Annotated in this window: 48 protein-coding genes (2 of these 48 only partly in view); 34 read left to right on the plus strand and 14 right to left on the minus strand. The window is 65.9% G+C overall.

Features of this window, described 5'->3' with window-relative positions:
- Positions 1-668 carry the 3' end of an ATP-dependent protease ATPase subunit HslU gene (hslU, locus tag HUT07_RS02300; protein ID WP_176019557.1) on the plus strand. Its footprint begins 709 nt before the window's first position, so only the last 668 of its 1377 coding nucleotides appear in the window; its start codon lies beyond the left edge, outside the window; its stop codon occupies positions 666-668.
- Between the two features lie 99 nt (positions 669-767).
- On the opposite strand, the gene HUT07_RS02305 is transcribed toward hslU, so the two are convergent.
- Positions 768-1427, minus strand: coding sequence for a TetR family transcriptional regulator (locus HUT07_RS02305; RefSeq protein ID WP_176019558.1), 660 nt, complete (start codon positions 1425-1427; stop codon positions 768-770).
- A gap of 227 nt (positions 1428-1654) precedes the next feature.
- Here HUT07_RS02305 and smeD point away from each other — a divergent pair, with 227 nt between their 5' ends.
- From smeD to smeF, 3 genes are all read left to right on the plus strand, one after another.
- Positions 1655-2836 (plus strand): multidrug efflux RND transporter periplasmic adaptor subunit SmeD, encoded by a 1182-nt coding sequence (gene smeD / locus HUT07_RS02310; RefSeq protein ID WP_099820612.1) that lies wholly within the window; start codon positions 1655-1657, stop codon positions 2834-2836.
- Between the two features lie 12 nt (positions 2837-2848).
- The gene (gene smeE, locus HUT07_RS02315; protein ID WP_176019559.1) at positions 2849-5974 is read left to right on the plus strand and encodes a multidrug efflux RND transporter permease subunit SmeE; all 3126 of its coding nucleotides are present in this window, start codon (positions 2849-2851) and stop codon (positions 5972-5974) included.
- Positions 5975-6071: 97 nt separating this feature from the next.
- Positions 6072-7457, plus strand: coding sequence for a multidrug efflux RND transporter outer membrane subunit SmeF (gene smeF, locus HUT07_RS02320; RefSeq protein WP_176019560.1), 1386 nt, complete (start codon positions 6072-6074; stop codon positions 7455-7457).
- 143 nt (positions 7458-7600) lie between these two features.
- Here the strand turns inward: smeF and HUT07_RS02325 are convergent, their stop codons facing one another.
- From HUT07_RS02325 to HUT07_RS02340, 4 genes are all read right to left on the minus strand, one after another.
- On the minus strand, positions 7601-8023 hold the full coding sequence (locus HUT07_RS02325) for a low affinity iron permease family protein (protein WP_176019561.1): 423 nt from the start codon (positions 8021-8023) through the stop codon (positions 7601-7603).
- 73 nt (positions 8024-8096) lie between these two features.
- On the minus strand, positions 8097-8423 hold the full coding sequence (locus HUT07_RS02330; protein ID WP_176019562.1) for a hypothetical protein: 327 nt from the start codon (positions 8421-8423) through the stop codon (positions 8097-8099).
- A gap of 74 nt (positions 8424-8497) precedes the next feature.
- Entirely contained in the window at positions 8498-8758 is a 261-nt protein-coding gene (locus HUT07_RS02335; RefSeq protein WP_176019563.1) for a hypothetical protein, read from the minus strand.
- A 200-nt stretch (positions 8759-8958) separates the two neighbouring features.
- Positions 8959-9411 (minus strand): nucleoside deaminase, encoded by a 453-nt coding sequence (locus tag HUT07_RS02340; RefSeq protein ID WP_005411083.1) that lies wholly within the window; start codon positions 9409-9411, stop codon positions 8959-8961.
- An 80-nt stretch (positions 9412-9491) separates the two neighbouring features.
- Here HUT07_RS02340 and ubiE point away from each other — a divergent pair, with 80 nt between their 5' ends.
- From ubiE to HUT07_RS02365, 5 genes are all read left to right on the plus strand, one after another.
- Positions 9492-10253, plus strand: coding sequence for a bifunctional demethylmenaquinone methyltransferase/2-methoxy-6-polyprenyl-1,4-benzoquinol methylase UbiE (ubiE, locus tag HUT07_RS02345; RefSeq protein ID WP_032976541.1), 762 nt, complete (start codon positions 9492-9494; stop codon positions 10251-10253).
- A gap of 255 nt (positions 10254-10508) precedes the next feature.
- On the plus strand, positions 10509-12437 hold the full coding sequence (locus HUT07_RS02350) for a M1 family metallopeptidase (protein WP_176019564.1): 1929 nt from the start codon (positions 10509-10511) through the stop codon (positions 12435-12437).
- 126 nt (positions 12438-12563) lie between these two features.
- Positions 12564-13295, plus strand: coding sequence for a hypothetical protein (locus HUT07_RS02355; protein ID WP_176019565.1), 732 nt, complete (start codon positions 12564-12566; stop codon positions 13293-13295).
- Between the two features lie 2 nt (positions 13296-13297).
- A complete protein-coding gene (locus HUT07_RS02360; RefSeq protein WP_176019566.1) occupies positions 13298-13912 on the plus strand; it encodes an HAD family hydrolase in 615 nt (204 codons plus the stop codon).
- A gap of 310 nt (positions 13913-14222) precedes the next feature.
- Positions 14223-16196, plus strand: coding sequence for an LTA synthase family protein (locus HUT07_RS02365; RefSeq protein WP_176019567.1), 1974 nt, complete (start codon positions 14223-14225; stop codon positions 16194-16196).
- A gap of 201 nt (positions 16197-16397) precedes the next feature.
- Here HUT07_RS02365 and HUT07_RS02370 read toward each other — a convergent pair whose 3' ends face one another.
- On the minus strand, positions 16398-17336 hold the full coding sequence (locus HUT07_RS02370; protein WP_049463859.1) for a carbohydrate kinase family protein: 939 nt from the start codon (positions 17334-17336) through the stop codon (positions 16398-16400).
- 282 nt (positions 17337-17618) lie between these two features.
- Between HUT07_RS02370 and HUT07_RS02375 the strand changes: the two genes are divergently transcribed.
- The 5 genes from HUT07_RS02375 to rodA (HUT07_RS02395) all read left to right on the plus strand — a co-directional run bounded on the left by HUT07_RS02375 (position 17619) and on the right by rodA (HUT07_RS02395) (position 23740).
- Positions 17619-18665 (plus strand): rod shape-determining protein, encoded by a 1047-nt coding sequence (locus tag HUT07_RS02375; protein ID WP_005419402.1) that lies wholly within the window; start codon positions 17619-17621, stop codon positions 18663-18665.
- A gap of 121 nt (positions 18666-18786) precedes the next feature.
- Positions 18787-20067 carry a rod shape-determining protein MreC gene (mreC, locus tag HUT07_RS02380; RefSeq protein ID WP_176019568.1) on the plus strand — a complete coding sequence of 427 codons (1281 nt, stop codon included), beginning with the start codon at positions 18787-18789 and terminating at the stop codon, positions 20065-20067.
- Positions 20064-20549: a rod shape-determining protein MreD gene (gene mreD / locus HUT07_RS02385; protein WP_176019569.1), complete on the plus strand. Its 486-nt coding sequence runs from the start codon at positions 20064-20066 to the stop codon at positions 20547-20549. The genes mreC and mreD overlap by 4 nt, the downstream gene beginning before the upstream one ends.
- 3 nt (positions 20550-20552) lie before the next feature.
- The gene (gene mrdA / locus HUT07_RS02390) at positions 20553-22631 is read left to right on the plus strand and encodes a penicillin-binding protein 2 (RefSeq protein ID WP_176019570.1); all 2079 of its coding nucleotides are present in this window, start codon (positions 20553-20555) and stop codon (positions 22629-22631) included.
- Positions 22628-23740 (plus strand): rod shape-determining protein RodA, encoded by a 1113-nt coding sequence (gene rodA, locus HUT07_RS02395; protein ID WP_176019571.1) that lies wholly within the window; start codon positions 22628-22630, stop codon positions 23738-23740. The genes mrdA and rodA (HUT07_RS02395) overlap by 4 nt, the downstream gene beginning before the upstream one ends.
- A gap of 271 nt (positions 23741-24011) precedes the next feature.
- Here the strand turns inward: rodA (HUT07_RS02395) and HUT07_RS02400 are convergent, their stop codons facing one another.
- Positions 24012-24422, minus strand: coding sequence for a hypothetical protein (locus HUT07_RS02400; protein ID WP_176019572.1), 411 nt, complete (start codon positions 24420-24422; stop codon positions 24012-24014).
- A gap of 409 nt (positions 24423-24831) precedes the next feature.
- On the opposite strand from HUT07_RS02400, the gene rodA (HUT07_RS02405) reads away from it, so the two are divergent.
- From rodA (HUT07_RS02405) to HUT07_RS02420, 4 genes are all read left to right on the plus strand, one after another.
- The gene (gene rodA, locus HUT07_RS02405) at positions 24832-25923 is read left to right on the plus strand and encodes a rod shape-determining protein RodA (RefSeq protein WP_176019573.1); all 1092 of its coding nucleotides are present in this window, start codon (positions 24832-24834) and stop codon (positions 25921-25923) included.
- A 965-nt stretch (positions 25924-26888) separates the two neighbouring features.
- Positions 26889-28034, plus strand: coding sequence for a lytic murein transglycosylase B (gene mltB, locus HUT07_RS02410; protein ID WP_176019574.1), 1146 nt, complete (start codon positions 26889-26891; stop codon positions 28032-28034).
- Complete coding sequence (locus HUT07_RS02415) at positions 28031-29281, plus strand: septal ring lytic transglycosylase RlpA family protein (RefSeq protein ID WP_176019575.1); 1251 nt, start codon at positions 28031-28033, stop codon at positions 29279-29281. Before mltB ends, HUT07_RS02415 begins: the two co-directional genes overlap by 4 nt.
- Positions 29282-29383: 102 nt before the next feature.
- Positions 29384-30601 (plus strand): D-alanyl-D-alanine carboxypeptidase family protein, encoded by a 1218-nt coding sequence (locus HUT07_RS02420; RefSeq protein WP_100553577.1) that lies wholly within the window; start codon positions 29384-29386, stop codon positions 30599-30601.
- A gap of 229 nt (positions 30602-30830) precedes the next feature.
- On the opposite strand, the gene HUT07_RS02425 is transcribed toward HUT07_RS02420, so the two are convergent.
- Positions 30831-31889: a lipid A deacylase LpxR family protein gene (locus HUT07_RS02425; protein ID WP_254898797.1), complete on the minus strand. Its 1059-nt coding sequence runs from the start codon at positions 31887-31889 to the stop codon at positions 30831-30833.
- Positions 31890-32162: 273 nt separating this feature from the next.
- Between HUT07_RS02425 and HUT07_RS02430 the strand changes: the two genes are divergently transcribed.
- The 7 genes from HUT07_RS02430 to gnd all read left to right on the plus strand — a co-directional run bounded on the left by HUT07_RS02430 (position 32163) and on the right by gnd (position 39607).
- Positions 32163-32441: a YbeD family protein gene (locus tag HUT07_RS02430; protein ID WP_032975372.1), complete on the plus strand. Its 279-nt coding sequence runs from the start codon at positions 32163-32165 to the stop codon at positions 32439-32441.
- Between the two features lie 20 nt (positions 32442-32461).
- Positions 32462-33142, plus strand: a complete 681-nt coding sequence (lipB, locus tag HUT07_RS02435; RefSeq protein WP_254898914.1) for a lipoyl(octanoyl) transferase LipB — start codon at positions 32462-32464, stop codon at positions 33140-33142.
- 17 nt (positions 33143-33159) lie between these two features.
- Positions 33160-34170, plus strand: a complete 1011-nt coding sequence (lipA, locus tag HUT07_RS02440; RefSeq protein WP_176019578.1) for a lipoyl synthase — start codon at positions 33160-33162, stop codon at positions 34168-34170.
- A 292-nt stretch (positions 34171-34462) separates the two neighbouring features.
- The gene (locus HUT07_RS02445) at positions 34463-36640 is read left to right on the plus strand and encodes a carboxy terminal-processing peptidase (protein ID WP_176019579.1); all 2178 of its coding nucleotides are present in this window, start codon (positions 34463-34465) and stop codon (positions 36638-36640) included.
- 177 nt (positions 36641-36817) lie between these two features.
- Complete coding sequence (locus tag HUT07_RS02450; protein WP_176019580.1) at positions 36818-37435, plus strand: DUF2242 domain-containing protein; 618 nt, start codon at positions 36818-36820, stop codon at positions 37433-37435.
- A 17-nt stretch (positions 37436-37452) separates the two neighbouring features.
- Positions 37453-38691 (plus strand): hypothetical protein, encoded by a 1239-nt coding sequence (locus tag HUT07_RS02455; RefSeq protein ID WP_176019581.1) that lies wholly within the window; start codon positions 37453-37455, stop codon positions 38689-38691.
- A gap of 10 nt (positions 38692-38701) precedes the next feature.
- The gene (gene gnd, locus HUT07_RS02460) at positions 38702-39607 is read left to right on the plus strand and encodes a phosphogluconate dehydrogenase (NAD(+)-dependent, decarboxylating) (protein WP_176019582.1); all 906 of its coding nucleotides are present in this window, start codon (positions 38702-38704) and stop codon (positions 39605-39607) included.
- A 394-nt stretch (positions 39608-40001) separates the two neighbouring features.
- On the opposite strand, the gene HUT07_RS02465 is transcribed toward gnd, so the two are convergent.
- A complete protein-coding gene (locus HUT07_RS02465; RefSeq protein ID WP_176019583.1) occupies positions 40002-41045 on the minus strand; it encodes an oxidoreductase in 1044 nt (347 codons plus the stop codon).
- 188 nt (positions 41046-41233) lie between these two features.
- On the opposite strand from HUT07_RS02465, the gene HUT07_RS02470 reads away from it, so the two are divergent.
- The 4 genes from HUT07_RS02470 (at position 41234) to HUT07_RS02485 (ending at position 45590) form a co-directional block, all read left to right on the plus strand.
- Positions 41234-41620: a BON domain-containing protein gene (locus HUT07_RS02470; protein ID WP_099820920.1), complete on the plus strand. Its 387-nt coding sequence runs from the start codon at positions 41234-41236 to the stop codon at positions 41618-41620.
- A 199-nt stretch (positions 41621-41819) separates the two neighbouring features.
- Positions 41820-43637 carry an ATP-binding protein gene (locus HUT07_RS02475; protein ID WP_176019584.1) on the plus strand — a complete coding sequence of 606 codons (1818 nt, stop codon included), beginning with the start codon at positions 41820-41822 and terminating at the stop codon, positions 43635-43637.
- Entirely contained in the window at positions 43634-44074 is a 441-nt protein-coding gene (locus HUT07_RS02480) for a response regulator (RefSeq protein ID WP_176019585.1), read from the plus strand. Before HUT07_RS02475 ends, HUT07_RS02480 begins: the two co-directional genes overlap by 4 nt.
- 4 nt (positions 44075-44078) lie before the next feature.
- Complete coding sequence (locus HUT07_RS02485) at positions 44079-45590, plus strand: hybrid sensor histidine kinase/response regulator (protein WP_176019586.1); 1512 nt, start codon at positions 44079-44081, stop codon at positions 45588-45590.
- Between the two features lie 75 nt (positions 45591-45665).
- Here the strand turns inward: HUT07_RS02485 and HUT07_RS02490 are convergent, their stop codons facing one another.
- The gene (locus HUT07_RS02490; protein WP_176019587.1) at positions 45666-46409 is read right to left on the minus strand and encodes a 20S proteasome subunit A/B; all 744 of its coding nucleotides are present in this window, start codon (positions 46407-46409) and stop codon (positions 45666-45668) included.
- Positions 46410-46502: 93 nt separating this feature from the next.
- Here HUT07_RS02490 and folK point away from each other — a divergent pair, with 93 nt between their 5' ends.
- Positions 46503-47003: a 2-amino-4-hydroxy-6-hydroxymethyldihydropteridine diphosphokinase gene (gene folK / locus HUT07_RS02495; RefSeq protein ID WP_176019588.1), complete on the plus strand. Its 501-nt coding sequence runs from the start codon at positions 46503-46505 to the stop codon at positions 47001-47003.
- A 111-nt stretch (positions 47004-47114) separates the two neighbouring features.
- On the opposite strand, the gene HUT07_RS02500 is transcribed toward folK, so the two are convergent.
- Positions 47115-47852 (minus strand): pteridine reductase, encoded by a 738-nt coding sequence (locus HUT07_RS02500; RefSeq protein ID WP_176019589.1) that lies wholly within the window; start codon positions 47850-47852, stop codon positions 47115-47117.
- A 59-nt stretch (positions 47853-47911) separates the two neighbouring features.
- Between HUT07_RS02500 and HUT07_RS02505 the strand changes: the two genes are divergently transcribed.
- Together HUT07_RS02505 and HUT07_RS02510 are read left to right on the plus strand one after the other, a co-directional pair.
- The gene (locus HUT07_RS02505) at positions 47912-49096 is read left to right on the plus strand and encodes an SAM-dependent methyltransferase (RefSeq protein WP_176019590.1); all 1185 of its coding nucleotides are present in this window, start codon (positions 47912-47914) and stop codon (positions 49094-49096) included.
- Positions 49093-49485, plus strand: coding sequence for a VanZ family protein (locus HUT07_RS02510; protein WP_176019591.1), 393 nt, complete (start codon positions 49093-49095; stop codon positions 49483-49485). The genes HUT07_RS02505 and HUT07_RS02510 overlap by 4 nt, the downstream gene beginning before the upstream one ends.
- 144 nt (positions 49486-49629) lie before the next feature.
- Here the strand turns inward: HUT07_RS02510 and HUT07_RS02515 are convergent, their stop codons facing one another.
- The 3 genes from HUT07_RS02515 to HUT07_RS02525 form a co-directional block, all read right to left on the minus strand.
- Positions 49630-51984, minus strand: a complete 2355-nt coding sequence (locus tag HUT07_RS02515) for a family 20 glycosylhydrolase (protein WP_176019592.1) — start codon at positions 51982-51984, stop codon at positions 49630-49632.
- A gap of 112 nt (positions 51985-52096) precedes the next feature.
- Positions 52097-54760 (minus strand): TonB-dependent receptor, encoded by a 2664-nt coding sequence (locus tag HUT07_RS02520; protein WP_176019593.1) that lies wholly within the window; start codon positions 54758-54760, stop codon positions 52097-52099.
- 143 nt (positions 54761-54903) lie between these two features.
- Positions 54904-55920 (minus strand): glucokinase family protein, encoded by a 1017-nt coding sequence (locus HUT07_RS02525; RefSeq protein ID WP_176019594.1) that lies wholly within the window; start codon positions 55918-55920, stop codon positions 54904-54906.
- 374 nt (positions 55921-56294) lie between these two features.
- On the opposite strand from HUT07_RS02525, the gene HUT07_RS02530 reads away from it, so the two are divergent.
- Both HUT07_RS02530 and HUT07_RS02535 read left to right on the plus strand, forming a co-directional pair.
- A complete protein-coding gene (locus HUT07_RS02530; protein WP_176019595.1) occupies positions 56295-57587 on the plus strand; it encodes a sugar MFS transporter in 1293 nt (430 codons plus the stop codon).
- Between the two features lie 39 nt (positions 57588-57626).
- Positions 57627-57671: the beginning of a LacI family DNA-binding transcriptional regulator gene (locus tag HUT07_RS02535; protein WP_176019596.1), read on the plus strand. 1023 nt of this gene lie beyond the right edge of the window; the window shows 45 of its 1068 coding nt (coding positions 1-45); the start codon lies at positions 57627-57629; the stop codon falls past the right edge of the window.

A 57671-nucleotide genomic window follows, 5' to 3' on the forward strand; every position in this document is an offset into this window, starting at 1 on the left:
CGCTGCTGCAGGAAGAAGAAGCGGGCAAGCTGGTCAACGAGGACGACATCCGCACCGCCGCGATCGAAGCCTGCGAACAGCACGGCATCGTGTTCATCGACGAGATCGACAAGGTCGCCAAGCGTGGCGATAACGTGGGCGGTGGCGATGTGTCCCGTGAAGGCGTGCAGCGCGATCTGCTGCCGCTGGTGGAAGGTTCCAACGTGTCCACCAAGTACGGCACGATCAAGACCGACCACATCCTGTTCATCGCATCGGGCGCGTTCCACCTGGCCAAGCCCAGCGACCTGATCCCCGAGTTGCAGGGGCGCTTCCCGATCCGCGTGGAGCTGGGGGCGCTGAGCAAGGCGGATTTCGTGCGCATCCTGACCGAACCGAAGGCGGCGCTGACCAAGCAGTACGAAGCGCTGCTGGCCACCGAGGGCGTCAAGGTCAGCTTCACCACCGACGCCATCGACCGCCTGGCCGAGATCGCGTTCCAGGTGAACGAGCGCCAGGAAAACATCGGTGCGCGTCGCCTGCACACCGTACTGGAGCGCCTGCTGGATTCGCTCAGCTACGAAGCGCCGGACCGCGATGGTGAAACCCTGGCCATCGACAGTGCCTATGTCGATACGCATCTGGGTGAGCTGGTGCAGGACCCGGACCTGAGCCGTTACATCCTGTAACCAGGAATGCGAAAAGGCCGCCGAAAGGCGGCCTTTTCCGTTTGCATCCACGCACGGCGTGGATCTACCACGGTCGCGCCGGGCCATGCCCAGCGACCCTTACGCTTCCGGCAGCGGCTCCGGCACCGTACCCGGTACGAACACGCCTTCCTTCACGTAGGCGGCCAGGGTCATGTCCAGCGCCAGCATGCCATCGCGCTTGAGGTCCATCAGGTCCGGCTCGACCATCGCCCCGTGCAGCACGCCGAGCACGGTGGCGTGCAGCATGCGCGCGGCGATCTTCGGGTCGGCGCCGTCACGCAGCTGGCCCAGGTCCTGTGCACGGCGCAGGGCACGTTCCATCCGGTCCAGCGCGTCGCGGAAACCGTTCTGCTGCAGTTCGGTCAGCACCTTGGTGTCGGCCGAGGCATCGCTGCGCAACATGATTTCCATGGTCTTGCGCAGGCGCTCGTCCTCGGACAGCTCGATGAACGAGTGGATCATCACTGCGCGCAGATCGTGCACCGGGGTATCGCGTTGATCGCTGGAGGTTCGCTCAAGTTCCTGCATGAAAGGCAGGTGCACCCGTTCGATCATCGCCGCCAGCACTTCGCCCTTGTTCTTGAAATGCCAGTACACGGCGCCGCGGGTATAGCCGGCGCGGGCACCGATCATCTCCAGCGTGGTGCGGGCAACGCCGTGCTCGTGGAAGCAGGTTTCTGCGGCGTCCAGGATGCCTTCCCGGGTCGCCTGGGTGTCCTCTTTGGTCTTGCGGGCCATGAGTGGGTACGAGTTAGCGTGAAACGTGGCTGAATTGTACCGGTTTACAAACAAACACGCATGTATGTATATTTCCCTCCCATCATTCCCGTCGTGTGCGTGGCAGGCCTGTCCAGGCGCCCACTCCACCCGGGTGGGCGCTGTTCGCGCGGTCTTCACTCCTGCAAGGGGAGGGTCCGCAGTATCAGCGTCTGCTGAGATCCCTCCCCTCAAGAGCCATTCCCATCATGTTGCTGAGCCGAATCCGACCCTTCGCGTTGTCGCTGGCGATCGCTGCGACCGTCGCTGCCTGCGGCGGCCAACCCCAGGCCCCCGAACAGGGGCCGGGCCAGGTCAGCGTGGTTACGCTGAAGTCCGAAACCGTCGGCCTGACCCGTGAGCTGCCGGGCCGCACCAATGCTTTCCTGGTGGCCGAAGTGCGCCCGCAGGTCAACGGCATCGTCGCCAAGCGCCTGTTCACCGAGGGTGGGATGGTCAAGGCCGGCGAGCCGCTGTACCAGATCGAAGATGCCAGCTATCGCGCCCAGGCCAACAGTGCACGTGCGCAGCTGGCCCGCGCCGAAGCCACCGCCAACGCCGCCCGCCTGAGCGCCAAGCGCATCACCGAGCTGGCCAAGGTCGACGCGGTCAGCCAGCAGGATCTGGAAAACGCCGTGGCCGCGCAGAAGCAGGCCGAGGCCGATGTCGGTGCCGCCAAGGCATCGCTGGATGCCGCCAACGTCACCCTCGGTTATGCGCGGATCACCGCGCCGATCAGCGGCCGTATCGGCAAGTCCAGCGTCACCCAGGGCGCGCTGGTCAGCGCTGGCCAGGCCACGGCGCTGGCGACCGTGCAGCAGCTGGACCCGATCTATGTGGACCTGACCCAGTCCTCAGCCGAGCTGTTGCAGCTGCGCCGTGAACTGGCCGCCGGCCGACTGCAGGACAACCAGCAGACGCCGGTCAGCATCCTGATGGAAGACGGCAGCACCTTCGAACACAAGGGCACGCTGGAGTTCTCCGAAGTCAGCGTCGATCCGGCCACCGGCAGCTTCGCTCTGCGGGTCAAGGTCGACAACCCCGACGGTCTGCTGATGCCCGGCATGTACGTGCGCGCGGTGATCGGCGGTGGTGTGCGCAGCGATGCGGTGCTGGTGCCGATGCAGGGCATCGCCCGCGATCCGAAGGGCGATACCAGCGCGATGGTGGTCGGCAAGGACAACAAGGTCGAAGTGCGCCCGGTCAAGGTCAGCCGCACCGTTGGCGACAAGTGGCTGGTCGAGGACGGCCTGAAGGCCGGTGACAAGGTCATCGTCGAAGGCCTGCAGAAGATCGGCCCGGGCATGCCCGTGAACGCCACCGAACAGGGTGCCGCCCCGGCCAAGCCGGCCGCCGCCCAACCTGCAGCTGCGGCCGCAGGCGCGAAGTAAGCGGAGAACCCCATGGCACGTTTCTTCATTGATCGACCCATCTTCGCGTGGGTCATCGCGATCATCATCATGCTCGCCGGCGGCCTGGCCCTGTTCAAGCTGCCGATCTCGATGTACCCCAACGTCGCACCGCCGGCGGTGGAGATCAGCGCCAGCTACCCGGGTGCTTCGGCCAAGGTGGTCGAAGACTCGGTGACGCAGATCATCGAGCAGAACATGAAGGGCCTTGATGGCCTGATCTACTTCTCCTCCAACAGCTCGTCCAACGGCCAGGCCACCATCACCCTGACCTTCGAGAGCGGTACCAACCCCGACATCGCCCAGGTGCAGGTGCAGAACAAGCTGCAGCTGGCGATGCCGCTGCTGCCGCAGGAAGTGCAGCGGCAGGGCATCAACGTGGCCAAGTCCAGCTCGGGCTTCCTGAACGTCATCGCGTTCGTGTCCGAAGACGGCAGCATGGATGCCAACGACATCGCCGACTACGTCGGTTCCAATGTCGTGGACCGTCTCAGCCGCGTGCCGGGCGTGGGCAACATCCAGGTGTTCGGTGGCAAGTACGCCATGCGCATCTGGCTGGACCCGAACAAGCTGCACACCTATGGCATGTCGGTGCCGGAAGTGGTTGCTGCGGTGAAGGCACAGAACGCGCAGGTGGCCATCGGCCAGCTGGGTGGTGCGCCGTCGGTGAAGGGCCAGCAGCTCAACGCCACCATCAACGCGCAGTCGCGCCTGCAGACCCCGGAACAGTTCCGCAACATCATCGTGCGCGGTGCGCAGGACGGTGCCGAACTGCGCCTGGGCGATGTTGCCCGCGTCGAGCTGGGCGCCGAGTCGTACGACTTCGTCACCCGCTACAACGGCCAGCCGGCCAGCGGCCTGGCGGTCACCCTGGCCACCGGCGCCAACGCGCTGGATACCGCAGCCGGTGTCGATGAAACCCTGAAGGAACTGGAAGGCTTCTTCCCGGCCGGCCTGAAGGCCGAGATCCCGTACGACACCACCCCGTTCGTGCGCGTGTCGATCAAGGGCGTGGTGCAGACCCTGCTCGAAGCGATCGTGCTGGTGTTCGTGGTGATGTACCTGTTCCTGCAGAACTTCCGCGCCACCCTGATCCCGACCATCGCCGTGCCGGTGGTGCTGCTGGGTACCTTCGGCGTGCTGTCGGTGCTGGGCTTCTCGGTGAACATGCTGACCATGTTCGCGATGGTGCTCGCCATCGGCCTGCTGGTGGACGATGCCATCGTGGTGGTGGAGAACGTCGAGCGCATCATGTCCGAAGAGGGCCTGTCGCCGCTGGAAGCCACCCGCAAGTCGATGGGCCAGATCACCGGTGCGCTGGTGGGTATCGGCCTGGTGCTGTCGGCGGTGTTCGTGCCGATGGCCTTCATGAGCGGCTCCACCGGTGTGATCTACCGGCAGTTCTCGGCCACGATCGTGTCGGCGATGGCGTTGTCGGTGCTGGTGGCCATCGTGCTGACACCCGCGCTGTGCGCGACCATGCTCAAGCCGCTGAAGAAGGGCGAGCACCACGTCGCCCACAAGGGCTGGTCGGGTCGCTTCTTCAATGGCTTCAACCGCGGCTTTGATCGCACCAGTGACAGCTACCAGCGCGGCGTGCGCGGCATCCTGCATCGCCCGTGGCGGTTCATGGGCATCGTGGCTGCGCTGTTCCTGCTGATGGGCGTGCTGTTCGTGCGCCTGCCCAGCTCGTTCCTGCCCAACGAAGACCAGGGCGTGCTGATGGCGCTGGTACAGGCGCCGGTGGGCGCCACCCAGGAGCGCACGCTGGAATCGATCGCCGCGCTCGAAAAGCACTTCATGGAAAACGAGAAGGGTGCCGTCGAATCGGTGTTCTCGGTGCAGGGCTTCAGCTTCGCCGGCATGGGCCAGAACGCGGGCATGGCCTTCGTCAAGTTGAAGGACTGGAGCGAGCGTGACGCTGACAATGGCGTGATGCCGATCACTGGACGTGCGATGGCCGCACTGGGGCAGATCAAGGATGCCTTCATCTTTGCCTTCCCGCCGCCGGCCATTCCGGAACTGGGTACGGCCTCGGGCTACACCTTCTTCCTGAAGGACAACAGCGGCCAGGGCCACGACGCATTGCTTGCGGCCCGCAACCAGCTGCTCGGCCTGGCGGCCGGCAGCAAGAAGCTGGCCAACGTGCGCCCGAACGGCCAGGAAGACACCCCGCAGTTCCGCATCGATATCGATGTGGCCAAGGCCAGCTCGCTGGGCCTGTCGATCGACCAGGTCAACACCACCCTGGCCACCGCGTGGGGCAGCTCGTACATCGATGACTTCGTCGATCGCGGCCGCGTCAAGCGCGTGTTCGTGCAGGCCGACCAGCCGTTCCGCATGGTGCCGGAGGACTTCGATCTTTGGTCGGTGAAGAACGACAAGGGGGAGATGGTTCCGTTCAGTGCCTTTGCCAGCAAGCATTGGGACTACGGCTCACCGCGCCTGGAACGCTACAACGGCGTGTCGGCCACCGAAATCCAGGGCGAACCGGCCCCGGGCGTGGCGTCCGGTGATGCCATGGCCGAGATCGAACAGCTGGCCAAGCAGTTGCCGGCGGGCTTCGGCGTCGAGTGGACGGCGATGTCCTACCAGGAACGCCAGGCGGGCTCGCAGACACCGCTGCTGTACACGCTGTCGCTGATGATCGTGTTCCTGTGCCTGGCCGCGTTGTACGAAAGCTGGAGCGTGCCGACCTCGGTGCTGCTGGTGGCGCCGCTGGGCATCCTCGGTGCAGTGCTGGCCAACACCTTCCGTGGCATGGAGCGCGACATCTACTTCCAGGTGGCGATGTTGACCACGGTGGGCCTGACCAGCAAGAACGCGATCCTGATCGTCGAGTTCGCCAAGGAGCATCTGGAGAAGGGCGCAGGGCTGATTGAAGCGACGATGCATGCGGTCCGCGACCGTCTGCGCCCGATCATCATGACCTCGCTGGCATTCGGCATGGGCGTGCTGCCGCTGGCGATCTCCACCGGTGCAGGTTCCGGCGCCAAGCAGGCGATCGGTACCGGCGTACTCGGCGGCATGATCGTGGGCACCGTGCTCGGCGTGTTCTTCGTACCGCTGTTCTTCGTCGTGGTGCAGCGCGTGTTCAAGAAGCGCAACGCCACCGAGTGATGACAACCGGTAGCGCCGGGCCATGCCCGGCGGATGCCTCACCGCATAGTCGCCGGGCCCGGCCCGGCGCTACCACCGTGACCCCCAAGGTGTCGCTATGAAATTCTCTTCTCTTGCAGTATCCCTTGCCGCCGCGCTGGCGCTCAGCGCGTGCGGCACCCTGGCGCCGAAGAACACCGCAGTGGCCCCAGCCATTCCATCGCAGTGGCCGGCGGAAGCCGCACAGGGTGAAGTGGCCGATGCGGCCGCGGTCGGCTGGCGCGACTTCTTCACCGATGAGCGCCTGCAGCAGGTGATCGGCCAGGCACTGGACAACAACCGCGACCTGCGCGTGGCCGTGCTCAACGTCGAGAAGGCGCGCGGGCAGTACCGCGTGCAGCGCGCTGACCGCGTACCGGGTGTGGCCGTGACCGGGCAGATGGACCGCCGCGGTGGCGACGTTCCGGTGACCGAGCAGTTCAGCGCAGGCGTTGGCGTGGCCGAGTTCGAACTGGACCTGTTCGGTCGCGTGCGCAACCTGAGCGAGGCCGCGCTGCAGCAGTACTTCGCTGTAGCGGCCAACCGCCGCAACGCGCAGCTGAGCCTGGTGGCCGAGACCGCCACGGCGTGGTTGACCTACGGTGCTGACCAGCAGCGCCTGGTGATCGCCGAAGCAACGCTGAAAACCTATGAGGATTCACTGCGTCTGGCCGAAGCACGCCATGAGCGTGGCGGCAGTTCGGCGCTGGAACTGACCCAGACCCGCACCCTGGTCGAGACCGCGCGCACCGATGCCGCGCGTCTGCGTGGACAGCTGGCGCAGGACCGCAACGCGCTGGCGCTGCTGGCCGGTGGCCCATTGGATCCGGCACTGCTGCCGGACAGCATCGCACCGCAGGTACTGGCGCTGGCGCCACCGCCGGCCGGACTGCCCAGCGACGTGCTGCTGCAGCGCCCGGATATCATGGCAGCGGAACACCAGCTGCTGGCCGCGAATGCCAACATCGGTGCCGCTCGTGCCGCCTTCTTCCCCAGCATCTCGCTGACCGGCAGCATCGGCAGCGGCTCGGGTGAACTGTCGGGCCTGTTCGACAGCGGTACGCGGGTGTGGAGCTTCCTGCCGAAGATCACCCTGCCGATCTTCCAGGGTGGCAAGCTGCGCGCGAACCTGGCGGTGGCCAACGCTGACCGCGATATCGCACTGGCGCAGTACGAAAAATCGATCCAGAGCGGTTTCCGCGAAACCGCCGATGCGCTTGCGTTGAATGTCAGCCTGGATGAGCAGGCCGCCTCGCAGCAGCGACTGGTGGAAGCGGCCGAGCAGGCCAACCGCCTGTCGCAGGCGCGCTATGACGCCGGCCTGGATAGTTTCGTCACCCTGCTGGATGCGCGTCGTACCGCCTACAACGCGCAGCAGACACAGCTGCAGACGCAGCTGGCGCAGCAGTCCAACCGCATCACGCTGTACAAGGTGCTGGGCGGCGGCTGGCACGAGCGCGGGTAAGCAGCGCCTGTGGTAGGTGCCAACCTTGGTTGGCACGGATGCGTCAGTGCAGGCGGGTGGCCATGTGCCAACCAAGGTCGGCACCTACCTTGATGATCGATGGTAGTGCCGGCCGCTGGCCGGCATTGTCATTTCAGGGCCTGCTACACCGCTTCGTCATCCCGCCGCTCGCTGCGGCAGGCGCGTACCCGCGTCAGCGCGTCGCCGGCTTCGCGCGCCATCCGCTCGTACTCGGCGCGGATCTCCTCCAGACGTTCTTCGTCCAGCTCTTCCAGATCCAGCAGCTCGTTGTTGGCATCGGCGGTGGCGCGGATCAGTTCATCCAGCTTGATCTGCATCGCCGCCGTGTCCGCGTTCTGCGTGTGCTGGATCAGGAACACCATCAGGAAGGTGATGATGGTGGTGCCGGTGTTGATCACCAGCTGCCAGGTATCGTTGAACCTGAATATCGGGCCGCTGATGCCCCACAGCACGACGATCGCCACCGCAGCCAGGAAGGTCCACGGCGAGCCGGTGGCGGCCGCAGCCTTCTTGGCGATCGTATTGAACAGGTTTCTTGCACGCATCGTCGTCGTCCCACTGGAATGACGGCGATCATCGGCACATGTCTGTGCAGGTGCCGTGCAGCCGGACGTAGACTCAGGCGCGCAGGCGCGGTGCTTCCTGGCTGCGCACCGGGCTGGCCAGGTAAACATGCTGCCAGCAGTGTTCGACGAATTCGCGGGCCTGCGCTTCGGTCAGGCGCGGCATGATCTGCAGCGCGTACTGGGTCTGGAAGAGTTCATCGCGCTGGGCATTGCTGGCGCGCGGCTGGGTGATCAACGAATCGCAGGCGAACTTGATCCACGGCACATAGGTGCCGAACGAGGTATGCGCGAGTGCGCCATCGGCGTGCTGGCGGCGCCAGTAGTCCAGCTCCGCATCAACATTGATGACCGGGGGAATGGCGGGTACTTCAGCGTGCATGACGATCCAATCGGTTGGAAGTGAAGGGAGTGGGGGACCATTACAGTGTGGCCCGGGTGGCAGTGCATGCTGTGTCAGCGTGATGTGCAGCCAGCGTCGCGATGGCGCAACAGCTGCGCGTGTTCAACCGCACCCAGACGTTCGGCCATGCCCGCCATCGCATCGCACAGGCGCTCCATATCGCGGGGATGGTCGTACAGCAGATCCTGCTGCATGTCCTGGTAGGCGTTCCAGAACGAGGCACTGCGCTTGTGCAGTGCATACTGCCGCTGCAGTCGGTTCCAGATCGCGGCCAGGGCCGGGTCGCTGGGAGTACGTACGGCATGCACTTGCATGGTCGGCTCCAGACCGGGGCGGGGGCCTCGGTTGCAGTCCACCCTAGACGGGGCTGCGCAGCAGGATGTTAGTGGCGCGTGTGCACTGCACGCAGCTGACTGCGCATCAGTTCACGTTGAAACGCGCAGACGCTGCCGGCACAAGGCTGTGCCGGCACTGAAGCGTTCATCAAGGCGGATGCATCACCCGTGGCGGATGCTCATTCGCCGATGTCTTCGTTCCAGATTTCCGGATGCTGCGCAATGAAACCGCCAAGCAGGTCCACGCATTCCTGGCTGTCCAGGTCGATCACGTTGACGCCGTTTTCCCGCAGCCAGTCGATGCCACCCTGGAAGGTGCGCGATTCGCCGACCACCACCGTGCCGATGTTGAACTGGCGCACCAGGCCCGAGCAGTACCAGCACGGGGCCAGGGTGGTGACCATGATGGTGTCCTGGTAGCGGCGCTGGCGGCCGGCCTTGCGGAACGCGTCGGTCTCGCCATGCACGGACGGGTCGCCTTCCTGCACGCGGCGGTTGTGGCCGCAGCCGAGCAGTCGGCCATCGTTGTGGTACAGCGCCGCGCCGATCGGCACGCCGCCTTCGGCCAGGCCCTGGCGGGCTTCGGCGATGGCGGTCTGCAGCAGGGCCTGGTAGTCGGGCGTGGTGATCATGCGGGGCTCCGGTAGGTCGTGGGGCGCCATGATACGGCCAGCGTTCCCCGCAGGGGCCCGGCGGTGCGATAATCGGGGGCATGAGCGAATCCCCCTACAAATCCGGTACCACCCATTTCGGGTTCCGCGACGTTGACGCCAAGGACAAGCAGAAGCTGGTCGGTCAGGTGTTCACGTCGGTCGCGCGCAACTACGACCTGATGAACGACCTGATGAGCATGGGCGTGCACCGGGCATGGAAGCGCTACTACGTAGCCACCGCGCAGGTGAAGCCGGGTGACCGCGTGCTCGACCTGGCCGGTGGCACCGGTGATATCGCCGCGCTGCTGAAGGAGCGGGTCGGTGCCGAGGGTTCGGTGGTGCTGGGCGACATCAACGCCGGCATGCTGTCGGTCGGCCGCGACCGCCTGACCAACCGCGGCCTGGTGCTCGGCCTGGACTACGTGCAGTGCAATGCCGAAGCCCTGCCGTTCCCGGACAACAGCTTCGACCTGGTGACCATCGCCTTTGGTCTGCGCAACGTGACCGACAAGGACGCCGGCCTGCGCGAGATGTACCGCGTGCTGAAGGTGGGCGGCCAGGCCCGTGTACTGGAGTTCTCCGAAGTCACCGCGGACTGGTTCAAGCCGATCTACGACTTCCACTCGTTCAAGATCCTGCCGAAGCTGGGCAAGCTGTTCGCCAACGATTCGGACAGCTACCAGTACCTGGCCGAGAGCATCCGCAAGCATCCGCCGCAGGAAGAGCTGAAGGCGATGATGGGTCAGGCAGGCTTCGAGCGCTGCCACTACAAGAACCTGACCGGCGGCATCGTCTCGATCCATTCCGGCTACAAGCTGTAAGTCTTTCTTTGGTAGGTGCCAACCTTGGTTGGCACACGCCCGTCCGCGAGCGCTGACAGGTCCGTGCCAACCAAGGTTGGCACCTACCAGAAGCAGCAGGGTCGGCACGTGGCGCGAGCGATGAAAGATCCGTGCCAACCAAGGTTGGCACCTACCGGGCCATCGCGGGGCCGGCCATTACCCCGCACCGCGCAACGCTTCCCGGCCGGGGGAGAGGTACCATTGGGGTTTGATCCCCCGTAACGGTCCCGATTCATGCGCAATCCGCTGATGCTCCTTCCGCTGGCCGTGGCCCTGGCCGCCGGCTGTTCCCAGGAGGCCGCCGCACCCGCCGCCGCCCCGACTGCCCAGAAGGCTCCTGCCGCCCCCGTGAACGCCGAAAACCGCAGCCACGACGAAAGCTCGTACGCCGAGCCGGACAAGGTCGTCGTCAAGGACATCGCGCTGGATCTGAAGCTGGACTTCGATCAGAAGCAGATCGGCGGCACCGCCACCTACACCCTGGAATGGAAGCAGAAGGACGCCAAGCAGCTGGTGCTGGACACCCGCGAGCTGAGCATCGCCAAGGTCGAGGCGATCGCCGCTGACGGCGCGCGCAGCCCGCTGCAGTTCGTGCTGGCCCCGGCGGACAAGGTGTTCGGCAGCAAGCTGACCATCGAAACCCCGGAACAGCCGGCCAAGGTCGAGGTGACCTATCACACCGCACCGACCGCGTCGGGCCTGCAGTGGCTGGCGCCGTCGATGACCGAGGGCAAGAAGCTGCCCTTCATGTTCAGCCAGTCGCAGGCGATCCACGCCCGTTCCTGGGTGCCGCTGCAGGACACTCCGAGCGTGCGCTTCACCTACAGCGCGCACGTGGTCTCGCGCCCGGACGTGATGGTGCTGATGAGCGCCGACAACGATCCCAAGGCCGCGCGTGACGGTGACTACACCTTCAAGATGCCGCAGCCGATTCCGTCCTACCTGCTGGCCATCGCCGCCGGCGACCTGGTGTTCGAACCGATCTCCGGCCGCTCCGGCGTCTGGGCCGAGCCGACCATGGTCAACAAGGCCGCCAAGGAATTTGAAGACACCGAGAAGATGATCGGTGCCGCCGAGAAGCTGTACGGCGAATACCGCTGGGGCCGCTACGACATGCTGGTGCTGCCGCCGTCGTTCCCGTTCGGCGGCATGGAAAACCCGCGCCTGACCTTCGCCACCCCGACCGTGATCGTCGGCGACAAGTCGCTGGTCTCGCTGGTAGCCCACGAACTGGCGCACAGCTGGTCGGGCAACCTGGTGACCAACGCCAGCTGGAAGGACATCTGGCTCAATGAAGGCTTCACCACCTACGTCCAGGGCCGCATCACCGAAGCCCTGTACGGCAAGGAGATGGCCGAGATGGAAAAGCAGATCGACCAGACCGATCTGCTGGCCGAAGTGAAGGACATGAGCCCGGCCGACCAGGCCCTGGCGCTGCCGCCGCTGAACGAGCGTGACCCGGACGAAGCACTGAGTCAGGTGGCCTACGTCAAGGGTTCGTGGTTCCTGGAATTCCTGGAACAGCGCTTCGGCCGCGAAACCTTCGATCCGTTCCTGCGCGGCTGGTTCGATGACCACGCCTTCCAGAGCGCCAACACCGACCAGTTCGTTGAGTACCTGAAGAAGAACCTGCTGCCGAAGAATCCGTCGGCGGTCACCGAGGCCGAACTGAAGGCGTGGCTGGACGAGCCGGGCATTCCGGCCTTCGCCGCCAAGGCGCAGTCGCGCAACTTCAGCAGCGTCGATACCGCGCGCATCGCGTTTGCCAGCGCCGGCACCGTGCCGAGCAGCCAGGTCATCGCCGACTGGAGCACGCAGGAATGGGTGCGCTTCATCGATGGTCTGGGCGCCACCCAGCCGCTGGACAAGCTGGCCACGCTGGACAAGGCGTTCCACTTCACCGGCACCCCGAATGGCGAGATCGCCATGCGCTGGTACCCGCTGACCATCCGCAGCGGTTACGAGCAGGCCAATGAAGGGGCGGCTGCGTTCATCGAGCGTGTCGGTCGTCGCAAGCTGATCCTGCCGATCTACGCCGAACTGGTGAAGACCCCGAAGGGGCTGGAGCTGGCCAAGCAGGCGTTCGAGAAGGCCAAGCCGGGCTACCACCCGATCACCACCGCCTCGGTGCAGGACATGCTGGCCAAGGCTGAAGCCAAGTAAACGGTAGTGCCGGCCGCTGGCCGGCAACCGGGCACCGCTTCATCATCAACGGCGGGGAAACCCGCCGTTGCTGTATCCGCTTTTCGCTGCCGATAGAATCGGGATGCACCCGTAAAGGACTCCGCCATGAAACGACTGATCCTGCTCACCGCCTGCACCCTGGCCCTGGCCGCCTGCAGCAACCCCGAGGAAGAACGCAAGGCGCAGGAGGCCGCCGCTGCTGCCGTGCAGGCGCAGAAGGAAGCCAAGGCCGAGGACGTGGCCAAGCAGTACGACATGGCCGTGGCCGCGCAGGACTGGGAACGCGCGCGCCTGCATGGTACCTCGCTGCTGGACCAGTACAAGGACACCGCCGCTGCCGAGCGCATCGCCGCCGGCTTCGACGAGGTCAAGGCAAAGGGCGACGCTGCGCGCGACCTGCGCCGCATGCAGGCGCTGTGGCAGTACAACCAGATTCCGGTCGGCAGCAAGGGCAACCAGGTGTCGGCACAGATCTTCAGCAAGGAGCGGGTGGACGTGGATGGCAGCGGCGCCAAGCCGGTGCAGCTGGTGTTCCGCGACCATCCCGAATGGAAGCGCCATGCCTACCTGGTGCTGCAGGCCGGCGATTTCCGCTGCCCGCAGTGCACGGTGAAGGTCACGGTGGACGATGGCAAGCCGATCTCCATGGCGGCATGGCGGCCGAAGACCGACGAGGCGATTGCCATGTTCATCACCGACCAGAAGGCGCTGTGGAAGCTGGCGGCCAAGGGCAAGTCGATCAGCATCGAATTCCCGGTCAAGGCCGGTGGCACGCGCACGGCCGTGTTCGAGACCGGTGGCGTGGATGCCAGCCGCATGCCGGCGTGGTGGCATTGACCATGGCTGCACCCGTGGCTGCGCCGGCACTGTCGACGATCCGCCACTGGGTGTTCGACATGGATGGCACGCTGACCGTAGCGGCGCACGATTTTGCGCGGATCAAGCGCGAACTGGCGATTCCGCAGGAGGATGACATCCTCACCCACCTGGCCGGGTTGCCGGCCGCGGAGGCCAGCGCCAAACATGCCTGGCTGCTGGCGCACGAGCGTGCGCTGGCCGCCGCTTCCCAGCCAGCGATGGGCGCGGTGGCACTGGTGCGCGCGCTGCAGGGCGCCGGCTGCCGTCTGGGCATCCTGACCCGCAACGTGCGCAGCCTGGCGCAGATCACCCTGGAGGCGATCGGGCTGGGCGACGTATTTGCCGAAGACGACATCATCGGCCGCGACGAGGCCGAGCCGAAGCCTTCACCCGCCGGGCTGCAGTACTTTCTGCGGCGCTGGCAGGTGGAACCATCGCAAGTGGTGATGGTGGGCGACTACCGCTTCGATCTGGAATGCGGACGCGCGGCCGGTAGCCGCACGCTGCTGGTCAACGCCCCGGACAACCCCTGGCCGGAGATGGCCTGTTGGCACCTGGCCGATTGTGGGGCGGTGCTGGCGCGCTGGCGGGGCTAGCGCGGCGCCCGCTACGCGTTATGGCGGAAACCTGAGAACCGCGCCGGCGGTCAACTCTCGACTGTCATCACAGTGTATTGTGCGTGGCCCGCTGGACGTTGCTCGAATGTCCGGCCGGGGTTGAAGCGGAGGCGGTTGGGGAACTGTCGCCACTCACTGCTGCGGCCTGATCGAGGCCGCGGTGAGCATTGAACGGTGTCGGCGGACGGTCCGCTGCGCTGGCGGTTGTGTCGGGTTGCACGTTGTACGGTGTGGCCCGCTGCCAAGGATGGGGCATGGGTGTCCTTTGCTCCATTTCTGGATTCCTTTCATGCTCCGAGCTGTGTGGGTGTCGCTGTACCGGCGTCTGTGTCCGATTGCCGTCTTCTTCCTGTTTGGCCTCGTCGCCCTGTCGTTGTCGCGACTGGGGTTGGCGCTGTGGCACGCCGCGCGGGTCAGTGCTGCTGATGGCTGGGCCACGGTGCTACTGCAGGGCCTGCGGGTGGATGTGTCGACCCTGTGTCTGCTGTACGGCATCCCGGCGGTGCTGGCGCTGCTGTTGCCGCTGGAAGGACACGTGGGCCGCGCGTGGCGCCATCTGCTGCGATGGTGGCTGATCCTGGTCAGCGTGTTGCTGGTGTTCATGGAGCTGGCCACGCCCAGCTTCATGGCCGAGTACGGCCTGCGCCCCAATCGTATGTTCCTGGAGTATCTGATCTATCCCGAAGAGGTCGGGATGACGCTGCTGCGCGGCCATCTGCTGGCCGTGGTGATCGAAGTCACCGCGGTGATCGTGCTGTTCTGGGCACTGCTGCGCGGGTCGCGGCGATGGGTCGGCAACAGTCCAGTGGTCGCAGTTGAAGCTGGATGGCTGTGGCGGCTGCCGTTGGCGTTCCTGGTGCTGCTGCTGGCGGCGCTGGGCGTGCGTTCCAGCCTCGGGCATCGGCCCTTGAACCCGGCACTGGTGGCGTTCTCGACCGACCCGACCATCAACGCCTTGCCGCTGAACTCCCTGTACACCGTCGGCCATGCCGCGCGGCAGCTGGCGACCCGCAGCGAAACCTCGCGCGTCTACGGTGATCTGCCGCTGGCCGAGGTGGTCAGCGAACTGCGCGCCAGCAGCGGCCTGCCGGCATCGGCGTATGTCTCCGACGCACTGCCGACCCTGGCACTGCGCCCGCCGCAGTACCGCGGCAAGCCGCGCAATCTGGTGATCGTGCTGGAAGAAAGCCTGGGTGCGCAGTTCATCGGCAGTCTTGGCGGGCGGCCGTTGTCGCCCAACTACGACCGCCTGAGCAGGCAGGGTTGGGCGTTCGAGCGCCTGTATGCGACCGGCACGCGTTCGGTACGCGGCATCGAAGCGGTACTGACCGGGTTCCCGCCGACCCCAGCCGAATCGGTGGTCAAGCTGCCCGCCAGCCGCCAGCGCTTTTTCACCCTGGCCGATGTGCTGGGACGGCATGGCTACGACACCGGCTTCTACTACGGCGGCGAAAGCCACTTCGACAACATGCGCGAGTTCTTCCTCGCCAATGGCTTCACCCGCATCGTGGACCGCAAGGATTACCGCAAGCCGGCATTTGTCGGCTCGTGGGGTGCGTCTGACGAAGACCTGTTCGGCCGTGCCGACCAGCAGTTCCGGCAACTGAAAGCAGACGGCAAGCCGTTCTTCGGCCTGGTGTTCACCTCCAGCAACCACGATCCGTTCGAGTTCCCGGACGGCCGCATCGACCTGTACGAGCAGCCGAAACAGACCCGCGACAACGCCGCCAAGTACGCCGACTACGCGCTGGGCGAGTTCTTTAGCAAGGCGATGGCCTCGCCGTACTGGGAGGACACCGTGTTCCTGGTGGTGGCCGACCATGATTCGCGGGTGTTCGGCAAGAACATGGTGCCGATCGGCAACTTCCATATTCCCGGACTGATCCTCGGCGGCGGCATCGAGGCGCGCCGCGATAGCCGCATCGTCAGCCAGATCGATCTGCCGCCGACGCTGCTGTCGCTGCTGGGTATTGCCGATCCCACCCCGACGGCGGGGCAGGACCTGACCGACCTGCAACGGCTGCAGCCGGGACGCGCGCTGATGCAGTACGACCGCAACCTGGCATGGATGGAGGGCAACGATGTGGCCATCCTGCAGCCGGACAAGCCAGCGCAGGGCTTCCGCTACGATCCTGCGAGCGACCAGCTGCAGCCGCAGGCACTGCGGCCGGAACTGGCGCGGCGCGCACATGCCTACGCGATGTGGGGCACGCTGGCCTACGAAAAAGAGCTGTACCGCTTGCCGGAGAAGGCCAAGCCCTGAGCCGGGGGTAGCGCCGGGCCATGCCCGGCGAGCGTGCAGCGCGGGCTGCATCCGGAGCCGAAGGTGTCTGGTCGGAAAGCCGCCGGGCATGGCCCGGCGCTACCAGAGCGGTGCCGATAGCGCGACGGGTGGAAAACCCCCTTGTTGTTCAAGGGGCGCGCCGAAGTCGCGGGGATAAGGAGAACTGCGCGGGCAGTTTGGTTACACGCTCAGCGCGTAACCGAACTGCTGCTTGAACTGCTCGTTGAACTCATCGAAGGTGAAGCGCTGGTTCTGGGTGCCCGGGTGCTCGACCTTCAGCGCACCCATCAGGTTGCCCATGCGGCCGATGGTCAGCCAGTCGAAGCCCTTCTGGATGCCGTAGATCAGGCCGGCGCGGAAGGCGTCGCCACAGCCGGTCGGATCGACCACGCGGCGCTCGTGCGCCGGCGGGATGTCGTAGCTCTTTTCCGGGGTGTGGATCACCGCGCCCTTCGGGCCGCGGGTGGTGATGTAGGCCTTGACCCGGCTGACGATCTCTTTTTCGTTCCAGCCGGTGCGTTCCTGCAGCAGGTTCGACTCGTAGTCGTTGACCACCACGTAATCGGCCTGTTCGATGAACTCGCGCAGCTCCGGGCCGTTGAACAGCGGCATCGCCTGGCCCGGGTCGAAGATGAACGGCACGCCGTCTTCGTGGAATTCCAGCGCATTCTGGATCATGCCTTCGCGGCCGTCCGGGCCGACCAGGCCCAGGCTGACGCCCGGCACGTCGCGCACGTGGTTTTCGTAGGAACGCATCATCGCGCCGGGGTGGAAGGCGGTGATCTGGTTGTTGTCGTGGTCGGTGGTGATGAACGCCTGCGGGGTGAACAGCTCATCGATCACGCGCACGCGGGTGAGGTCGATGCCCAGGGCGTCGAAGTGCTCGCGGTACGGGCCGAAGTCCGAACCCACCGTGCCCATCGGGATCGGATCGCCACCCAGCAGGTGCAGGTTGTAGGCGATGTTGCCGGCGCAGCCGCCGAACTCGCGGCGCATGCGCGGCACCAGGAACGACACGTTCAGGATGTGCACCTTGTCCGGCAGGATGTGATTCTTGAACTGGTCCGGGAACACCATGATGGTGTCGAAGGCAAGAGAACCACAGATCAGAGCGGACATCGATGTAAGCCTATGCGGTGAATTTTGGGGTGGGCCGGCCCACTTCGGCAGGCAAGCAAACGGCGCCCTTGGGCGCCCGACGGCGCAAAGGTTACCCGCTGGTGCCGCTCAGGGCCAGAACCGGGTGATGCCCGATCAGGCCGAAAGCCTGTGAAGGCGCGGGTTCAGCTGGATTTCTCCTTGCTCGGCGGCAGGCAGGTTGCTAGGCTTGTCGACCTCGATTTCTGCCCATTTTTTCGCCATCCCGCGTTGGGCGCGACACCCCTCAGGATCAACTCCCAGATGTTCAAGAAACTGCGCGGCATGTTCTCCAATGACCTGTCCATCGACCTGGGCACGGCCAACACCCTCATCTATGTGCGCGGGCAGGGAATCGTGCTGAACGAGCCGTCCGTGGTCGCTGTGCGCCAGGATCGCGCCATTGGTGGTACCCGGTCGGTGGCAGCCGTTGGCGCCGAGGCCAAGCAGATGCTCGGCCGTACCCCGGGCCACATCACCACCATCCGCCCGATGAAGGACGGCGTCATCGCCGACTTCACCTACACCGAGGCGATGCTCAAGCACTTCATCAAGAAGGTGCACAAGTCCCGCGTGCTGCGCCCGAGCCCGCGCGTGCTGGTCTGCGTGCCGGCCGGCTCGACCCAGGTCGAGCGCCGCGCGATCAAGGAATCGGCCGAAGAGGCCGGTGCCCGTGACGTGTTCCTGATCGAAGAGCCAATGGCGGCCGCAATCGGCGCCGGCATGCCGGTCACCGAGGCTCGTGGCTCGATGGTCATCGACATCGGCGGCGGTACCACCGAAGTGGCGGTGATCTCGCTGAACGGCATCGTCTATTCCGCTTCGGTGCGCATCGGCGGTGACCGCTTCGACGAATCGATCACCAACTACGTGCGACGCAACCACGGCATGCTGATCGGTGAAGCCACCGCCGAGCGCATCAAGGTCGAACTGGGCTGCGCCTACCCGCAGGCAGAAGTGATCGAGATGGAAATCTCCGGCCGCAATCTCGCCGAGGGCGTGCCGAAGATGATCAAGATCAGCTCCAATGAGGTCCTCGAAGCCTTGCACGAGCCGCTGTCGGGCATCGTCAGCGCGGTCAAGCTGGCACTGGAACAGACCCCGCCGGAACTGTGCGCCGACGTCGCCGAGCGCGGCATCGTGCTGACCGGTGGCGGCGCCCTGCTGCGCGACCTGGACCGCCTGATCTCCGAGGAGACCGGCCTGCACGTGCAGGTGGCTGACGACCCGCTGACCTGCGTGGCCCGTGGTGGCGGTCGTGCGCTGGAACTGGTCGACATGCACGGCAACGAGTTCTTTGCGCCGGAATAAGCCGTTCCGGCTGCCTGCGCCCGCAGCGCCCCTCCGGGGTGCGGCCCGCCCCATCGGCGGGTCGGCACCGGCGGGGCGCCCGTGTGTTTCCCTCCCGCCTTCTGCCAGTTGAATCGCTGCCGTGCCGCCCTACGCCGGACCTCCCGTCGCTTCCCGATCCGGTGATGCCGCCAGCCCACTGCGGCTGCTGGCTTACCTCGCACTGGCAATCACCTTGATCGTCCTCGACGACCAGGCCGGCTGGCTGGCGCGTCTGCGCGAGCAGGCCAACAGCCTGGTGCAGCCGGTGTGGGCCCTGGCCGGTCTGCCCGGCAAGCTTGGCGGGCAGGTGCGCGACACCGCTGCCAGCCACGGCCAGCTGGTGACCGAAAACCGTGAGTTGCGCAACCAGTTGCTGCTGGCCAATGCGCGCCTGACCCGCCTGCAGACCGCCGCGCTGGACAACGCCCAACTGCGCGAACTGCTGAACGTGGCCGAGCGCAGCGGCCTGGACGTGCAGCTGGCCCCGATCCTGGATATCGACCTGGACCCGGTCAAACAGCGCCTGGTGCTGGACGCCGGCAGCCGCGAAGGCGTGCATGTTGGCCAGGCGGTGATCGATTCCGGCGGCCTGATGGGCCAAGTGATCAACGTGACCGCGGGCAGCTCCACCGTGCTGTTGCTGACCGACCCGGACCATGCGGTGCCGGTGACCGTGGCCCGCAATGGCGTGCGCCTGATCGTCTACGGCCGCGGCGACAAGCTGGAACTGCGCGACATCCCGCTCAGCGCCGGCGTGGAAGTGGGCGATGAGATCGTCACTTCAGGCCTTGGCGGTCGCTTCCCTGCGGGGTTCCCGGTGGGCACCATCACCGCGCTGCGCCCGGACGATACCCATGCCTTCCTGGTGGGCGAATTGAAACCGGCCGCGCAGCTCGATCGTGGCCGCGACGTGCTTCTGCTGCGCCCCGGCGCAGCGATCCGCATCCCGCCGAACCTGCGCCTGCAGATGGAGCAGGGCGCTCCCGGTGGCCCGGCCGATGCCACCGCGCTGCCGAGCGGCACCACGGCGACGGCGCCTTCGACGACGCAGCCCACCGCGGTAGTGCCGGCCGCTGGCCGGCAACCGGCTCCGTCTTCGACGAAGCCGGTTGCCCCCGCATCCCACCTTAACCCCGCGCCTTCGGCGCGCCCCCCTCAACAAGAGGGGGGCTCTCCACCCGACGCTGGGTCGGCCCCGGTAGTGCCGGCCTCTGGCCGGCAACCGACTCCGTCTTCGACGAGGTCGGCTGCCCCCGCATCCCACCTCACCCCGGCGCCTTTGGCGCGCCCCCTTGAACAACAAGGGGGCTCTGCATCCGCCGGGTCCACGGTAGTGCCGGCCGCTGGCCGGCAACCGACCACGCCGGAGGCGCAACGATGAGCCGCCTGCGCGACAACCCGTGGGTGCTGCCGGCCAGTCTGGTGGTGGCACTGCTGCTGGGCCTGCTGCCGTTGCCGGCGCTGCTGCAGCCGCTGCGTCCGTATTGGCTGGCCCTGGTGCTGGCGTACTGGGTGATCGAAGCGCCCGAGCGCGTCGGTCTTGGCATTGCCTTCGCCAGTGGCGTCGTGGCCGACCTGCTGTATGGCGGGGTACTGGGCGAACAGGCGCTGCGGCTGGTGATGCTGGCCTTCATCCTGCAGCGTTTCCGCGCGCGCATCCGCTTCTTCCCGATGTCGCAGCAGATGCTGGCCATCGGTGGCCTGCTGTTCAACGATCGCATCGTCAGCGCGCTGGTCCATATCATGGTGGGTGAGCCGACGCTGCCGTGGTCGTACTGGTGGGCACCGTTGCTGGGCATGGGCCTGTGGCCGTTGGTGTTCGTGCTGCTGGACGCGGTGCGCTTCGGCAAGCGTGGGCGCTGAGCCATGCTGCCGCGCCGCCAGGTCAAGAATCCGCACGCCGAAGGCGAACAGTTCCGGCGCCGCGCGGCGCTGGGCTTTTTCGGCGTGCTGGTCTGCCTGTTGGGCCTGGGAGGCTGGTACTTCAAGCTGCAGGTGCTGGACCACGACATCTACGCCACACGCTCGGAAGCCAACCGCATCAAGCCGCGGCCGGTAGTGCCCGGGCGCGGCATGATCTATGACCGCAACGGTCGGTTGCTGGCCGAGAACGTGCCGGCGTTCCGCCTGGATGTGACCCCGGACAAGGTCAAGGACATGGATGCCACCCTGGAAGGGCTGGCGAAGATCATCCAGATCAGCCCGGAAGAACTGGAAGCATTCAACAAATCGCGCAAGGCGCGCCGCAAGTTCCTGCCGGTCACGCTGAAGCTGCGCATGAGCGATGAGGAAATGGCGCGCTTCGCGGTGGACCGCTGGCGTTTCCCCGGCGTCGAGCTGGAACCGTACCTGACCCGTCGCTACCCCTACGGCGACCTGTTCGCGCACATCATCGGCTACGTCGGCCGGGTTGATGACAAGGATCTGGAGATCCTTGGTGAAGGCAATGCCGCGCTGACCCACATCGGCAAATCCGGCCTGGAGCGCTATTACGAGCAGGAACTGCGCGGCAAGGTCGGCTACGAACAGGTCGAGACCAACGTGCAGGGCCGTGCGATCCGCACCATCGGCCGTGTCGCCGCGCAATCCGGCGCCGACCTGCGTCTGTCGATCGATGCCGACCTGCAGCGGGCGATGGTGGCCGCCTTCGGTGAGCAGGAAGGCTCGGCCGTGGCAATGGACCCGCGTACCGGCGAGGTGCTGGCGATGGTCAGCCTGCCGTCCTACGACCCGAATCTGTTCGTCAACGGCATCTCGCATGCCGACTTCAAGGCGCTCAACGACAACCCGTCGCGCCCGCAGTTCAATCGCCTGGTGCTCGGTGGCGTCGCTCCCGGTTCGACCCTGAAGCCGCTGATCGGCCTGGCAGGTCTCGATTCGGGCGTTCGCCGTCCGGAGGACAAGGTGCTGTCGACCGGCATGTTCTATCTGCCGGGCACCTCGCGTGGCTGGGGTGACTCGCACCGTGGCGGTCACGGCTGGACCGACCTGCGCAAGTCCATCGCGCAGTCGGTCAATACGTACTACTACCGGCTGGCATTGGACCTGGGCATCGAGCGGTTCGACCACTACATGGAGTACTACGGCTTCGGCCAGCCCACCGGCATCGATCTGACCGGCGAGATCTCAGGCATCCTGCCGTCGCCGGCCTACAAGCGGAAGAGCCGCAAGGAAGCCTGGTATCCCGGCGACACGGTGAACATCAGCATCGGCCAGGGCGACTGGAAGGTCACGCCGCTGCAGCTGGCCCGTGGTGTCAGCGGCCTGGCCAATGGCCAGCTGCGCACGCCGCATCTGGTGATGCAGCAGCGTGCGGGTTTCGACAGTGACTGGGTGCAGACGGAGCCTGGCCAGAGCAAGCCGGTCAGCCCCAACCCGAACAACCTGCAGGCCGTGCGCGAAGGCATGATGGCCACCATGCTTCCCGGCGGCAGCGCCGCACGCATGGCCGCCGGCGCGCCCTATACGATGGCGGGCAAGACCGGTACCGCGCAGGTCGTCAGCCGCAAGGGTACGGCCGCGGTCAATCCCAAAAGCCTGCCGATGCACCTGCGCCACCGTGCGCTGTTCGTTGGGTTTGCTCCGGCCGATCAGCCGGTGATCGCGTTGGCCATCGCCGTGGAAGGTGGTGGTTACGGCGGCGCAGCCGCGGCACCGATCGCCCGCAAGATTTTCGATGCCTGGCTGCTGGGAAAAATGCCTGAAGGCATGCAACCGCTGGACAGCGAACGCGGCACTACCGCCATCGGTATCACCGCCTTCGACAATGAAGACGTGAACGCGCGTCCGGCCGGCGACGCCGCTGCCGCAGAGCTGGGCGAACACCCGGTGCTGATCGGCATGCCCGCACCGCTACCGGCGCCAGCTCCGGTTCCGGGTACGCCGTCTGCGGCCGCCGTGCCCGTCGGTCCACGCCCGACTGCCGCAGCGGAGGCCAGCCGATGAGCGCGTTCCTGCGTTGGGCCGGCGAAATGCTGCAGCGGTTCTTCAGCAGCCTCGACTGGGTGCTGTGCCTGGCCTTGGGCACGCTGATGGTGATCGGCCTGGCAACATTGAAGAGTGCTGGCGGCGATGGCCTGGTGATGGCGCAGGGCGTGCGTTTTGCCGTGGGCCTGGCGGCGATGTGGGGCATCTCGCGGGTGCCGATCCTGCGCATCCGCTCGGCGACGCCGCTGATCTACGCCATCTCGATGATTCCGTTGCTGGCGGTGTTCGCGCTGGGCACCGGCAAGTACGGCCGGCAGTGGCTGGACCTGAAGTTCTTCTACCTGCAGCCGGCCGAACTGCTCAAGGTCAGCCTGCCGATGATGGTGGCCTGGTACCTGCACAAGATGCCGCTGCCGCCGCGCTTCAACACGGTGCTGGTGGCGATGGTGATCATCGGCGTGCCGACCGGGCTGGTGATGCTGCAGCCAGACTTCGGTACCGGCGTGCTGATCGCCGCCAGTGGTGTGTTCGTGCTGCTGCTGGCGGGCCTGCCGTGGTGGTGGGTGGGGCTGGGCGTGGGCGGCGTGGCAGCGGTAGCGCCCGTCGCCTGGTTCTGGCTGCTGCGGCCGTACCAGAAGGACCGCATCATGATGTTCCTCGACCCGGAAATGGACGCGCTCGGCGCGGGCTGGAACATCATCCAGTCGAAGATTGCCATTGGTTCCGGCGGTTTCGATGGCAAAGGCTGGGGCGAAGGCTCGCAGTCGCACCTGAATTTCATTCCCGAACAGACCACGGACTTCGCGTTCTCGGTGCTGAGCGAGGAATTCGGCTGGATCGGCGTGGCGCTGGTGCTGACGTTGTACCTCGTGGTGATCGGGCGCTGCTTGTGGATCGCCAGCCAGTCGCGCGATTCTTATTCGCGCCTGCTGGCCGGCGCAACGGGCCTGGCGTTCTTCGTCTATGTGCTGGTGAACGGCGGGATGATCTCGGGCCTGCTGCCGGTGGTGGGCGTGCCGATGCCGCTGATCAGTTACGGCGGTACGTCGGCGGTGTCGCTGCTGGCGGGGTTCGGGTTGGTGATGGCAGTGCGTCGTCACAATCCGGTGCATGGGGGTTACGGGTAGTTTCCAGCCATCGGCGCCGCCCCTCGTGGGTGGTTGCTGAAAGCAACAGCCGTGGTGGGCCGGGCGGGGTGGATTCGCGGGGGACGCCGTGAACCCATCCCTGGGGGCTTGGCCGCGGCATCCATGCCGCGGACACCCCCGCGAACCCCCCCCCCCCGGCCCCGACAGTTTCCTGCGGTGGCCACCCACGCAAAGAGAAAAACAGAGCAGAAGCGGGTCGCTTCGCTCTTTGTAGTGCCGAGCCATGCTCGGCTCTTCAGGAATGCACGCATCACGCGGCCTGCAGCTGCACATCCACGTATTCGGACAGGCCTCGGCAGGCCAGCAGCAGACCTTCGCGGGCGTCGTCGCCCAGTTGCTGCGTGTCGCCACCGTCCACGCGCACGCGTTCGCTGGCGTGCAGCAGTTCCAGCAGGAAGGTCAGCCCGGCATTGGCGCGGTCGATGCGCGCCATCGCCATGCACTGCGCCTGTGTTCGCCCCTTGTGTGGCCACGGCTGTCCGTCGGCCGCTTCCACCTGGCGGATGCGCTGCAGGCAGTCCAGCAGGGTAGTGCCGCCGGGACTGTTGGCGGCCTGCGCTGCGGTGAGTGTGGTTTCCAGTGCGCGGGCGATGTCGTTCGGCAGCTGGTGGGCGGCTTCGCCCAGCGTGGCGAACAGGTACGGGTAGGTGGAAGCGGACATGGCGGCATCCTTGTGCGATGGGCAAGGGCCACCCCGCGTGCATGCGAGGGTGGCGGACGATGCGTGGCTCCAATACCGGTGACCAAGTGTGAAAGCGCCGGCGGGCACGAGGCCCTCCACGCACCGCCCGCCAAAGACGCACGGACGGATTGCCAGCCGACGCCGCTCAACAAGGAGAAAGCGACGCCGGCTGGCAAGCGTAAACAACACTTGGGTCAACGGGATTGGAGTCCCGTGCCACCCGTTGTCGGTGGCACTACATGATGTGCACGGGGACCCCCGCTGCTCCAATCAGAATTGTTTGAAACCCGCAAAATGCAGATGCCAATGGCACTCATCACGCGAGGTGTCGATAGCGACAAACAGCGCTGACAGCTTCACGAAAGCGGCGGTTGCTACCGTGCCACGGGTGAAATGGAAACGACTGTTTGGTGGCTGCCGTGAGGCAGTGCGCACGATCGATCTGCCGTTGTTGGTCGCGTTGTTGATCCTGATGGGCGCGGGCCTGGCGGTGCTGCACAGCGTGAACGGACCGGTGGCAGGGCAGGCCATGCGCTTTGCGATGGGGCTGGTGGCGATGTGGCTGCTGTCGCGGGTCTCGCTGCTGCGCCTGCGCGCGTGGACACCGGTGATCTATGCGCTGTCGATGCTGCCGTTGATGGCGGTGTATGTGATCGGTACCGGTAAATACGGGCAACGCTGGCTCAACCTTGGCGTGTTCTATCTGCAACCTTCGGAACTGCTCAAGCTCAGCCTGCCGTTGATGATGGCCTGGTATCTGCACCGTCAGCCGCTGCCGCCATCGCCGCGCACGGTGTTGACGGCAGCGGTGCTGATCGGGGTGCCCGCGGTGCTGATCCTGATGCAGCCCAATCTCGGTACCGCCACCCTGGTGACCGCCAGCGGCGTGTTTGCGTTGCTGTTGGCTGGCCTGCAGTGGCGCTGGGTGGTGGCCGGCTTGAGTGCGGTGTCGGTGGCTGCGCCGCTGGCGTGGTTCGGGCTGCTGCGGCAGTACCAGAAGAACCGTGTGCTGACCTTCCTGGATCCGGCCGCCGATCCCTTGGGCACCGGCTGGAACATCCTGCAGTCGCGCATCGCCATCGGCTCCGGTGGCCTGCAGGGACGTGGCTGGGGCCACGGCACACAGGCGACGTTGGATTTCCTGCCCGAGTACACCACCGATTTCGCGTTCTCGGTGCTGGCCGAGGAATTCGGTTGGATCGGCGTGGTGACGGTGTTCGCCTTGTACCTGTTCGTGGTCGGGCGCTGCCTGTCGATCGCGGTGCAGGCACGCGACACGCACGCGCGGCTGTTGGCCGGCAGTTTCGGCCTGGCGTTCTTCGTGTACGTGCTGGTCAACGGCGGGATGATTTCCGGCGTGCTGCCGGTGGTGGGCATTCCGATGCCGCTGATCAGCTACGGTGGCACCTCGGCGGTGTCGTTGCTGGCCGGTATTGGTCTGGTGATGGCGGTGCGCGGGCACCGGCCGGTACACGCGTAGGTTTCCAGCCAACGGCGCAGCCCCTCGTGGGTGGCCGCATGGACCGATTCATGTGATTGGGCAGGGCGGGTGGGCTGCGCAGGGGACGCCGTGAACCCATCCATGGGGGCTTGTCCGCGGCATCCATGCCGCAGACACCCCTGCGCAGCCCACCCGCCCGGCCCCTGACAGTTGCCGAGTACGTCCAGCCCACGGAAAAGAAAAAGAAGATCAAAAGCAAAAGCAGCGTGGCCGGCCCGGCTCGGAGCGAAGCGACCCGCTGTTGCTCTTCTTTTTCTTTTCCGTGGGTAGGCCGCGCGGAAATCTGTCAGCGGACGGGCGGGGTGGGGCGGGCGGGGTATCCGCGGCATGGATGCCGCGGCTAAGCCCCCATGGATGGGTTTACGGCGTCCCCGCCCGTCCTACCCCGCCCGGCCAGCCATCAGGAAGCCAGCGCTCTACGCGACCAACCCGACCCCTACCCACGAGGGGCTGCGCCCTTCGCCGACCTTCACCGCCGATGCGCGCATGAATCTGCGCAAGCGCATTTCTGTAATCGTTCCCACAACGCCGCACAGCAGCACGGCCGCTGACGAAGTTCCATAAAAAGTGCGCGCCAATTCACATTTTGACGCCGCGTTGATCCTGATCAATGGACATGTCGCAATCGGCCTGCACAATGGCGGCCCGTTCGGCATGGCGCGCCGTCTTTGATGCAGCGCGAGGGGCGTCGGATGGGAAAGCAGTACTGATCCAACAGGTACAAGGAGCGCGGAGCACTGCCACTGGGGAGCGGCAGCCGCGCAGGTACCGACCGGGTCCGGCGGCCGGTTGCGTCTGCGGGGATGGGGACGCAACCGGCAACCTCTGCCTGAATGGGGCAGGTCGATCACAACGCCTTCACATTTCGTGCTGAACGCGAGCAAATCGTTGTGATTCATGGTGTTAGGGGTTTTAATTCATCCATGACCTGCTAACCTGCGGTGATGATTCGACGTTCTCTGGCCTGCATGCTCACCCTCGGCCTGGTCGCCTGCGCGACCCAGCCGACGTCCCCTCCGACTTCGCCCCAGGCCAGCAGTACGCCGCGCCACCCGGCAGCCAAGCCCCAGGGCCCGGCCGAGGCCGCGCCGGAAGCCGCAGCCGCTACGGCAGCGCCGGTCGATCTCACCCCGGTACCGTTCGAAACCGCGCGTGCGAAATTCATTGCCGACACCGCCAAGCGTTACGGCCTGAAGCCCGACGAGATCCGCAACGTGCTCGACCAGGCGCAGGTGCGCCAGCCGATCATTGCTGCCATGTCGCGACCCGCAGAACGGGTCAAGCCGTGGAACGAATATCGGCCGATGTTCATCAGCAAGGCGCGCATCGATGGCGGCAAAGCCTTCCTTGCCCAGCACCGCGCCGAACTGGACCGTGTGCAGCAGCGCACCGGTGTGCCGGCCGAAGTGATCGTGGCGATCATCGGCGTGGAAACCAGCTACGGAAAGAATGCCGGCAGCCATCGCGTGCTGGATGCGCTGTACACGCTGGCCTTCTATTACCCGCGCAGTGGCGACCCGGCCAAGCTGGAACGCGAAGTGCGCCGCGAGCTGTTCTTCCGCGATGAACTGGCCAAGCTGTTTGAGCTCGGCCGCGAGGAAAAGCTGGACATCACCACGCTCAAGGGCAGCTACGCCGGTGCGATGGGCATGGGCCAGTTCATGCCCTCCAGCTACCTGGATTACGCGGTGGACGGCAACGGCGATGGTCGCCGTGACCTGTTCACCAGCTACGACGACGTGTTCTCCTCCATCGCCAACTACTTCGTGAAGAAGGGCGGTTGGGTGCGCGGCGGCCAGGTCGCCGTGCCGGCCACGCTGGCCACTGGCCGCGAAGAGTTCAACCCGACCGAGTGGATGCCCACCTGGTCGCTGTCCGATCTGGCCCAGCGCGGCTACCAGCCCAGCGCACCGGTGCAGCCGGGCGTCACCGCCACCCCGATCACGCTTGAAGGCAGTGCCGGCAAGCAGTACTGGCTGGGCTTCCAGAACTACTACGCGATCACCCGTTACAACCTCTCGAAGATGTACGCGATGGCCGTGTTCCAGTTGTCGCAGGCCATTGCCGGACAGGAGCTGCCCCCGGCATGAACATCAGATGGCTGGTCCCTGGATTGATCGTCCTCGCGCTGGCCGCCTGCAGCAGCGCGCCGAAGAAGCCGGCGACCGCCGGCCACGGTGGCAAGCCGTCCGGCACGGTGGTGCAGGGCAAGGGCGGGCGTCCGGCGCACTGTCCGGAGGGCTCGCCGTACGCGGCGGCCACCGAGGACTTGTCCACCCGTGGCAACTACACCGCCGGTGGCCTGTACAAGCCAGGCGTGAAAGACACCACGCCCAGCTATGTACCCAACGTGGCGTGCATTCCCGAGCCGCTGGTCACCAATGAGGATCGCTCGGTAATCGGCAACAAATCGCCTTACGTGGTGCTGGGCAAGCAGTACAAGGTGCTCGACGACACCCGCAACTATGTTGAGCGTGGCACCGCCTCGTACTACGGCGCCAAGTTCCACGGCCGCCTGACCTCCAACCGCGAGGTCTACGACATGTACCAGTTCACCGCTGCGCACAAGACCTTGCCGCTGCCCAGCTTCGCCCGCGTGACCAACCTGGACAACGGCGAATCGGTGATCGTGCGCGTCAACGATCGTGGTCCGTTCCACGACGGCCGTGTGGTTGATCTCAGCTATGCCGCCGCTGTGCGCCTGGGCATCACCCAGCGCGGTACCGGCAACGTGGAAGTGCGTGCGGTGCAGCCGGGTGAAACCAACCTGATGGCGCAGAAGCCGTCGCGCCGCGAGCGCCGTGCTGCTGAAGCGGCTGCGGCCACCGCTGCCATTGCCAGCACGCGCCCCGCACCCGCGGCCCGTCCCGTTGCCGACAGCGACATTGATCGCCTGGTCAATCGTCTGCCTGCCGATGGGGCGCCGGCGCGTGGCCAGCCGGCCACCACCCAGGCCGCCGTCAGCACCATGCCGGAGGTGGCGGTCAGCAGCCTGCCGCCCAGCGCGACCGTGCCGCGTCCTGCAACGCCGGTCGTGGCTACTGCCGTGCCGCGCAGCCCGGCCCCGGCCAGCACCAGCGCTCCCAGCCTGTCGCAGAAGATGGTGGGCGCGGTGATGCTGCAGGTCGCCAGCTTCTCCAGCCGCGACAACGCCAACCGCGCGATGGGCCAGCTCAGCGCCGCCGGCATCGTCGGTGCCACCATCAGCGACATCGCCGCCGGCGGCCGCACCCTGTTCCGCCTGCGGGTTCCCGCCAGTGATCACGCCAGCGCGGCGGAACTTGCCGGGCGCATCTCGGGTCTGGGTTTTGGCTCGCCACAGATCGTCAAGGACTGATTCCGCCCGGGCCGGTGCTGCCGGCCCTTGCCACCCCGGCCTTACAATGGCCACCTTGTCCCATCCTTCATTTTCCGGCCGTCCCCTGGAGCCTGCTGTCCCATGAATTTCCGTTCCGCCGCCACTGCCCTGGCCGCCACCCTGGTGGTGGGCCTGGCCTCCGCCCAGACGCCGCTGCCGACCCCGGCCACGCCGACGCCTGCCGCCGCTGCTGCCCCCGCTACCGTGGCCACGCCGCCTGCGCCCGCACCCAGTGTGTCCAAGGCCTGGGTGCTGATGGACTACGCCACCGGCCAGGTACTGGCAGGTGAGAACGTCAATGAACAGCTGGCCCCGGCCAGCATCACCAAGGTGATGACGTCCTACGTGATCGCCGCCGAGGTCAAGAACGGCAAGGTCCGTCCGGATGACCAGGTGATGATGAGCGAGCGCGCCTGGCGCGAGGGCGGCGCTGGCACCGACGGCAGCTACAGCGGCTTCCCGGTCAACCAGACGGCACGTCTGGAAGACATGGAAAAGGGCATGGCGATCCAGTCCGGCAACGACGCCGCGATTGCCCTGGCCGAGCACGTGGCCGGCAGCGAAGAGGCCTTTGCCTCGCTGATGAACAGTTACGCCGCCAAGATCGGCATGAAGAACTCGCACTTCGTGAACGCCCACGGCCTGACCGCCCCGGGCCATCACAGCAGCGCCTACGACCTGGCCCTGCTGGGCCGCGCGATGGTGCGCGATTACCCGGAAACCTACGCGTACAACAAGATCAAGGAATTCCAGGTCGGCACCATCAAGCAGCCGAACCGCAACCTGCTGTTGTGGCGTGATGGCAGCGTGGACGGCATCAAGACCGGTCACACCTCCGAAGCCGGTTACTGCCTGATGAGCTCGGCCCAACGCGGTGACCAGCGTCTGGTGGCCGTGGTACTGGGTGGCCAGTCGGAAAAGCAGCGCGCCGATGACAGCCTGGCCCTGTTGAACTGGGGCTTCCGCTTCTTCGAAACCCACCGCCTGTACGAGCCGGGCAAGGCCGTGGCCGAGCACAAGGTCTGGAAGGGCACCACCGACAAGGTGCAGCTGGGCGTGGCCCAGCCGATGCTGGTCAGCGTGCCGCGCGGTCGCTACAACGACCTGAAGCCGAGCATCGACGTGCCCAAGACCTTGGAAGCACCGTTCACCGCCGGCCAGCAGATCGGCACCGTCAAGGTCACCCTGGATGGCAAGCTGGTGGCCGAAGCGCCGCTGGTGGCAGTGGCCGCCGTCGAGCAGGCCGGTTTCTTCAAGCGCCTGTGGGACAGCTTCTGGATGTGGTGGGAATCGGAATGATCCGCAGCGTGCTGCGGTGAACTGGAAAGGCCGGCGAATGCCGGCCTTTTCTGTTTCGGGAGCCGGTTCGGCATGAATCCGTCCGAATGCCGATCGCTCATGATGCTGCCTGGATGCGGGTAGTGCCGGCCGCTGGCCGGCTCCTCATGAACCCATCCGGATATGCCCGGAGCCGGCCAGCGGCCGGCACTACCACCAGCCCGGCCGGATATGCCTGCAGCCCGATTGCTTACAGCGAGCGACTGATGGTGAAGCTGCCGAACACCGGCGACTGGCGCTGGCCATCGAATTCGCGGGTGCTGTGGTAGCGCGCCATCGCGAACTTCCAGCGGCCGCGCATTACCGCAATGCCATAGCCACCTTGGGCAACCACATGACGCTTGTCCACGCTGTGGCTGTTGCGGAACGTGTTGCCGTCCAGGGTGATATCACGGATCACCCACGCCGCATCGGTGGTGGCGAACAGATGCCACGACCAGCCGGACGGCTTGCCACCCCGGGTTGGCGCGGTGTTCTCGCCGGCCGGGCGCAGCGGGGTGCTGCCGAAATCGTCCGGCAGCTTCCAGCCGAAGCGCACTTCGCCGCCGAGGTTTGCCTTGGTTTCCAGGTTGCCGATCGCACCGCCATAGTGGCTGATCGCGTCCCAGCCCCAGCCGTCGGCGTTGATGCTGGCATCGCCCGGCCAGCGGCGCATGCGCTCGTGGGTCAGCATGAACACCGGTTCGTTGTGCAGCTGGTTGTCCCAGCCCTTGAACTTCTCATCGCCCAGCACGCTGTGCACGGCGTCCTGCACCTGCTTGCCCTGCGCCCACGGCCCGACCACACCCAGCGACAGCTGCGTGGTCTGCAGGCGATCGCCACTGCGCGCGTTGAAGCCGAAGCTGACCAGCAGCACGCCGGCATACGGCCGGTCATCCTCGATCAGGTCGCTGCGGGTCGGGTCGGTGGGGGTGAAGATGCCCTGGGCCAGGCTGAAGATCATGTTCTGCTGTTCGAACTTGCCCGGATGCAGTGCTTCCAGGTGGCTGTTCACCCAGCGCGCCAGTCGCGGCAGGCAGGGGTCATCGGTGTAGTCCACCAGATTGGGCGAGACCAGGGTCAGCTGGGCGCCATTGGTATACCCCTGGTCCTGGTGGCGGCCGCCGAACAGGTCGTTGTCGACGCGGAAGTTGACCTGCGGCGGGTGCTCGCGCATCGCGTCAGGACCGCACTGATCGGCGGCGTAGGCGGAAAGGGGGAGGGCAGCGGCCAACAGACTGGACAGGCCAAACGTTGCGAAAGGACGCATGGATGGGATGATCATCGGGAAGGGGAGTTTTGTTCGTCGTTTTATGCAACGACACGTTACTCCGACCGAAGTGACGGAACGAGCACGGCCAGAGCACGTGTCTGTTCCGAAAATGACAATGACCCGTGAATGCAATCGGCCGCTGCATCGGCCGCTGCATCGGCGGGTTTTTCCTGAATGGCGGTTCAGCTGCAACGCAGTGGCGCGTATCCGGCGCTATCGAGCCAACTGAATACTCTTGGGTTTGGTGCCTTCCGGCCCGATAATGGGCCCATGGAAATCAAGTCCGACAACCCCGAACACGGCTTCCAGTTCCCCGGTCAGTTCGAGCTCAGCGCGATGGGCCCGGCCAACCGCGGTCTGGAGCATGAACTCCCCCGCCTGCTGCTGGCTGCTGGCGTCGACGTGGTGAACGAGCGCATCAGCTGGAAGCATTCGTCCAACGGCAAGTACGTCTCGGTACGCCTGGTCTTCCGGGCCGAGAACCGCGAACAGTACGACGTGGCCCATCAGGCCCTGCGCGACCACCCGGAAGTGAAGTGGACGGTGTAGCCGTCAGCTGCCCTGCCGAAGTGGCCGCCCCCGAGGCGCGTCCGCCGCGCCCGGCGGTGGTCCGTGACCTGGGCCGCCAGGCCTACGAACCGGTCTGGCACGCCATGCAGCGTTTCACCGACCAGCGCGACGACGACACGCTCGACGAGCTGTGGGTGGTCGAGCACGAGCCGGTGTTCACCCTAGGCCAGGCTGGCAAGGTCGAGCACGTGCTGGCGCCGGGCGAGATCCCGGTGGTCCACGTCGATCGCGGTGGCCAGGTGACCTACCACGGCCCCGGCCAGATCGTGATCTACCCGCTGCTGCGCCTGCCGCGGCTGGGTATCGGCGTGCGCGACTACGTGTGCCGCATTGAACAGGCCATCATCGACACGCTGGCCGAGTGGAACATCGGTGCCGAACGGCTCGACGGCGCCCCGGGCGTCTATGTCGGTGGCGCCAAGATCGCCGCGCTCGGCATCCGCGTGCGCCGCGGCTGCACCTTCCACGGCCTGGCCTTCAACGTGGCCATGGACCTTGACCCTTTCCACCGCATCAACCCCTGTGGTTACGAGGGGTTGCAGGTGACCACGGTGCTAGACTTGGGCGGTCCGTCCGGGATGGACGCCGTCAAGCCGGTGCTGCTGGACCACCTGGCCCGCCAGTTCGGCCTGCTGCTGCAGCCCGTGCCTGAACTGCCTGATCTCTCTGCGGCCGCCTGACCGCCCCCGGAAACGCCATGACTGAAACCACTGCCCGCACCATTCCCCTGCAGATCGTGCAGGCCGAGCTTCCGTCCACCGCGCCGTTGCAGGCCGGGGTCAAGCAGATGGGTGGGGACAAGATCAACCGTTCGCCGGTGCAGTTCGCCGACGTGCCGGTGCTGCGCAAGCCCTCCTGGATCCGCGTGCGCATTCCTTCGGGCAATGCCGTGCAGAACCTGAAAGCCAAGCTGCGCGAGAACCGTCTGGTGACCGTGTGCGAAGAGGCCAGTTGCCCGAACATCCACGAGTGCTTCGGTCACGGCACCGCCACCTTCATGATCCTGGGCGAGGTCTGCACCCGCCGCTGCTCGTTCTGCGACGTGGCACACGGCCGACCGAAGCCGCCCGATGCCAACGAGCCGGCCAGCCTGGGCCAGACCGTGGCCGACATGGGCCTGAAGTACGTGGTGGTGACCAGCGTCGACCGCGATGACCTGCGCGACGGCGGTGCACAGCACTTCGTCGACTGCATCACCGCCATCCGCGAGAAGTCGCCGGGCACCCGCATCGAAGTGCTGACCCCGGACTTCCGCGGCAAGGGCCGCATGGAGCGCGCGCTGGAGATCCTGGCGCAGAACCCGCCGGACGTGTTCAACCACAACATCGAAACCGTACCGGACCTGTATCGCAACGTGCGCCCGGGTGCCGATTACCAGTGGTCGTTGAACCTGCTGAAGAACTTCAAGGCGCAGCACCCGGAGGTGCCGACCAAGTCGGGCATCATGCTGGGCCTGGGCGAAGACTTCGAACAGATCAAGGCCACCATGCGCGACCTGCGCGCGCACAACGTGGACATGATCACCATCGGCCAGTACCTGCAGCCGACCGCACACCACCATCCGGTGCTGAAGTACTGGACGCCGGAAGACTACAAGGCGCTGGAAGTCTACGGTTACGAGCTGGGCTTCAGCCACGTGGCCTCCGGCCCGATGGTGCGCTCGTCGTACCACGCTGACGTGCAGGCCAAGGGCGCAGGGGTTTCCTGACACCCTGCCGGTGGGTGGGAGCTGCTTCTCCTGTGGGTGCGGACCGTTGGTCCGCACACCTCAGGCTCGCCGGGCATGGCCCGGCGCTACCGATGGGTGTCACCACTACCATGGTGGGTGCGGACCGTTGGTCCGCACGCCTTCGCCTGCATTCACAATTTGCTACACCGGTCCGGCTAGGCTGGTTTTCCACCGAACGTGGGCGGGTGACAAACCCGGCAACTTTCGGCACTGTCGCGGTGTCTGAACACCCTGCAGTCTCCCCCTTGGCAAGGCGCCTTCGAGCACGTCAATGAAATTCAAAGCCCCCGCATTCCTGATGGCCCTGGCGCTGGTCGCGCCGCTGGCGCTGGCGGCCAAGGCCGACTCGCCGGCATTGCCGGCTGCCGCCACTGCAGACCAGGTGACCACCTCCAAGCTGGTGTACGGCCTTTTGTCCGACAGCCGCTACGCCTACCGTCCGCGTGCGCTCGATGAAGCGACCTCCAAGGATGTGTTCAAGCGTTACCTGGAGACGCTGGACGGCGGCAAGCAGTATTTCACCCAGGCCGACATCACCCGCTTCGCACCGTTCCAGGCCGGCATTGCCAATGCCATTCGCGGCGGTGAACTGGAGCCGGCCTTCCAGGTGTTCGCGGTCTACAAGCAGCGCGTCGGCGAGCGTGTGGCTTATGCGCGCAAGCTGCTGAAGCAGGAACCGGACTTCACCACCGATGAGCGCTTCGAGTACGACCGCAAGGACGTGCCGTGGGCGGCGTCCAATGCCGAACTCGACGAGCTGTGGCGCAAGTCGGTCAAGAACGACTGGCTGCGCCTGAAGCTGGCCGGCAAGAAGTCCGATGACATCCGCAAGACGCTGGACAAGCGTTATGCAACCCTGGAAAAGTCGGTCAACGAGCTGAAGGGTGAAGACACCTTCCAGTTCTTCATGAACGCCTACACCAGCGCGGTTGATCCGCACACCGACTACTTCACGCCGCGTACCGCCGAGAACTTCAACCAGGCGATGTCGCTGTCGCTGGAAGGTATCGGCGCGCAGCTGCAGCGCCAGGACGATGTGGTGGTGATCCGCGAGATCATCGCCGGTGGTCCGGCTGCCGTGGACGGCACGCTGAAGCCGGGCGACCGCATCGTCGGTGTGGGCCAGGGCAAGTCCGGGCTGGTGGAAGATGTGATCGGCTGGCGCATCGACGATGTGGTGGCCAAGATCCGTGGCGCCAAGGACACCCAGGTCAAGCTGGAATTCATTCCGGCCGAAGCGGGCGTCGACGGCAAGCACCACACCCTGGTGTTGACCCGTCAGAAGGTGCGCCTGGCCGAACAGGCTGCCAAGGGCGAGACCATGACCATCCCGGCCGCCAATGGCGAGCCGGCACGCAAGGTTGGCGTGATCAAGCTGCCGACCTTCTACCAGGACTTCGAAGGTCGTCGTCGCAACGCTGCCGACTACGCGTCGGCTACCCGCGACGTGGCCAAGCTGCTGGCCGGTTTCAAGACCGACAAGCTGGACGGTGTGGTGCTGGACCTGCGCAACAACGGTGGCGGTTCGCTGGATGAAGCCATCGAGCTGACCGGTCTGTTCATCGAGCAGGGCCCGGTGGTGCAGGTGCGCGAGTCCGGTGGCCGTGTCACCGTCAACAGCGACCGCAACCAGGGTGTGGCATGGGACGGTCCGCTGGCAGTGCTGATCAACCGAGGTTCGGCGTCGGCATCGGAAATCTTTGCCGGTGCCATCCAGGACTACGGCCGCGGCCTGGTCATCGGTGAAACCAGCTTCGGCAAGGGCACCGTGCAGAACATCGTCGACCTGGACCGTTGGCCGAGCGGCGAAACCCAGCGCTTTGGCCAGGTGAAGCTGACCATCGCCCAGTTCTTCCGCATCAGCGGCAGCAGCACCCAGCACAAGGGCGTGGTGCCCGACCTGGCGTTCCCGGCCAGCGTCGATGCCACCGAGTTCGGCGAAAGCACCTACGACAACGCGCTGCCGTGGACCCGCATCGCCGCGGTGCCGCACACCCAGTACGGCAACTTCGCGCCGCTGCTGCCGAAGCTGGAAACGCGCCATGACTCGCGCATCGCCACCGACAAGGAATTCCAGTGGTGGAACGAGGACGTGGAGCAGTTCCGTACCGAAGCGGCGAAGAAGTACGTCTCGCTGAATGAAGCGACCCGTCGTGCCGAGCGCGAGCGTCAGGACACCCAGCGCAAGCAGCGCCAGATCGTGCGCAAGGAGCTGGGCCTGGCCCTGGACCCGCTGGCCGATGACAGCAGCGATGACGGCCTGACCGGCAACGAGCGGGACATCGTCAAGGATGCCGCCCGCGAGAAGGCCGCCGAGAAGCGCCCGGACCCGTTGCTGCGTGAATCAGCTTCGATCCTGGCCGACGCGGTGAACCTGCTGGAGGCCGACCGTCCGCTGTCGGCACAGGTGCTGCCGCAGTCCACCGCCGCAGGCCGTTGGGCTGACTGATTGACTGGAAAAAGGGGACGGAAGGGATCAAGTCGTTTGTGGCACTAACGACTTGATCCCCTCCGTCCCCTTTTTGCATGAACCGGGAACAACGGTGGGGGAGGGGCCAAGCAGTATCGACCCGGCGCACACGGGCAGGGGGCTACCCTCGGGGCTACCGTCTTTGCAGGAGTACCCATGCGGGCCTCCCTTCTTTCTGCTTCCCTGCTGGCCGTAACCGGCGCATTCGCCCTGACCGCCTGTGGCGGTCGTGCCGCCGACAGCACCGTGCTGCGCGAATCTTTCGATTCGGGTGACACGTTCTCGCGCACCGTCGACGGGCGTCCGGCCGAAGCCTGCGAGGCGGCACGACGCACGCTGCTCAGCCAGGGCTATGCCATTGCGCGGTCGGATGACGCACAGGTGGAAGGCAACAAGAATTTCCAGCCGCGCGAGGATGACCACGAACAACTGGTGCTGCGTATCTCGTGCGCACCACGTGGCAGCCAGGCGCTGGTGTTCGTCAGCGCCGTGCAGGACCGCTATGCGCTGAAGAAGAGCCCGACCTCGGCCAGTGTCGGCGTGGGCGCGCTGGGCTCGGTATCGCTGCCGTTCGGCAGCAATGACGATTCGCTGGTGAAAGTGGCCAGCAGCACGATCACCGATGCCGAGTTCTATCGGCGCTTCTTCCAGCGCCTGCAGCAGTACCTGCCAGCGGCAGCGAAGCCAAAACCGCAACCGCAACCGGCCGCGTCGCCGCAGCCCCCTGCCGGACCTGAGCCAGAACCCGCGCCGGCAGCAACGGACCAGGGCTGAACGTGCGCGGCAGCGGGATGGCATGGGCCCTGCTGCTGGGCTGGCCGCTGAGCGCGCTGGCCGGTTCGGTCGAATGCACCCAGGGCCTGCTGCAGCGGCTGGGGTGGCGCTTCGAAACCGCAGCGATCAGCGCACCGCAGGTGCAGGGCGGGCCGGTCTGTACGCGAGCCTCGCTGGCCGAGGCGCAGGCCGCCGGTGATCTGCGCGTGCGTTGGCCGGACACGATGGCTGACGCTGATCGGCAGGCCCTGTTGCAGCAGCTGCTGGACGACCCGGCCACGTTCTGCGCTTACGCCTTCGAACTGGGCGCGGCCGTGCAACGTGCCACACAGGCACTGCAGGGCAATGAAACCTTCCGCTTCACCGGTGTGCAGCTGGGCTGGATCGGCTTTGGCGCTCGCGGAGCCCCGGCACAGGGCTGGCAGCGGGTGCGCAGCTTCGGTCGCGGCTATGTACCGGCTGCCAGCAACAGCCGCGCGCTGGATGCGTTCTACACCGGCCGCGTGCGCGCCGAGTGCGGTGTCGGCCGTCAGGTCGCACAGTTGGCCACGCAGCGCGAGCTGTACGGCGATGCCGCCTTCGATGCGGAATTCGCGCCGGGCGAACTGTCCATCGGCACCTTCCTTGGTCTGCACGACACCGACAGCATCCTGCTGGGCGCGCAGGCCGGCCAGTTCCTGGCCGACGGCAAGGCGGTGCGCACGTCGGCGATGGGGCGGCAGGCATTTGCAGGGCTGCCGGGTTTCATCGAACACGTATTCGACAAAGGCACGCTGGACGATCTCAGCAACCAGGCGGAGAACTTCGTCGTGGTGGAAGTTGGCGAGGGGGCCGCGCAGGCCTTGGCAGAGCACGGCGGCCTGGCCTGGTACGACCAGCGCAATCGTGCCCTGTGGCAGTTGGCACAAGGCATTCCGCGCGTCGGCCAGCGCTATTTCGAGCGATTGCTGTACGAGCGCAATCCGGCCCTGCGCGCGCAGTTGGCCCCGCGCTATCGTGACGTCGTGCAGCAGATGGACCAGCTGCTGGACGATGCGTTCTACCAGCAGTTCGTGATCTACGTGCACCCACGCGGTATACGTCCTGTCGGCTATCACATCATCCGCCTGCTCGACCGGAATCCGCGAACGCCGTTTTCCATCGACCTGGCGTTGCACAATCTGCATACCACGCTCTACCGGCGTTGGCGCGAGGCGCAGTTGCGCCACTGCGCAGCCACCGGCAGGCCAGGCAGCCTGACCCTAGACCCCAACTGAAGGTGAAACAATGGATATTGCAATGATCGGCCTCGGCCGCATGGGCGCCAACATGGCCCAGCGCCTGCACCGCGGCGGCCACCGTGTGGTCGGCTACGACCCGGGCGAGGGCGCCCGCCAGCGCGCCGCCGAGGCCGGCCTGGAGGTGGTGGATTCGCTGGCCGCCGCAGTGGCCGCGCTGCCGGTGCCGCGCGTGGTGTGGCTGATGGTGCCGGCCGGCGAGACCGTGGACCAGACGCTGGGCCAGTTGACCCCGCACCTGGCCGAAGGAGACGTCGTCATCGACGGTGGCAACTCCAACTACCAGGACTCGATCCGTCGCGCCAAGGCGCTGGCAGAAGACGATCTGGGCTACGTGGACTGTGGCACCAGCGGCGGCGTGTGGGGCCTGCAGGAAGGCTACAGCCTCATGGTGGGTGGCGATGCCGCGGTAGTCGAACAGATCGCACCGCTGCTGCGCACGCTGGCACCGGCCGAAGATCGTGGCTGGGCACGCGTCGGCCCGTCCGGCGCGGGCCACTTCACCAAGATGGTGCACAACGGCATCGAGTACGGAATGATGCAGGCCTACGCCGAAGGCTTCGCGCTGATGGAGCGCAAGCAGGAAATGGAACTCGATCTGGCGCAGGTGGCCGAAGTCTGGCGCCACGGCAGCGTGGTGCGTTCGTGGCTGCTGGACCTCAGCACCGAAGCACTCAAGCGTAATCCCTCGCTGGATGGCATCGCGCCGTACGTGGAGGATTCCGGCGAAGGTCGCTGGACCGTCGCCGAAGCCATCGCGCTGGACGTACCCGCCCCAGTGATCACCCTGTCGCTGCTCGAACGCCTGCGTTCGCGCGAATCGAACTCGTTCACCGACCGCCTGCTGTCAGCGATGCGCAACGAATTCGGCGGCCACGCCATCAAGAAATCGTAAGCACCGGCGCGGGGTCGGATCCCTTTCCGCAGGAAAGGGCTCTGACCCCGCAATTGCGTGAGCGAAGCCAGTTGTGCATGGCTCGACTCTACAAAAGCCTTCTTTGATCGTTTCGACGTCATCCACGCATGGCGTGGATCTACTGTGTCGACCAAGGTGGACACCCACCAAGAGCACGCCATGCCATTCCGACAGATCGCAGGAATCTGTCGAAGGCGGGGTGGGTCCGGTTGTGGGGGTGTCCGCGGCATGGATGCCGCGGCCAAGCCCCCAGGGATGGGTTCACGGCGTCCCCCGCAACCGGACCCACCCCGCCATCCCTCAGCAGCCCAGCTTTTGACGTTGACGTTGACGTTGACGTTGATTCGGCGGGTGCAGGGCGCAGCCCTGCCGATCACCCCACCCGCACCCGCCGCCCTTCGCGCGCGCTGTCCATCCCCGCCTGCAACAACCGCATCACCTGCAGCGCCTGCTGCGCGCTGACCGTCGGCTCGCCCTCGCCGTGCATTGCTGCCGCGAAATCGGCATACAGGCGTCGGTAGTCACCGGGCAGGTTGTCCACCGTGCTGCGTTGGACATTGTCCTCCGCATCGCAGTGCAGTAGTTCGCCATGACGCGGATCGATACCCCAACCCGGCGCGCCTGGCGCAACGCCGCGACGCAACTGCGCTTCCTGCACGTCCAGGCCATGTTTGATCCAGCTGGCCTGCGTGCCATGCACGGCGAAACGGGGTGCAGGCGCAGCAACCAGTGAACCGGCGTGGAGGATCGCGCGATGGCGCGGGTAATGCAGCACCGCATGGAAATAGTCGATGCCAGCGCCGCCTTCGCGCTGCACGGCAAGGTCGGCATCGATGGCCTGCGGACAGCCGAACAGCACCAGCATCTGGTCCAGCAGGTGCGGTCCCAGGTCGTACCACAGGCCGCTGCCGGGTCCGTCCTGCTCGCGCCAGCGCTCGCGTACCTGCGGTCGGTAGCGGTCGAAGTGTGCGTGGCATTCGGCGATGTCGCCCAGCGTGCCGTCGGCAAGCAGGGCCTGCAGGGTCAGGAAGTCCGCATCGAAGCGTCGGTTCTGGAACACGGTGGCGATGCGTCCAGCGTCGCGCGCTGCAGCCAGCACCTGCTCGGCTTCGTCCACGTTCACTGCGAACGGTTTGTCCACCAGCACGTGCTTGCCAGCGGCCAGCGCGGCGATGGCCAACGGCGCGTGCTGTTCGTTCGGGGTGGCGATGACCACCGCATCCACTACGGGGTCATCGAAGACCTCCTGCGCGGTAGCGCGCACGTGGACGTCGCTGAACGTGCGCAGCAACGTATCGCGCTGCGAACTGACGACGCTGTGCAGGGCCAGCCCCGGCGTGTGCTGGATCAGCGGGGCATGGAAGACACGGCCGGCCAGGCCGTAGCCGATCAGGGCCAGTTGCAGCTCGGGGCGCATGGAAAGTCTCCGCGCAGAACGGGAATTACAGGGCAGGAACGTCAGGGTAAACGAGATGACGGTGTGCCCGGAAGCTGAACCATTTCCGCTGCAGACAGGCCCATTCACGTGAGCATGACCGCAGCGCCACGCCTGCACTACAACCACTTGGCGACACTGGGTGCACCAACCAGTAGGAGAACCACACGATGAGCACCACGACCCGCACGCTGTTGGCTTCCGCCCTCACCCTGGGCCTGGCGCTGTCCTCCTCGGCCGCATTCGCCCAGGACGCCGCAGCGAAGAGCCCGCCGAAAACCGATCATTCGGCGATGACCCATGCAGACCGCCACGATTCCAACGAGCCGGTCACCGACAGCTGGATCACCACCAAGGTCAAGGCCGATCTGCTTGCCAGCAGCAATGTGCCGGGTACCGAAGTGAAGGTGGAGACGGTCAATGGCGTGGTCAGCCTGAGCGGCACCGTTGCTACCAAGGCCGAGCATGACAAGGCCATCGCGACCGCCAAGGGCATCAAGGGCGTGACCCGCGTTGATGCCGCCGCGTTGAAGGTCAGTGCCGCCAAGAAGCGCTGATCGACGCCGCAGGTTGCCAGCAGGGGCGCTCCCACGGGGCGCCCCTGTTCTGTGCTGTGGGGGCTGCTCGATGCCAGCTGATGGGCGCCCCGCCGAGCGACCCATTACCCCAGAGATGTGACCGGCTGCGCTATATTGCCGGTTCCGCCGTGGCTGATCCTGCCCGGATCGCACTCCCCGGCTGAGCTGACGAGGAACTATGGCGCTGGTTTTCAGTGATGACATCTGGGATCGCTGGCGACTGCCTGCTCTGGCGCTGGCAGCGGCAGCCATCATCGTGGTCCCGTGGTTGACCCTGCGCAAACTGCAGCAGGACAACGAGCTGGCCATGGGCTGGGTGACCCATACCCAGCAGGTGACCGTAGCCCTGCAGCAGCTGCAGACCGATGTGCGCGACATCGAATCAGCTGCGTTGACGCTGTCCAAGGGCGTGGATGCGCCGGGCCTTCGCGAGCGCATGGCCAAAGCCAACGACATCCCCGAGCGCCTGGCCGAACTGGGCCGGATGACCCGCGACAATCCCGACCAGCTGATCCGCATCGGCCGTATCCAGTCGATGCTGGAAGGCCGAATGGGGGTTGCGCGTGAGTTGGCGAAGTCCGAGCCGAACAGTGACCAGCGCGAGCTGGTGCAGGACCTGAGCACGCGCTACCCGATCCGCGGCCTGGTGGAAGAGCTGCAGGCCAGCGAGGAAGCGCTGCTGGCCCAGCGTGCCGCCCAGGCGGAGCGACAGAAGCGGCAGACCAATTTCGTCTCGTGGAGCTCGCTGCTGGTACAGCTCGCACTGCTCGGTCTGGTGCTGTGGCTGCTGCAGCGACAGATTGGCCGCCGCCTGCAGGCTGAGCGGCAGTCGCAGCGGGCGGCTGCGCGCGCTGCGTCGGTGCTGCAGACCGTGCGCGAACCGATCGTGTTGCTGGATCGCGAGCTGCGCGTGCAGCTGCACAATCCCGCGTTCTCCGAGCTGTACGGGCTGCAGGACGAGCGCGCCGATGGCCTGCTGCTGGAGAACGTAGGCGAAGGCGCGTGGCGTGACCCAGTGGTTCGACAGCGTTTGGCCGACGTATTGCTGCGTGGCCGTGAGCTGTGGGATTTCGAACACGAACAGCGTGGTGCCGACGGCATGTCCCGTTACATGCTGCTCAACGCGCGACGCATGCCACTGCCTGACACCGACGATGAAGTGGTGCTGCTGACCGTCAGCGATGTGACCGTGCAGCGCGCGGTACAGACGCGCGTCGAAGAGTTGAACCGGCAGCTGGAAGGCAAGGTTGCCCAGGTGTCGGAGGTCAACCGTGAACTTGAAGCGTTCAGCTACTCGGTGTCGCACGATCTGCGCGCGCCGCTGCGCCATGTCGCCGGTTTCTCGGACAAGCTGTCGCGCCACCTGGGCGAAGCCGCCGACGAGAAGAGCCAGCACTACCTGGGGGTGATCTCTGGTTCGGCACGTCGCATGGCCACCTTGATCGATGACCTGCTGGTCTATTCACGCCTGGGCCGCGCAGCGATGCGCCAGCAGACCGTGGACATGCAGTCGCTGGTGGCCGATACGCGTGCGATGCTGGACGCGAACGTGCAGAGCGAAGCCGAGAGCAGCGGTCACGCCCATCAGCTGGAGTGGAGCATCGCGCCGCTGCCGATCGTGGTGGGCGACGAGAACATGCTGCGCCAGGTCTGGCTGAACCTGCTGGGCAATGCGGTGAAATATTCGGCCAACCGTGAACCGGCGAAGGTCCGCGTGGACTACCAGCAGCAGCCCGATGGCGGTCATCAGTTCACGGTCAGCGACAATGGTGCAGGCTTTGACATGGCCTACGCCGGCAAGTTGTTCGGCGTATTCCAGCGCCTGCACAAGGCCAGCGACTATCCCGGCACCGGTATCGGCCTGGCCAGCGTACGCAGGGTGCTGACCCGCCACGGCGGCCGTATCTGGGCCGAAGCCGCACCGGATGCCGGCGCCACCTTCCACTTCTATCTTCCCCCCGTGCTCGACGCGGACAAACAGGGCCCCATCGCATGACGACGCTGCGCACCATCCTCCTTGCCGAAGACAGCCCGGCCGACGCAGAAATGGCGATCGATGCGCTGCAGGAAGCGCGCCTGGCCAATCCCATCGTGCACGTCGAAGACGGCGTGGAAGTGATGGATTACCTGCTGCGCCGTGGCGCTTTCGCCGGCCGCGAAGAAGGCCTGCCGGCGGTGCTGCTGCTGGACATCAAGATGCCGCGCATGGATGGCCTGGAAGTGCTGCGGCAGATCCGCGAACACGATGAGCTGAAGCGGTTGCCGGTGGTGATCCTGTCTTCCTCGCGCGAGGAAAGCGATCTGGCCCGCAGCTGGGACATGGGCGTGAACGCGTACGTGGTCAAGCCGGTGGACGTGGACCAGTTCTTCGGCGCCGTGCAGACCCTTGGCAAGTTCTGGGCGCTGATCAACCAGGCTCCGGAGATCGAGTAGGCCCATGCCCCTGACCGGTCCCGCGCTCGGCGCATTGCGCATCCTGCTGGTGGAGGACTCACCCGAGGATGCCGAGCTGATGTCCGAACAGATGCTCGATGCAGGCCTTGAGGCCACGTTCGAGCGTGTCGAGAGTGCGGACGACCTGCGCCATGCGCTGGCGCGCTTCCAGCCGGACATCGTGCTGTCCGACCTGAGCATGCCTGGCTTCTCAGGCGATGACGCGCTGCGCATCGTGCGCGATGCGTTGCCGGAAGTCCCCTTCATCTTCGTCTCCGGCACCATGGGCGAAGAGAATGCGGTGGCGGCCCTGCAGAAGGGCGCCAACGATTACATCATCAAGCACCAGCCGGCACGCCTGCCGTCGGCCGTGGCGCGCGCGGTGCGTGAGGCACGCAGCGCCATCGAGCGCTCGCGGGTGGAAACCGAGCTGATGCGCGCGCAACGGCTGGAGAGCCTGTCGTTGCTGGCGGCGGGCCTCAGCCACGATCTGCGCAACATCCTGCAGCCGCTGCTGATCATGCCGGACCTGCTGAAGGCGCGCACCGACGATCCGCAACTGCACCACCTGGCCGACGTGATCGCCGAGTGCGGTCGCCGTGGCCACGAAATGGCCGAATCGATGCTGTCGTTCGTGCGCGGGTCGCGCAAGGCCAGTGAGCGTATCCGGATCGACGACCTGTTCCAGGCCGTGGCGCTGCTGTTGCGCAGCAACGTGCCCGATGGCGTCCGCCTGGACTTGGTGGTCGAGGATGAGGGCCTGGTGGTCGATGCCAACTACACCGAGCTGCAGCAGGTGTTGTTGAACCTGGCACTGAACGCAATCCAGGCGATGCCCAAGGGTGGCAACCTGAGCCTGACCGCCAACCACGGTGGCCAGCGCGACGGCGAGGACTGGCTGCGCATCGCGGTGGTCGATGAAGGCACCGGCATGGATGCGGACACGCTGTCGCATCTGTTCAATCCGTTCTTCACCACCAAGGCCGATGGCACCGGTTTGGGCCTGATTTCCTGCAAGCGCATCGTTGAAGGCGCCGGTGGCAGCATCCATGTCAACAGCCAGTTGGGGCAGGGCACCTGCTTCGAGCTGCGCCTGCCGATGCGGGGCAGCGCCGAGGGCGGTGAACCGATCGAACAACTGGTGGCGCTGGGCAGTGGCCAGTCGATCCTGGTGGTTGATGGTGAAGCTACCCGTCTGTCGCTGTTGGGCAATGCGCTGTCCAGCCAGGGGTACCAGCTGCAGCTGGCCTCCGATGGTCCGGCCGCGCTGCGTTGGATGCAGCAGGAGGCGATGCCGGCGCTGGTGATTGCCGATGCCGGCTCCAAGCTGTTGTCGGCCAGCCAGCTGCTGGATGAGATGGCTACGCTCGGCTATCGCGGCCCGGCGCTTGTGCTGGAAGATGCTGCCGGGGACATGCCGGCAGATGTGTTCCCCGCCGGCATCGAGGTGCACCTGCTGCGCAAGCCACTACAGATGCAGCAGGTATTCCGCGCAGTGGCCGACGCGCTGGGCTGACAGCCCGGTAGTGCTGGCCGCTGGCCGGCATCTGCGTGTGGTCGGATCATTGCGGTTGCCGGCCAGCGGCCGGCACTACGGCTGCCCGGGCTCCCACGGGAACCGTGGCAGGCTTTCCACCGCCTGTTCCAGCCGCCGCGACCAGTTCTGGTGGATGTCGGCGTACAGCGGTGAATCGGCGCCCAGCCGCAGCTGCTGGCTGATCCGCAGCTCGCCGGCGCGCAGCAGCGCCAGGTCAACCGGCAGGCCTACCGACAGGTTGGAGCGGATGGTCGAATCGAGCGAAACGATGGCCGTGCGTGCGGCATCTTCCAGGTGCGTGGACGGGGTCAGGATGCGGTCCAGGATCGGCTTGCCGTATTTGGATTCACCGATCTGCAGATAGGGCGTTTCCGGCGAGGCGGCGATGGCGTTGCCCAGCGGGTAGACCATGTACAGGCCGGGCTGCTCGCCGGCGATCTGTCCACCGAAGACCAGCGTCGCCTGGGTGTTCACCCCGTCATGGCCGTGCTCGGTGTGCTGGCTCTGCACCTGGCTGTCCACCAGCAGGGAGCCGACGTAGGCCGCAGCTTCGAACAGATGGGCCATGTCGCGCAGGTTCGGCGTGCGCCGCTCGTCCGCATCGCGCTTCAGCCGCGACACCAGCAGCTGGGTCGTGGCCAGATTGCCGGCGGCCATCACCACGTAGGCGGCCTGGCCGGGATATTCGAACACGTGCAGTTTGCGGTGCACGCGGACATCGTCCAGCGCAGCATTGGTGCGGGTGTCGGCGGCGAAGACCAGGCCCTCGTCCACCTCGATTCCAACGCAATAGGTCATGTCGGTGCCCTATCATATGCGTCCCGGATTGTAGGCAGGCCGTTGTGACGATGGCATGCCCGCGCTCCACCTGATTGCCGTCACCGGAACCGCATGACCACCGTGCTCCTGAGCCTGGGCAGCAACGTCCATCCCCGCCGCTACCTCCACGCTGCGGTGGCGGCCCTGCGCGAGCGCTTTGGGGCGCTGCAGGTGTCTGCCGCCTACCGCACTGCTGCCGTCGGTTTCGACGGTCCGGCTTTCCTCAACAATGGTGTTGCCATCGAGACCGACCTGCCGCTGCAGGAACTGGATGACTGGCTGCATGCGCTGGAAGATGCGCACGGTCGCGACCGCAGCGGTCCGCGTTTCTCCGACCGGACCCTGGACGTTGATGTGGTGTTCTATGGCGATCTGGTGGTGGAAGGCCCCGGCCATCTGCGCATTCCGCGCCCGGAACTGAAGCATGCCTTCGTGCTGAAACCGCTGGCTGATATCGCCCCGGGTTTCATCGATCCGGTCAGCGGTCTGGACCTGGCCACGCTGTGGCGTGCGCACAAGCAGTTTGGCGAAGTGTTCGAGACGGTCGAGCTGGACCCCGACGCGCTGGATTGACCCACGCGGCGTCCGGTACAGCCACCCATGGGGTGGCACTACTATTGTCAGTAGAGCCACCCCATGGGTGGCTGTGCATATCGGTAGTGCCGGCCGCTGGCCGGCAGCATTTCAACTGACCGTACGTCCACCATCCACCCGCAGGGTGTGGCCGGTAACGAAGCTGGCCTCGGCCACCAGCCAGTAGACCGCCTCGGCGATCTCCTCGACCGTGCCGATCCGCGCCAGCGGCGTGCGCGCCAGCAGCGCCTCGCGGGCGAAATCGTCCTTGCCCTGTTCCGGCCACAGGATCGCCCCCGGCGCCACCGCGTTCACCCGCACTTTCGGCGCCAGTTCCAGCGCCAGCGAGCGCGTGGCCATTTCCAGCGCGGCCTTGGCCATGGTGTAGGCGATGTGGTCGAGCATCGGGTCGGTGCCGTGCAGGTCGGTCAGGTTGACGATGCAGCCGTGCTGGCGGCGCAGGTACGGCGCAGCGGCCTGTGCCAGCAGCAGCGGTGCGCGCGCGTTGACCGCATACAGTTCGTCCATCGCCTCGGCGGTGACCTGGCCGAGCGGGGTCGCGAAGAAGTTGGAGGCGTTGTTGACCAGTGCATCCAGGCGGCCGAAATGGGTCACCGCCTGCTCGACCAGATCGGCCAGGGCGTCGGCGTCGCGCAGGTCGGCCTGCAACGCCAGCACGCTGCCGGGGCGCTCGTTGTCCAGGTTGAAGGCGGCCTGCTGCAGTTCGGCGCTGGAGGTATGGGCGTGCAGCACCACCGACCAGCCACAGGCGTGGAACTGGCGGGCGATGGCCGCGCCGATCCGGCGCGCACTGCCGGTGATCAGGGCCACGGGGGCGGTGTCACTCATCGAGGGTCCTCCAAGGCTCGGCTATCCTGTGCACCATTGTCACCGCATTCGAAGACGCCATGCAGCCTACCTTCCCCCTGCCCGAAGCCGATGCCCTGGCCCACAGCGACCAGCTGGCCGCCGCCCTGCGTGCCGAGATCCTCGCACAGGGCGGGGCGATGCCGTTCTCCCGCTTCATGGAGCTGTGCCTGTACACGCCGGGCTGGGGCTATTACAGCGCCGGTGCCAGCAAATTCGGCGGCAGCGGCGATTTCACCACCGCCCCCGAGCTGGGCAGCCTGTTCGCCGGCAGCGTGGCCAATGCGCTCGCTCCGGTGTTCGGCCAGCTTGATGCGCAGGCACGGATGCTGGAGCTGGGCGGCGGTACGGGTGCATTTGCCGAGGCGGTGCTGCTGCGCCTGGCCGAGCTGGATGCACTGCCGGCGCGCTACGCGATCCTTGAACCCAGCGCGGACCTGCGCCAGCGCCAGCAGGAGCGCCTGCAGCAGAACCTGCCGCCCGAGCTGGCCAGCAGGGTGGAATGGCTCGATCGCCCGTTCGAGGACGACTGGGACGGCGTGGTGTTCGCCAACGAAGTGATCGATGCACTGCCGACTCCGCGCTTCCTCATCAAGGACGGCGAGGTGTATGAAGAAACCGTCGAACTGGACGGGCAGGGCAACTTCATCCGGGGCGCGCAGCCGGCCGACGTCCTGCTCAACGGCGCGGTGCGCCATCTCGAACGCTATCTGGAAAAGCCCTTTGCCGATGGCTACCGCTCCGAGGTGCTGCCGCAGCTGCCGTACTGGGTGCAGGCAGTGGCCGGTGGCCTGCAGCGCGGTGTGATGCTGTTCGTGGATTACGGCTACAACCGCGGTGAGTTCTACCAGGAAGAACGCGATGACGGCACCGTGCGCGCGTTCTATCGCCACCATGTGCACAACGAGATCCATCGTTGGCCGGGCCTGCAGGACATCACCGCGTCGGTCGATTTCACTGCCATGGCCGAGGCCGGCCTGCACGGTGGTTTCGAACTGGCAGGCTACTGCAGCCAGGCCAGCTTCCTGCTCGGCAACGGCCTGGACCAGGTGCTGACCCTGGCCGAGGAGCGCACCGATGAAGTGGGCCGCGTCCAGCTGCGTGACCAGGTGAAGAAGCTGACCCTGCCAACGGAGATGGGCGAGCGTTTTCAGGCCATTGGCCTGCAGCGCGACGTCGATTTTGAACCGGCCTTCGAGCTGGGCGACCTGAGCTGGCGCTTGTGAGTGCAGCGTTGCCGGTGATCAAGCCGCTGCGGCGGCCACGCCTGTGGACCGCATTGTGGGTGTTGGCGGTGCTGACGGTGATCGTGGTCTGCCTGATTCCGCCACCTCCTATTCCGCTGCCGGAGAACAGCGACAAGGGTGAGCATTTCCTGGCCTACTTCATTCTGGCCGGCAGCGCGGTGCAGTTGTTCCGACGTGGCCGTCCGCTGTTGTGGGTGGGGGCTGGCCTGGTGCTGATGGGCGTTGGCATCGAGTTTGCGCAGGGTGCGTTGACCAGCAACCGCATGGCCGATCCGATGGATGCGGTGGCCAACACCATTGGCGTGTTGGCGGGGATGGCCACCGCATTGACCCCGCTGCGCGACATCCTGCTGCGCTGGCGGGGGTGAAGGCGTGCCAACCAAGGTTGGCACCTACCAGTAGATCCACGCCATGCGTGGATGAAGCCTTCCGGCGCCAACCAAGTTGGGCACCGGCCAGTAGATCCACGCCATGCGTGGATGAACCTCCCCGGCGCCAACCAAGGTTGGCAGTTACCGGAGCGTCACCTCGTCCAGCACCCACATTGTCGGGCGCGTGTCGCCGGTGAAGTTGATGCACAGGTCGCCGTTGCCAGCGGTGCCCTTCGGCAGCGCCGCGCGCAGGGTCACGAAGCCGTCGGCATCGGTCTGTGCCGGCAGCGGCACCTGCGCCAGAACCTTGCCCGTGCAATCACCGCGACGGACCAGCATTTCGCCATGTGCGCTCCGGGCCTTTTCGAAGCGGCGCTTCGGCTCGTCGTGTGCCAACTGGAAGTAGTACGGAATGCGGCCCGCGCGCACTTCAACGCTACCGATGCCATCCAGCTGTGCCTGCGGCCAACGCCAGCACGGCTGGAAGATGTCGACGGTGAACACCGCGCGCGCACCTTCGCGTGGACCATCGTCTTCCAGGCGCAGTACCAGGCCCTTCTCGCCCACACAGCTGCGCAGTTCTTCGCTGTGCCGTGACAGCAGCGACTGTGCGGTGTACGAGGCCGCCGTCGGCTTCGCGGCCAGCGGCTGGCCCTGATAGAACGCAGCCGCCTGCACCGTTGCCGGCAGCGTGGACGTCAGCGGCTGCTGGTACAGCGGCGACTGCGCGGTCACCGGCTGACCGTTGTTGCTGTAGCGCACTTCATAGCCCAGCGGATTGGCAAGCGACACGGTCACCGTGTTCGCCGCGCGGTCATCGGTATAGGCCACGCCCACTTCAAACGGCGTCTGCGCATACGCCAGGCCCCACGCTCGGTAGCGTTGCAGCTGCGAGGGCAGACGGGCCAGGAAGTCGCGGAAATCACGATGTTCCGGCGTGCTCCAGCCGGTCTCGGCCACGGCGGCCAAGCGCGGGAACAGGTTGTGCTGCAGACGTGCATACGTGCGCGTGTGCTCGGTGAACATGTTCGCCTGCAGGCCGAGGATGTGACCGCGCTTGTCCGCCGCCAGCTCGGCCGGCACCGGTTCGTAGTTGTAGAGCTTGGCCAGGTTCACCTGGGTCGGCCGGCCCGGCGGTTCATTGGGCGAGGCGGTCTGCAGGTAGTCCAGATACAGGTGGCTGACCGGCGACATCACCACATCGTGGCCCGCGCTGGCAGCGGCCAGCCCGCCTTCGGTACCGCGCCAGGACATCACCGTGGCCTGCGGCGGAAGGCCGCCTTCGAGGATCTCGTCCCAGCCGATCAGGCGCCGGTCGTGTTCTTCCAGGAAGATTTCCAGGCGCTTGATGATGTGGCTCTGCATGGCCATTTCATCCTTGATGCCCAGTTCGCGCATGCGCTGCTGCACCTGCTTCGAGGCTTCCCACTGGTCCTTCACTGCTTCGTCGCCGCCCACGTGCACGTACTTGGCCGGGAACAGGGCGATGACTTCTTCCAGCACGTTTTCCAGGAAGGTGACGGTGCCGTCCTCGACGTTGAACAGGTTCGGGAACACGCCCCATTCGCTCAACGGTTTCAGTGGCGTAGCGATCGTGCCCAGTTCCGGATACGCCGCGATGGCGGCAGTGGCGTGGCCGGGGACGTCGATTTCCGGAATGACCTGGATGTGCAGCGCGGCCGCGTAGGCGATGACTTCGCGGATCTGATCCTGCGTATAGAAGCCGCAGTACGGATGTTCCTTGCCGCTGACCGGATCGGTGCCACCGTCACCGGCTGGCAGGCGGCAGCTGCCGACCTCGGTCAGCTTCGGGTAGCGCTTGATCTCCATGCGCCAGCCCTGGTCGTCGGTCAGGTGCCAATGGAAGGTGTTGAGCTTGTGCGCGGCCATCGCATCGAGCACGCGCTTGATCTCGTCCAGGCTCTGGAAGTGCCGCGCCGAATCGAGCATGAAGCCACGCCAGCTGAAACGCGGCGCATCCTGGATCTGCACCGCCGGCAGCACACCGTTGCTGCCGCCGGTGGCGAGCTGGGCCAGGGTGGTGGCGCCGTAGAACAGGCCGGTTTCGTTGCCGGCCTGCACCAGCACGCCCTGCGTGGTGCTTTCCAGCGTGTAGCCCTCGCCACTGTCGCGGAAGGTCGGCACGATCTGGAAGCGGATGCTGCCGCCCTTGGCCGCCGTCTTGCCGTTGGCCACTGCCAACCTCGGTCCACCACTGCGCGCCAGCAGGTCGGCGAACTGGGCGGCGACACGCTGCGCGGCTTCGCCTTCGGCATGCAGCACGGTGCCCGCGCCAACGGTGATGCCCGCACCGTTGCCGCGCTGCACGTTGGCCGGTGCGGGAATCAACATCAAGCTGCCGGCGCGCAGCTGCGGGCCGGGGCCGGTATCGAGTGCCGGGGCATCGGCGGCCAGTGCCGGCAGCACGGGAAGGGCGGCCAGCAGGCTGCCCAGCAACAGAAGGCTGCGCATCCTGGCGCGGGTGGGCTTCGTCATCGGAACGACTCCTTGGATCGGGTGCGATGTTCGCTATACATGAAAAACGCCGGGCCCGGAATGACCCAGGCCCGGCGTGCGTGCACGACTCGGCGATGAAGCTGCCGCTGGATCAGTACTTGAAGCGGAAGTTCAGGTAGTACTGGCGACCGTTGCTGTAGAACGAGGTCGGAATGGCCGCGGTCTGGTAGTACTTGTAGGTCGGGTTGTTGAGGTTCAGGCCATCCAGGCTGATGCTCAGCCAGTCGGTGGCCTTGAAGCTCAGCGACGCCGACAGCGTGCCGAAGTCATCCTGGTAGTACGGGTTGGTGCCCGACAGGCTGATCAGGAACGAGGAACGGTGGGTGTAGCTCACCCGTGCACCGAAGCGCTCGTTCTCGAAGTAGGCACCCACGTTGTAGGTGTTCTTCGAGGTGCCCAGCAGGTTGTGGGAACCGTCGGACCAGGTGTGCGCGGTGCTGCCGTTGGCGTAGGTGTAGTTGGCATTGACGCCGAAGTACTCGCCGATCGGCTGTTCGTAGGCCACTTCCACGCCGGTGACCTTGCCGTCGGCATTGATCGGGGTGGAGATCTGGTAGGTCTCAAGCTGGTTGGTCAGTTCGCTGTACAGCTGGCGCGAGACCACGTCGAAGGCGATGTAGTCCTTCAGGTCCATGTGGTAAGCGCCGACCGACAGCAGGCCGCGCGGCATGAAGTACCACTCCAGGTTCGCATCCAGGTTGGTGGACAGGGTCGGCTTGAGGTTCGGGTTGCCGCCACCGCCGGTCCGGTTCAGGTCCGAACCGTACGACGATGCGCCCAGCGCCGAATAGTCCGGCAGGGTCTGGGTCTGCGAAGCGGCCACGCGCAGCACGAGGTTGTCGTCCAGGTCGAACTTGATGTTGGCGCTGGGCAGCACGCGGTTGCGCTTGTTCTGGAAGGCCACGCTCTCCCACATGCCGAACAGGCTGCTGACATCTGCATCGGCGGCCTTGCTTACGGCGTTGTAGGTGTTGATGTCCTGCTTGATGTTGACGTAGCGCAGGCCGATGTTGCCGCTCCACCAGTCACCGCGGAAGTTGGCCTGGACGTAACCGGCGAAGTTCTTCTCCTTCACCTGCCACTCGGCACCGTAGTTGTGGCGGCCGGTCGGGCCGTCGTTGCCGGCAAGCCAGGTGGAGTTGTTGGTCACCGCGTCCTTCAACGCACCCGGGGTGAAGTACCAGATGTTGCGCGGGAAGGTGCCGCCGATATCGCCAGCGAAACCGTTCGGATAGTTGGAGGTGGCACCGTTCTTCAGCGCACTCCAGATATCACCCGGCGTTGCACCTTCCGGCGACAGCGCTTCACGCTTGTGGTCGGCGAAACGCAGGCCGAAGTCGATCGAGCTCAGCACACCACCGTCATTGAAGTACTGGTTGAAGTCCAGCGTGGCCCACTTCTCCTTGTCTTCGGCGGTGACCTGCTGGTTGCCCCAGGTGCCGAAGCTGGTTACGCCGTTGGGCGAGAGGTCGCCGCCAACGTTCCAGTCGATCGGCGAGCCGCTGCCGTGCGTGGCCCAACTGGCGCCACCGCCGCTGCCCACGGTGACCTCGGCGATGTACTGGCGCGGGGTCTCGCCGGTGCCCTTGGTGCTGCCGGCCTGGAACTTGGCGGTCAGGCTGTCGCTGATCTGCCAGTCGGCGTCGAAGGTGACGTAGCTCGACTTGGCCGTCGACTCGCGGTAGATCATGTCGTACACCGCGTAGTTGGTGCCCGGCACGCCCGCGTAGGTGGCGTTGGTCAGCACGCCGTCCTTGACCACATAGCCTGGATTCGGCGCCTGCGACTTGGCGAAGCTGTTGCCGAACATCATGAAGTTGCGGTTGTAGTTGTTGGCTTCCAGCTTGGAGCTGAAACCATTCAGGCCCAGCGTAAGGGTGTCGGTCGGCTTGAACTGCAGCGAGACCAGGCCGCCCTTGCGCTCACGGGTCTGTTCGAACAGGGTCGAACCCAGCAGGCCGGGAACGTTCACGCCGATCAGGTCCGGATTGGTCTTGGCGACCGGATCGCCGGCGCCGATCTTGAAGAAGCCACCCGGAATTTCCTGCGCTTCACGGCGCAGTTCGCGCTTCTGGCTGAAGCCCTGCACCATCACGCCGAAGGTGCCTTCGTCGTTCTTGTAGTTGAACAGCGCCGAATACTGCGGGTCGTTCGATTTGGCCTGGTCCGAACGCACCATGCCGATCGAGCCTTCAGCGGTGAACTGCTTGGAGAACTCCAGCGGCTTGCGGGTGATGATGTTGACGGTACCGGTGGTGCCGCCGTCCTGCAGCTTGGCCTGCGAGGACTTGTTCACTTCCACCGAGCTGACCAGTTCCGACGGCAGCAGCGAGTAGCTGACGCTGCGACCGACGTTGTTGCCTTGGCTGAGCACGAACCAGTCAGCCGAACCGACGGTGTGGCCGTTGATCAGGGTCTGGGTGAGGCTGGGGCTGGTGCCGCGCAGGCTGACACGGTCGGCTTCGTCGAAGCCGCCTTCATCGGCGCTGGACGAGCTGATGTTGACGCCCGGCAGGCGCTGCAGGGTATCGGCTACGTTGTGCGCCGGCAGCTTGCCCACGTCTTCGGCGGTGACCACTTCCACGCGCGCATTGGCTTCGCGCTTGGTGTCCAGCGATTTCTCCATCGAACCGCGGATGCCGGTAACGGTGACGGTGTCCAGATCGGTGGCGGTCTGGGCGGCCTGCTGCGCGTGCGCACTGAAGGCGATGCAGCTGACGATGGCGGCCGAAAGCAGGGTCTTGCGGGTATTCATGATGTCTCTCCTCATCACTCGATTGGATGCCGGCGGCGATATGGGATTGCGGTTGCGATGACGTGCGCGGGGCGGCGGCGATGTCCCGGGCATTGGCGTGCCACGTACTGCGTGCTGCGATTGCGTTGAAGCCGTTTGCAGGTTCAGGCGTCGGCGTGGAGCAGGTACCAGCTGGCAGCGCCGATCACGCCCAACTGTCCGTGTTCGACCACCTTCACCGGGATGCGTGCCAGCGCCTCGCCCATCGGCCCCTTCTGCAGGTAGCGTTCGACGAAGGTGCTGGTACGCAGGTACTCGCGGATCTGCGGCAGGATTCCGCCGGCCAGGTAGACCCCGCCGTGGGCGCCATAGAACAGGGCCATGTCGCCGATGGTGCTGCCGAGCAGGCCGCAGAACACATCCAGCGCCTGCCGTGCCAGCGGATCGGTGCCAGCCATCGCTGCGGCGGTGACCGCATCGGGGCTGGCCAGCGCCGGTACCTGGTCCTGCAGCGCGCAGATCGCGCGGTACAGGTTCATCAGGCCGGGGCCGGAGATCGCATGTTCGATCGACACATGCGCGCGGTCGCGCTGCATGTGGCGGACGATCGCCATTTCCAGTTCGGTGCTGGCGGCCAGGGTGGGCTGCCCGGCTTCGGTGGCCAGGACCACCGGGCCGTTGGCCGTGGGAATCCACAATGCTGCACCCAGGCCGGTGCCGGGGCCGACCACCAGGGTCGGGCCGCGGGGGGCGCTGTCCGGGCCACACAGGTGCAGCACACCGCTGGCATCGACCTGCGCGGCGGCATAGGCCACGGCTTCGAAGTCATTGACGATGTGCACGTGCTGCAGGCCGACCTCGGCTTCCACCTGGCGGGCCGACAGCGGCCACGGCAGATTGGCGGTGATCACAGTGCCGTCTTCGCGGGCGAAGCCGGCCGTGGCCACTACGCATTGGCTGGGTCGCGCGCTGTCGCCGAGGAAGTCGGACAGGATCGCGCTCAGGCCGGCGTAATCGGCATTGCGGTACTTGCGGTACTCCAGCAGCTGCACCGGATGCGCATCGTCGCCACTGGCCTGGGCCCGGGCGACGCGCACATGGGTGCCGCCAACGTCGGCGGCCAGGAACGAGGGCGCGACACGGGACAGGACATGGGCCGGGGCGGGGTGGCTGGCGGTCACGCGGGCTCCTGCTGCAGGTGGGACCGGACCCGATACAGGCCCGGCGATTGGGCGGAGTCTGTAACCGCGTTGACAACGATGTCAACGAGTTCGTGACACTTTCGTTGCTGCGCCGCAGCGAATGCGACGTGCAGTAAACGTTTACATGGAGTGAGTGCGGTGTCGACGTCAGAACCTTTGCAGCACGGGGCTCTAGGGGTAAAGCGCATTCAGCACGGACGCCCGCAGCAGCCTCCCGCAGCGCAGCATGCGTGATCAGCGCGTGTGGAATGAAGTTGACAAACCGCCGCCGTCCATCGAAAGAATGTGACAACGTTGTTCCCAGCCACTCTCCGACGTCGCCTTCTGCGACCGTCGCCGCAGGAGCCCTCCTGATGTCCGCCGTCCCCGCTGCAAGCGCACGCCCGAACGTGGCCTCCTCCATCGCCATCGTTGGCGTGCTGTTCTTCCTGATCGGCTTCTTCACCTGGCTCAACGGACCGTTGATCACCTTCGTCAAGCTCGCCTTCGAGCTCAGCGAAGTCGGTGCCTTCCTGGTACTGATGGTGTTCTACCTGTCCTACTTCTTCCTCGCGTTGCCGGCCTCATGGATCCTGCGCCGCACCGGCATGAAGAAGGGCCTGAGCCTGAGCCTGCTGGTGATGGCCGGCGGCGCGGCGCTGTTCGGTGAATTCGCCACGCAGCGCTGGTATCCCGGTGCGCTTGGCGGCCTGTTCGTGATCGGTAGCGGACTTGCCTTGCTGCAGACCGCGATCAATCCGTACATCTCCATCCTCGGCCCGATCGAAACCGCCGCACGGCGCATCGCGATGATGGGCATCTGCAACAAGATCGCCGGGATGTTGGCGCCGGTGCTGATCGGCACGGTGGTGCTGCACGGCATCGGCGATCTGTCGGCCACGGTGGCCGCTGCCGATGAAACCACCAAGGCGCAGCTGCTGAACGAATTCGCCGCCAAGATCCACGCGCCGTACCTGGCCATGGCCGGGCTGCTGGTGGTGCTGGCGGTGGCGGTATTGTTCTCGCCGCTGCCTGAAATCAAGGCCTCCGAGGCCAATGCCACGCCTGCCGGCGCACCGGGCAAGGCCGAGCGCAGCAGCATCTTCCAGTTCCCGCATCTGTGGCTGGGCGTGCTGTGCCTGTTCGTCTATGTCGGCGTGGAAGTGATGGCCGGTGATGCCATCGGTACCTACGGCCATGGCTTCGACCTGCCGCTGGACCAGACCAAGATGTTCACCTCGCTCACCCTCGGCGCGATGCTGGTGGGCTACGTGGTGGGCCTGCTGCTGATCCCGAAAGTGGTTTCGCAGTCGCGTTACCTGACCATCTCCGCGGTACTGGGCGTAGTGTTCTGCCTGGGCGCCTTCTTCACCCATGGCTACGTGTCGGTCGCCTTCGTGGCGCTGCTGGGCTTTGCCAACGCGATGATGTGGCCGGCGATCTTCCCGCTGGCGATCCGTGGCCTGGGCCGCTTCACCGAAACCGGCTCGGCGCTGCTGGTGATGGGCATCGCCGGTGGCGCGATCATTCCGCAGCTGTTCGCCGTGCTCAAGCAGCACATCGACTTCCAGCTGGTGTTCCTGCTGCTGATGGTGCCGTGCTACCTGTACATCCTGTTCTACTCGGTGGTCGGCCATCGCGTCGGCCTGCCGCAGGACAAGGGCTGATCGGCGATGATGGACGGCAGCCAACCCCAGGAAAAGCCGATGCGCAGAGCGACCATCAAGGACGTTGCCGAAAAGGCCAAGGTC

It is taken from the genome of Stenotrophomonas sp. NA06056, from assembly GCF_013364355.1.
Classification (GTDB): Bacteria; Pseudomonadota; Gammaproteobacteria; order Xanthomonadales; family Xanthomonadaceae; genus Stenotrophomonas.

Excerpts from the sequence above, each read along its gene's own strand:
- HUT07_RS02305 (WP_176019558.1), bottom strand. The coding sequence starts at position 1,427 with ATGGCCCGCAAGACCAAAGAGGACACCCAGGCGACCCGGGAAGGCATC.
- smeD (WP_099820612.1), top strand. The coding sequence starts at position 1,655 with ATGTTGCTGAGCCGAATCCGACCCTTCGCGTTGTCGCTGGCGATCGCT.
- smeE (WP_176019559.1), top strand. The coding sequence starts at position 2,849 with ATGGCACGTTTCTTCATTGATCGACCCATCTTCGCGTGGGTCATCGCG.
- smeF (WP_176019560.1), top strand. The coding sequence starts at position 6,072 with ATGAAATTCTCTTCTCTTGCAGTATCCCTTGCCGCCGCGCTGGCGCTC.
- HUT07_RS02325 (WP_176019561.1), bottom strand. The coding sequence starts at position 8,023 with ATGCGTGCAAGAAACCTGTTCAATACGATCGCCAAGAAGGCTGCGGCC.
- HUT07_RS02330 (WP_176019562.1), bottom strand. The coding sequence starts at position 8,423 with ATGCACGCTGAAGTACCCGCCATTCCCCCGGTCATCAATGTTGATGCG.
- HUT07_RS02335 (WP_176019563.1), bottom strand. The coding sequence starts at position 8,758 with ATGCAAGTGCATGCCGTACGTACTCCCAGCGACCCGGCCCTGGCCGCG.
- HUT07_RS02340 (WP_005411083.1), bottom strand. The coding sequence starts at position 9,411 with ATGATCACCACGCCCGACTACCAGGCCCTGCTGCAGACCGCCATCGCC.
- ubiE (WP_032976541.1), top strand. The coding sequence starts at position 9,492 with ATGAGCGAATCCCCCTACAAATCCGGTACCACCCATTTCGGGTTCCGC.
- HUT07_RS02350 (WP_176019564.1), top strand. The coding sequence starts at position 10,509 with ATGCGCAATCCGCTGATGCTCCTTCCGCTGGCCGTGGCCCTGGCCGCC.
- HUT07_RS02355 (WP_176019565.1), top strand. The coding sequence starts at position 12,564 with ATGAAACGACTGATCCTGCTCACCGCCTGCACCCTGGCCCTGGCCGCC.
- HUT07_RS02360 (WP_176019566.1), top strand. The coding sequence starts at position 13,298 with ATGGCTGCACCCGTGGCTGCGCCGGCACTGTCGACGATCCGCCACTGG.
- HUT07_RS02365 (WP_176019567.1), top strand. The coding sequence starts at position 14,223 with ATGCTCCGAGCTGTGTGGGTGTCGCTGTACCGGCGTCTGTGTCCGATT.
- HUT07_RS02370 (WP_049463859.1), bottom strand. The coding sequence starts at position 17,336 with ATGTCCGCTCTGATCTGTGGTTCTCTTGCCTTCGACACCATCATGGTG.
- HUT07_RS02375 (WP_005419402.1), top strand. The coding sequence starts at position 17,619 with ATGTTCAAGAAACTGCGCGGCATGTTCTCCAATGACCTGTCCATCGAC.
- mreD (WP_176019569.1), top strand. The coding sequence starts at position 20,064 with ATGAGCCGCCTGCGCGACAACCCGTGGGTGCTGCCGGCCAGTCTGGTG.
- mrdA (WP_176019570.1), top strand. The coding sequence starts at position 20,553 with ATGCTGCCGCGCCGCCAGGTCAAGAATCCGCACGCCGAAGGCGAACAG.
- rodA (WP_176019571.1), top strand. The coding sequence starts at position 22,628 with ATGAGCGCGTTCCTGCGTTGGGCCGGCGAAATGCTGCAGCGGTTCTTC.
- HUT07_RS02400 (WP_176019572.1), bottom strand. The coding sequence starts at position 24,422 with ATGTCCGCTTCCACCTACCCGTACCTGTTCGCCACGCTGGGCGAAGCC.
- mltB (WP_176019574.1), top strand. The coding sequence starts at position 26,889 with ATGATTCGACGTTCTCTGGCCTGCATGCTCACCCTCGGCCTGGTCGCC.
- HUT07_RS02415 (WP_176019575.1), top strand. The coding sequence starts at position 28,031 with ATGAACATCAGATGGCTGGTCCCTGGATTGATCGTCCTCGCGCTGGCC.
- HUT07_RS02420 (WP_100553577.1), top strand. The coding sequence starts at position 29,384 with ATGAATTTCCGTTCCGCCGCCACTGCCCTGGCCGCCACCCTGGTGGTG.
- HUT07_RS02425 (WP_254898797.1), bottom strand. The coding sequence starts at position 31,889 with ATGCGTCCTTTCGCAACGTTTGGCCTGTCCAGTCTGTTGGCCGCTGCC.
- HUT07_RS02430 (WP_032975372.1), top strand. The coding sequence starts at position 32,163 with ATGGAAATCAAGTCCGACAACCCCGAACACGGCTTCCAGTTCCCCGGT.
- lipA (WP_176019578.1), top strand. The coding sequence starts at position 33,160 with ATGACTGAAACCACTGCCCGCACCATTCCCCTGCAGATCGTGCAGGCC.
- HUT07_RS02445 (WP_176019579.1), top strand. The coding sequence starts at position 34,463 with ATGAAATTCAAAGCCCCCGCATTCCTGATGGCCCTGGCGCTGGTCGCG.
- HUT07_RS02450 (WP_176019580.1), top strand. The coding sequence starts at position 36,818 with ATGCGGGCCTCCCTTCTTTCTGCTTCCCTGCTGGCCGTAACCGGCGCA.
- HUT07_RS02455 (WP_176019581.1), top strand. The coding sequence starts at position 37,453 with ATGGCATGGGCCCTGCTGCTGGGCTGGCCGCTGAGCGCGCTGGCCGGT.
- gnd (WP_176019582.1), top strand. The coding sequence starts at position 38,702 with ATGGATATTGCAATGATCGGCCTCGGCCGCATGGGCGCCAACATGGCC.
- HUT07_RS02465 (WP_176019583.1), bottom strand. The coding sequence starts at position 41,045 with ATGCGCCCCGAGCTGCAACTGGCCCTGATCGGCTACGGCCTGGCCGGC.
- HUT07_RS02470 (WP_099820920.1), top strand. The coding sequence starts at position 41,234 with ATGAGCACCACGACCCGCACGCTGTTGGCTTCCGCCCTCACCCTGGGC.
- HUT07_RS02475 (WP_176019584.1), top strand. The coding sequence starts at position 41,820 with ATGGCGCTGGTTTTCAGTGATGACATCTGGGATCGCTGGCGACTGCCT.
- HUT07_RS02480 (WP_176019585.1), top strand. The coding sequence starts at position 43,634 with ATGACGACGCTGCGCACCATCCTCCTTGCCGAAGACAGCCCGGCCGAC.
- HUT07_RS02485 (WP_176019586.1), top strand. The coding sequence starts at position 44,079 with ATGCCCCTGACCGGTCCCGCGCTCGGCGCATTGCGCATCCTGCTGGTG.
- HUT07_RS02490 (WP_176019587.1), bottom strand. The coding sequence starts at position 46,409 with ATGACCTATTGCGTTGGAATCGAGGTGGACGAGGGCCTGGTCTTCGCC.
- folK (WP_176019588.1), top strand. The coding sequence starts at position 46,503 with ATGACCACCGTGCTCCTGAGCCTGGGCAGCAACGTCCATCCCCGCCGC.
- HUT07_RS02500 (WP_176019589.1), bottom strand. The coding sequence starts at position 47,852 with ATGAGTGACACCGCCCCCGTGGCCCTGATCACCGGCAGTGCGCGCCGG.
- HUT07_RS02505 (WP_176019590.1), top strand. The coding sequence starts at position 47,912 with ATGCAGCCTACCTTCCCCCTGCCCGAAGCCGATGCCCTGGCCCACAGC.
- HUT07_RS02515 (WP_176019592.1), bottom strand. The coding sequence starts at position 51,984 with ATGACGAAGCCCACCCGCGCCAGGATGCGCAGCCTTCTGTTGCTGGGC.
- HUT07_RS02520 (WP_176019593.1), bottom strand. The coding sequence starts at position 54,760 with ATGAATACCCGCAAGACCCTGCTTTCGGCCGCCATCGTCAGCTGCATC.
- HUT07_RS02530 (WP_176019595.1), top strand. The coding sequence starts at position 56,295 with ATGTCCGCCGTCCCCGCTGCAAGCGCACGCCCGAACGTGGCCTCCTCC.